Genomic DNA, 52,825 nt, shown 5'->3' on the forward strand with positions numbered 1-52,825 from the left:
CCGGAACAGCGGGCCGGATTTCGTCAGCGCATAGGGGCAGACCGCCGCATAGGCATCCATGGCCTGGCGCACGGCGGGGATCAGCGGCACGATCCGCACCTTGCCGCCCTTGCCGCTGATGCGCAGGCGTTCCGGCGCGGGCAGGTCGGCGCCGGTCAGGTTCAGCGCCTCGGAGATGCGCAGGCCGCCGCCATAGAGCAGGCTCAGCACCGCCGCATCGCGCGCGCCGATCCATGTCTCGCTGTCCGGGTCCGTCTCCGCCTCGAAGATCATGTCCTTGGCCGCCTCGATGGACACCGGCCGGGGCAGGCGCGCCTTGCGCTTTGGCCCCTGCAGGTAGGCGATCTCGGCATTCTCGATCTCATGCGCCCGGCCGAGCCAGCGGTAGAGCGCCTTGATCGACGACAGGAGCCGCGCAATCGAGGCATCCGATAGGCCGTCGCGCCGCCGCTGCGCCAGGTGCGCACGAATGTCCCGCGCCTTCAGGCGGCCCAGCGCCTTCGGCGTCGGTTCCTCGCCAAGATGCACGCGCAGGAAATTGAAGAAGTCCGAGAGGTCGCTGCCATAGGCCTCGACCGTATTGCCCGCCAGTCGGCGCTCATGCTGCAGATGCGAGAGAAAGGCGGCGAGCGTGTCCATCCGGTGCAGAGTGGCAGCGGCGCATTAAGGATGAGTTTCGCGCCAATGTGGCGCAGTGTTGCGCGATGCCGGTTTGGTGGTATTTGTGCACCCGAAAATTCAACGGCGCATATTCTTGCGACCAGTATCTGAACGCTCTGCTGACCCAAAACAGATAACGAGAACAGAATGGCCACTAAAAGCAGAACCGTTGCAATCATCGGATTGGGCTTGTTCGGAACCGTCCTGGCGCGCGAATTGACGCGGATGGGCGACAGGGTTGTTGGACTGGATAGCGACGCAAGCCGCGTGAGCAGTCTGGCCGGTGAAATCGATTCGGCCATGCAGGTTGATGCAAGCGATCTGAAGGCGCTGAAGCAATGCGGCCTTGAAGCATGCGACAGCGTCGTCGTTTCCATTGGCGAGAACATGCAGGCCAACATTCTGGCGTCGATGAATGTGCAGGAAATCGGGTGCAAGCAGATTTGGGTGAAAGCTCAGAGTGAGGCCCATCTCAAGATTCTGACAGCCATCGGAATTCGGGATATTGTTCGGCCCGAACAGGATTTCGGACTGCGGATCGCGCAGGTCATCCACAATCCCCGCGTCACGGACTATCTGGCCCTCGGCGGGGGACAGTACGTTGCGGAGATAAAGGTGCCGGAGCAGCTGATTGGCCTTTGTGTGGGAAAGCTCAAGCTCATGCACTTCGATCTGAGATGCTTGGGCGTGTTTCGCTCGGGCGGCCTGCTGGACGCTCAGCTGGACACGATCACGCTTGCCGCAAACGACAGACTGCTGATCTACGGGAAGCGGCCGGATCTGCGCCGTTTCGCTGACGGGTTCTAACCCGCCATGAAGTGGCTTGTGAATTTACCCGCGCCTGCTTTGCTTGTGCTGGTCTATCTCAGCTGGATCGCCATTGGCGCGGCCTTGCTGATGCTGCCCATTTCATCCACGCACGGCATATCTCTTTCAGACGCGCTCTTCACGTCAACCTCTGCTGTCACCGTGACCGGGCTGGTTGTTGTCGATACCGGCAGTGCGTACACGATGTTTGGGCAAGGCGTCGTGATGCTCCTGATCCAGCTGGGCGGCATGGGTCTGATGACATTTGCCGTCATGGTGCTGTCGTCCCTCGGTCTCAGGATAGGCATGACGCATCGGCGCTATCTGCGTGAAGAAATGGGGCTGGCCTCGTTTTCCGGTCTGATTGACCTGGTCTGGACCATATTCCGCATTGTCCTTGTCTGCGAACTGCTTGGCATGATGCTGATGTCGATCGTCTTCGTTCCAGAATTCGGCTGGCGCGAGGGACTCTGGCAGGCGGCGTTCCATTCGATATCGGCCTTCAACAATGCCGGATTCTCTTTGTTCCCCGACAGCCTGATGGGGTATGTCGACAATCCGATCATCATCTTCACCGTATCGGTGCAGTTCATTATTGGCGGGCTGGGCTTTGCCGTTTTGTCGGACATTCTCCTGTTCCGGAAGTGGAGGCGCTTCTCGCTTCATACCCGCCTGATGCTGGTGGGAACGCTGGTGCTGATTTGCGGCACATGCGTGATCTACGGCCTGCTTGAATGGTCCAATCCCGAGACTTTAGGCGGACTGCATTCACTGCAATCCAAGCTGCAGGCGATCTGGTTTGAATCGGTCACGCCGCGTACGGCGGGCTTCAATTCAATGAATACAGCCGGAATGCATGACAGCACCGCCTTGTTCACCATGGTCCTGATGGTGATTGGCGCAGGCAGCACATCAACGGCCGGCGGGATAAAGGTCACGACAGCGGTGGTGCTGCTGATGGCCACGATCGCCTTCTTCAAGAATTCCGGACGCATGCGGGCCTTTGGATACAGTGTCGGCCTGGAGCAGGGATTGAAGGTGATGGCCCTGTTGACGGTCAGCCTGTTCGTTATCCTGATAGGCTTGTTCATTCTTGTTGGAACGCATCATCACATCAACTTTCTGGATGCGGCCTTTGAGGTGACTTCGGCATTCGGAACGGTCGGTCTCAGCCGCGGTGCCACGGGTGAACTGAATGATATTGGCCGTCTGGTCATATGCACCATCATGTTTCTGGGGCGCCTTGGGCCGTTGACGCTCGGATTCTTTCTCGCCTCCAAAACGCCCCCACGGGTCAAGTATCCCGAAGGTGAGGTCTATCTCGGCTAGTGATTGCGCAGCCGGTTCGCGCGCCTTTGGCGACGCTCAGGTCTCGCCTTCCCAATCCACGATAAAGTCTTCCATGTCGTCTTCGAACACGGTGTCTTCGGAGACGACCCGTCCCCGTACGGAATGGCCTTCTGTGTGCACGCGTTCGCGGTCGCCGCAGACAAGATAGTGCCAGTCCGGCAGGTCCTTGCCTTCATGAATCAGGCGATAGGCGCAGGTTGACGGCATCCAGGGCAGTTCCTCGATGGCGGCGGGGGTCAGCTTCACGCAGTCGGGCACTTTCTGCTTGCGATTGGCATAGTCCGAACACTGGCAGGTGCCGGCATCCAGCAGCGTGCAGTGCAGCCTTGTATAGGCGATTTCGCCGGTGTCCTCGTCTTCCAGTTTCAGCAGGCAGCACTTGGCGCAGCCGTCACAGAGGGATTCCCACTGGCTGGCATCCATCCTGTCGAGCGGTACGGTTTTCCAGAACGGCTCGCTCATGCCATCTGCGCCGTCCATGCGGGCGTCTTCCCGATCAGCGCGGTCGCAAACCAGCAGGATGACGAGACCCTGTCGCCGGCGGCAATCGCATCTTCCAGCGCACGGGTGACCAGGCGCTTGCCCAGCCCGCGTCCGCCGATCCTCTCCGGCACGATCGTATGCGTAATATGCATGCGGCCGCCTGCCGGGCGCTCATAGGTCAGGTAGGCTTCGGTGCCATCAATCACGAGGCTGTAGCGGCGCGCCTCGGCATCGTGCGTGATGGTCTCGCCGCTCATGCCAGAACGTCCTGCCATTCGGGATGCTTTGCGATCTGTGCCTTGGCGAAGGGGCAGAGCGGGATGATCTTCACGCCGTTCCTGCGGGCGTCGTCCACGCCGCGCTGCACCAGCGCCACGCCAACGCCCAGGCCGGCCAGCTCTTTCGGCACGCCGGTATGGTCGATGATGATGCGGCTCGTTCCGGCTTTGGAGAACGTCATCTCCGCCTCATGGCCATTGACCACGGCGACATAGCGTCCGCCGGTCGGGCCGTCTTCAAGGGTAATTGTGATATCGCTCATATGATAGCTCCGCTTTGGCCGGATATAGGGACGTCCGCCCGGTCGGCGCAAGGAAAAGCCGCCCCACCGGGACGGCCCTTCAGTCCTAAGTCTTATACCGTTTGTGCGGCAATTACTTCTTGAACTTGTCCTTCACGTCGCCAGCGGCGTCGCGGATATTGCCTTCAACCTTGTCGGCCTTGCCTTTCAGCTCAAGCGACTTGTCGCCCGTCATCTTGCCGGCAGTTTCCTTGACGGTACCTTCAGCCTTCTTGGCGGCGCCCTTGATATGTTCCTTGTCCATGAGAATACTCCTTTCCACCGGTCGCGTTATTACGACCAACCCATCAACGCAGCACGTCAAAAAAGGTTGGATTAAATCTCCGAAAGCCGCCGGGGATTTTTCGTGGCCCAGGGTCTTTAAATCGGGTAGGCTGATGCCATGAAAAAGCATCTCGGACCCCACGGGCATGTCTCGCCCGGCGACATCGTCTCCATCCGGTTTGGCGGTGTGCTGAGGCATTATGGCGTGGCGACCACCAGCGGCACGGTGATTTCGAATTCGCGCAGGCATGATGGCGTGACCGAGCAGTCGCTGCACGATTTTGCCGATGGCCGGTCGATCAGGGTTCACCGCAATGGCGGCGCCAGCCATCCGATCGCGGCCGAGGCACGGGCGCGCCGGTCGCTGGGCGCGGCCTATCGTCTGGCGGGTTCCAATTGCGGTGACTTTGTCGGCCATGTCCATCGGCGCAAGCCCACGGTGACGCAGGTCGGCCGGGCCAGCCTGATGGCGCTTGGCGACCTGATCAGCCAGTCGCGCCACCGCTGAAAGGCATCCCGCCGCTGAACGCCTGCGAGTAAATGCACCATGCCGCGTCTGTTGAACCCTCCCGAGATCGACTGGCGCGAAGACGGCACCCCCGTCGCCCGCGCCCATGACGATGTCTATTTCACCGCCGGGGACGGCCTCGCGGAATCCCGCGCAGTGTTTCTCGCCGGGTGTGGCCTGCCCGAAGCCTGGCAGGGCAGGGACGTGTTCACGGTGGCCGAAACCGGCTTTGGCACCGGCCTGAACTTCCTCGCGCTGTGGCAGCTCTGGGAGACGCACCGCCCGTCACCAAACGCCCGGCTCCACTTTGTCAGTTTTGAAGCCTTCCCGCTGCAGCCCGAAGATGCCGTCCGGGCGCTTGACAGCTGGGCAGAGCTGGAAGAACTCGCCGCCCTGATGATTGCCCGCTGGCCAGGCCCGGCCAAGGGCGTGCGCCGCATGGTGTGGCCGGATGCCGGTGTTTCGCTGACCCTGCACCATGGCGACATTCGCGACACCCTGCCTGCCGCGCAGTTTCGCGCGGACGCCTGGTTCCTTGACGGGTTCAGCCCCGCCAAGAATGAAGAGATGTGGGGGCCGTGGATCTATCCCCAGATCGCCGCCCATTCGGTCCCCGGCGCGCGGCTCGGCACGTTCACGGTGGCCGGCGCGGTGCGCCGCGGACTGGCCGAGGCCGGGTTCGATGTCACACGCCAGCCCGGCCATGGCCGCAAGCGCGAGCGCCTCGAGGCCACCCTCAACACCCCTTCACCCCCCTCAACCCCCACGCCCGATCCCCATGCGACCGCCTGTGCGCCCCCCGGCCTCCGCCGCATCGCCATCATCGGCGCAGGCATTGCCGGTGCCTGCGCAGCCCGCGCCCTGATGGATGCCGGGGCCGAAATCACCGTGTTCGACAAGGCCGATCATCCTGCATCCGGTGCCAGCGGCAATCCGCTCGCCCTGCTGATGCCGCGGCTGGATGCAGCCGATACCGTGCAGGCCCGGCTGCTGGTCGATGCCTATATCGCGGCGCGCGATACCTATCGCGGCCTGCCAGGCGTCACCGAAACGGATGTCCGGCAGATCCCGAAGGACCAGGCGGACACAGACCGTTTCACCAAACTCCTCAACGATCCGCCCCTGCCCCTTGAAGACCTTGAGGCGCTGCAGGGCGGCGGCCTGCTGCACAAGCGCGCGCTGATCCTGCGGCCCGCCCTGCTGATCCCGGCGCTGCTGGCAGGCGCGACGCTGCGGATGGGAGAGGCGGCCGAGGTTGATGTCCCGCAGCGCGCGGTGAATGGCGAACGCTTTGACGCCATCATCCTCGCCACGGCGATGGCGGCCGGAAACCTGTTGCCGTGGCTGGGGCTTGAAGCGCGACTTGGCCAGGTCGAGTGGATCGCAGATGCCCCGGCAGCCGAGCCGGATGCCGTCGCGAGCGGCACCTATGCCCTTGCCGCCGGGACAGATCGCCTGTGGGGCGCCACGTTCGAACGCTTTGAAGGCGGCCCGCCAGCCACATCAGACGCTGCGCGGGCGGAAAATGCCGAAGGGCTGGAAACCCTGTCGCCCTGGTGGGTCCGCGAAGCGCGCGAGTACGCCGCGACGTCCCGCTCCGGGCTGCGTGCAACGACGGCTGACCGCCTGCCGCTGATCGGCGCCGTGCAGGATCATTCAGCGGCGCTGGAAGTTTTCGGCGGAGTCAGAAAAGGGCGCCCTGCGGATGCGGACGCCCCTCAATTACCGGGCATTTACATGGTGAATGGCTTTGGCGCGCGCGGCTTTACATGGGGGCCCTGGGCGGGTGACATTCTGGCGGCCCAGCTGATGGGCGGGCCCGCCCCGGCGGAGGCTGCTGCCCTTGTGGCAGTCAGCCCGATGCGCCTTATCCTGCGCGCCCTGAAGCGGGGCGAAGCTTAGGCGGCCCTGACGAAGGACAGTTGTAGGCCGCCATTCTCGTGCGGTGCGAGTGTCATTTCCAGTCCGCCCATCTCGAGTGCCATCCCGCCGTGCAGGCTGGCAATGGCCACAATGGCCAGGAGGATAAGGGTGGCTACGCCTCCGAGCAGCCAGTTATTGTAAAGTAGAGTCCCCTTGCTCATCGGTCCGTTCCTTTGTCGGGTTTGATGGTGGTTTCAGGTTATGGGTCTAGTTGCCGCGTTCCAGGTCGCGGAATTCCTTGCGCAGGCGCCACTCGTCTGACGTGACCTTGCGCTCGATGGATTGCAGGCGCTCGTCGAGGTCCATGAAGGTGTACTTCAGGTGGCCGAACGTGGCCCGGGGGCGGTCCGATACACCGCGCCAGAAGGCATCTTCCTCAGGAGAGATGGCGTTGCGGCCCAAAGGCGTGCGCGGCGTGATCATCCAGACGGTCATGTAGATGATGATGGAAAGCGGCCCGAGCATGAAGATCGTGGCGAGCACGAACAGGATACGGACTAGGATGGGTTCCCAGCCGAAGCGCTCGGCCAGACCGCCACACACACCGGCAATAACCTTGTCATTGCGCGAGCGGTAATAGCGTTTCGGGTTGGGAGACCGGTATTCCGCGCTGTCCTGGTCTGAATAATGGCGGGTCATGGTGATGTGTCCTTAATCGTCGAAGGTTGAACGGGGGCGGCGCGGTGGGCTTGCGCGCTCCCGTGTGTGGTCGTCGCTTTGGTCCAGAAGGGCTTCGAGCGTTTCCAGCCGGCGTTCCATTGCCTTGGCTGAGCGCCAGAGGTCTTCCAGCATGCGTTCGTCATCCGGCTGGAGTGTCTTCTGCCGGCGCCACTGGGAAATATAGTGAAGCATCATTCCCGGCAGGAAGACGAAGATGCTGAGGATGGCAACGAGGGCTATGACGCCTTCATCCATGGCTTAGCCCTCCCGCCGTTCGGCGCGGGCCTGGGCGATCAGCCCGGGTGTGCAGATCACTGTCAGGAAACCGAACAGGCAGATGAGTGAGAACAGCATCTATCAGGCCTCCGACTTGGAAGTCTTGGCGGCGGACTTGGAACGCTTGGCTTTCAGGGCTTCGAGTTCCTTCTCGACACTCTCGTTCTGCTCAAGCGCGGCGAACTCGGCTTCGAGGGTCGGCTCGCGGCCCTTGATCGTGTCCGCATAGGCTTCCATTTCGTCAACCTTGCGCTCGATCGTGTTGTAGCGGGCGAGGGCATCGTCAACCCGGCCGTCATAGACCTGGCTGCGGACGCGGATGCGCTGTTCGGCGGCTTCACGGCGCATCATCAGCGAGCGGTGCTTGGCCTTGGCTTCGTCCAGCTTGGCCTGCAGTTTGCCGAGATCGTCCTGGCGCTTTTCGAAGGCTTCCTCAGCGGCGTTCATGGCCGCCTTGCGGCGGGTGATCTCGCCTTCGGCTTTCTGCTTGGCGATCAGGGCGCCACGGGCCAGGTCTTCACGACCCTTGTCGATGGCCAGTTCGGCCTTGGCAGCCCATTCGTCGCGGGCGGACGTGAAGTGGACGATTTCGCGTTCCATTTCCTTCTTGTCGGCCATGGCGCGGGCGGCGGCGGTGCGCACTTCGACCAGCGTGTCTTCCATTTCCTGGATGATCAGGCGGGCAATTTTTTCCGGGTTTTCAGCACCGTCCAGCATCGCGTTGATGTTGGAGTTGATGATGTCACCGAGGCGGGAGAAGAGACCCATGGGGTATCCTTTCTTGTTTGACTGGGAGGGGGTTAAAAGAAGAGGCCGCCGAGGAAGATGCCGACGCCGAAAAACATCCAGCTCTCGGCAGGGCGGGTCGACAGCCAGCGGCCAAATCGGCCTGCGTCACTGCGAGCTTCTGTGCGGTAATTACGGTCGTCCATCTTGGGCCTTGTCCTTCTTGCTGGTTGCGACGCCCCCGTCGCTCTGAGTGCCAGTATCATTTCAAGGACCGTGCCAAGTGAAAATTAATTTCATAAAGCCTTGAAAAATAACAATAAAAAATATTTCGAGGCGAGGTCGCGTATAATAATTTCGTTATTTTGACGAAAAAATTAGTCGATAATAAATTCATAAATGTCTATATAGACCAAATGATTGGCCAATCGACCCAGCTTATTGGTGAAGCGCCTGCCTGGCTCAGCGCGCAGGAGCATGTTTCCCGCGTCGCCCCGCTGGAACGGCCGATCCTGGTGATTGGCGAGCGCGGCACCGGCAAGGAATTGATCGGCGAACGCCTGCACTTTCTGTCGAAGCGCTGGGAAGGCCCGTTCGTGAAGGTCAATTGCGCGGCACTGTCTGAACAATTGCTGGATTCCGAACTGTTCGGGCATGAGCGCGGGGCCTTCACGGGCGCGACCGAGCAGCGCAAGGGCCGGTTCGAGCTGGCTGATGGCGGCACGATTTTCCTCGACGAGATCGCCACGGCGAGCCGCGCCGTTCAGGAAAAGCTGCTGCGCATTGTCGAATATGGCGAGTTCCAGCGCCTCGGCGGCTCGCGGGTCATGACGACCAATGTGCGCATTGTTGCCGCCACGAACATGGACCTGCCAGCCATGGTGGAGCGGGGAGACTTCCGGGCGGACCTGCTCGACCGGCTTGCCTTCGATGTCATCACGCTGCCGCCCCTGCGGGCGCGCAAGGGAGACGCAACGCTGCTCGCCGATTTCTTTGCCCGGCGTATCGCAATCGAGATGGCCCAGGACTTTCCGGGCTTCGCCCCGTCGGCCATTGCGGCGATCGAGGCGCATGATTGGCCGGGCAATGTGCGGGAATTGCGCAATTTCGCCCAGCGCCTTGCACACCGCTCCATGCTGACCGCGCCGGACGAGCCGGTCCGGTTCGACCCCTCGGCGCTGGATCCGTTCGCATCGCCGTGGCGGCCCGGTGCTTCCAGCCGGGCGACTGCCGACGCCCCGCGATTCGATTTGCCGGATGCGTCAGCCATTCATGGCCCGGTCGATTTCAACGCAGCCATCAGCCGGCTCGAGTTGCGCCTCGTCGACGAGGCCCTCGCCGCCAGCCAGGGGCATCAGGGCCGTGCGGCTGACGCGCTCGGGCTGACCTATCACCAGTTCCGGGGCCTGCTGAAAAAGCATGGCTATGGCAAGAAACCGGGCAAGCCGGACGTGTGAACTGGCTGTAATGTGAGCGTTCACTCTTACGGATGCGACAGATCAGGGGAATCGATTCGCGTCCGGCGCAAATCTGCGCCATACTTGGAAGTCTCGAATAGCAAAGGAGACCGCTCGTGCAGATACAAATTACTGGCAAGCATATGGATCTCGGAGGTGCTCTCAGGAGCCGTATCGAAGAAGGGCTTGAGGCGGCGGTCAGTAAATACTTCAATCGTACCGGGGAGGCGAGCGTGTTCGTCTCGCAACACGGACACCTCGTCGAGGTTGACTGCAATGTGCATCTCCCGTCCGGTATCGTGCTGCAATCGACCGGAAAGGCGACTGACCCGTACGCTGCGCTCGAAGACAGTCTCGACAAGATGGAAAAGCGGGTGCGCCGCTACAAGCGCCGCCTGAAGGACCACCACGCCAACCCCGCCGCGCCCCTGCCCGCAGAAGTCGCGACCAGCGCCGTTCTGACGCGCAATGGGCGCGCCGCGGATGCAGATGAAATCGACGACGAGATTGTCGATGTTTCCGACGTGCCGCTGACGGTCGCAGAAACATCCGTCAGTATCCGCAAGATGAGCGTGTCGGAAGCGGTCATGCAGCTCGAACTGCAAGAGGTGCCTGCACTGATGTTCAGGAATGCTGGCCATGACGGACTGAATATGGTCTACCGCCGTCCGGATGGGCATATCGGCTGGGTTGACCCGGCCAATACGCCCCGGAACTGAAGCCCACACACGGAAGCAGCGTAAATGGCAACCGATCTGAGCTCCCTGCTAAAAGGCGGGATTATCATCCCTTGTTATGAGGCGACCAGCCGCAAACAGGCGCTGCACGCCTTGTCCGAAGAACTCAGTCGCGTGACGAAAATTTCCGCACGCGAAATCGAGGATTCGGTGATGGAGCGCGAGCGCCTCGGGTCGACAGGTGTCGGCGAGGGCGTTGCGATCCCGCATGCGCGCGTGCAGGGCATTGATGCGCCGATCGGGGCATTCATGCGCCTTGCGACGGGTGTGGATTTCGAGGCTGTCGATGACCGGCCATGTGACCTGATCTTCATGCTGCTTGCACCCTTGTCGGCCGGGGCAGACCATTTGCGGGCGCTGGCGCAAGTCAGCCGCGTCTTCCGTCAGGGGGCTGTGCGCGACGCGCTGCGCGCGGCCAATACGGTCGATGAGGTCAAGGCCATCATCTGCAAGGAATCAGTCGAGTCCTCGATCTGACCTGAATGCTGGCCCTAATAAAAAAGCCCGCCGGTCAGTCCGGCGGGCTTTATTTTTTCCGGTCACGGAGATCGATCAGCCTTCGCTTGGCTTTTCTTCAGCAAAGCCGCGATTTTCCAGCAGGGGATCGATCGTCGGATCGGACCCGCGGAAATTGCGGTAAAGTTCGTCAGCCTCACGCAGGCCGCCTGACTCATAGACCCATTTTTTCAGCTTGCCAGCGAGATCCGGATTATAGATGTCGCCGGACTGCTTGAAGGCCATAAAGCCGTCCGCATCGAGAATTTCAGACCAGAGATAGGCGTAGTAGCCTGCCGAGTATCCGCCCGCGAAGATATGGCTGAAATACTGCGACCGGTAGCGCGGTTCGATTTCCGGGAGGATCCCGTATTCCTCCAGCACCTGCTGTTCGAACGCGCGGGCATCGGTAATCTTAGCGGCATCTTCCGGTGTCAGCATGTGCCAGCGCAGGTCGAGCAGGGACGCGGCGATGAACTCGGTCGTCTTGAAGCCCTGGTTGAAGTTTGACGCCGCATTCATCTTGTCGACCAGGTCCTGCGGGATGATCTCGCCGGTCTTGTCGTGCCGGGCATACACAGCCAGCACTTCCGGATCGCCCGCCCAGTGTTCCAGGATCTGCGCCGGGAACTCGGTATAGTCACGCGGACCGTCGACGCCGGAGAATGTCGAATACCTGATCTGCGTCAGCAGGCCATGAAGGCCATGGCCGAACTCGTGGAACAGGGTTTCGACCTGGTCAAAGGTCAGCAGCGTCGGCTCGCCCTTTGCGGGCGGGGTGACGTTCAGGTTGTTGGTGATGATCGGCCGGGTATTCTCACCGACATTCGAGGTATCGCGGAAGGATGACATCCAGGCGCCGCCCCGCTTGGAATCACGCGAATACATGTCAGTCATGAACAGGCCAAGATGTTCGCCCGTCTCAAGGTCTTTCACGTCCCAGGACTCGACAACGGGGTTCCATGTCTCCGTTTCGACCGGCGTGAAGCTCACATTGAACAGCTTGGTCGCCACATCGAACGCCCCCTGGCGCACCGCGCCCAGTTCGAAATAAGGCTTCAGCAGATTGCCGTCGAAGGCATATTTCGCCTGGCGTACCTTCTCGGCATAGAACCACCAGTCCTGGCCTTCCAGCGTGAATGCGTCACCGATCATGGCCTGCATGTCGGTGCGTTCTTCCCTGGCGCGCGCAAGGCCCGGCTCCAGGACGCGCTTGAGGAAGTCCTCGGCCTGTTGCGGTGTCTTCGCCATGCGGGTTTCGAGCTGGTAGGCAGCATGAGACGGGTAGCCCATCAGTTCCGCGCGCTTGGCGCGCAACTGGGCGATCCTGATCAGGATCGGCCCATTGTCATATTCGCCGCTTGAAGCGCGCAGGCGATAGCCGTCAAACATCTGCTTGCGCAGGTCGCGGTTCTCGCCTTGCGTCATGAAGGTTTCGTAGACAGAGCGGTCCACGGTCAGGACCCACTTGTCCTCGCCCTCAGCCTTGATCGAATTCTTGAAGTCATCGGCCAGGCCTGCGAGCTGCGTCTCGTCGGTGACTTCCAGCTTGAAGGCCTTGGTCGAGAGGAGCAGGTTCTTGCCGAATTCGGTGGTCAGCGCCGACAGTTCTTCATTGATCGTGGCGACCTCTGCCTTCACTTCCGGGCTCAGCGCAGCGCCATTGCGCACGAATTCGCGATGGGTCAGCTCGAGCAGGCGGGCGTCCTGTTCGTCGAGCCCCAGACGGTCGCGTTCGGCATAGACGGCCTGCACCCGCTTGAAGAGGTCCGGGTTGAACGTGATCGCATCGGTCTCGCGCGTGAGCATCGGATAGATCTCGGATTCCAACTCGCTCAGCGTGTCATTGGTGTCGGTATTGGTGATGTTGTTGAAGGTTAGGATCACCTTGTTCAGCGAGCCGCCGGCCTGGTCGAGCGCGACAATCGTATTATCGAAGTCCGGCGCATCGGGGTTGTTGACGATGGCGGTGATTTCCTCGCGCAGTTCCAGCAGTGCCTTCTTGGTGGCGGGCAGGTAGTGGGCGTCCGTGATCTGGCTGAACGGCGGCACACCATATTCGGACGTCCATTCCTGGCGGAACGGGTTGCCTTCGAGTTCTGCGTCCGTCACCACGATTTCCGGCAGTTCGGCTGTTTCAGTCTGTGAGACTTCTGCCTGTTCTGGCGTGGCTTCCGGTTTCTTGCCACATGCGGACAGGGTGAGCGCGAGCGCGGCAGCTGTGCCGAGCAGGAAATGTTTTGTGGTCATGAAGCGTCCTCTTGATGGATTTGACCCCGTCTAGCGCGGAAGTGGGGCAAAAACCAGCATTTGAGGCCCATTCATTGCAGGTTAGCGTGCGAGACGGGCAATCGTCTCGTGATACTCCGCAATCGTTTCCTCGAAGATCTGTGCCACCGGTTTGACCGCGTGAATTCGCCCGGCGACTTGTCCTGTCAACGCGATTCCGGCCTCCAGGTCGCCGCCGAAATACACAGCCTGCGTATCGGCGAACTCTCCAAAAATATTGGCGCTGCCTTCTGTTTCGATACGACTGGTGCGTTCGGTCCGCAGGGCACGCAGGGCCGGCCCGGGTCCGGAACGATTGAGGAAGATCGTATCAGTTGCTTCGGCGTCGATGATCGCAGTTTTCCAGTTCTGATGAACCGGGCTTTCCTCTGACGAAAGGATACGTGTTCCCATGAGGACGCCCTCAGCGCCCAGTGCAAACGCAGCGGCCATGGTGCGACCGTCCGTAATGCCGCCGGCAGCCACGACCGGCACATTCACTTGCTCACAGACCAGCGGGATCAGCACCATGGAGGCGACATCCTTCGGGTTCTTGAACCCGCCACCTTCGCCGCCTTCAACAATCAGCCCGTCAACGCCCGCTTCGATGGCACGCAGTGCGCCTTGGAGGCTGGGGACGACGTGGAACACAGTGAGGCCGGCTTCCTTGAGCATGCCTGTGTATTTCATCGGATCGCCTGCAGACGTGGTCACGAACTTGATGCCCTGCTGGATGATGAAGTCGATGATGTTTGGGTCACGCACAAAAGCCTGCGCCACGTTAACGCCGAATGGCTTGTCCGTCAGGTCGTGCATCTTGAGGATTTCCTCACGGATCGCGTCCAGTTCGCCCGACGAGGTTTCAATAATGCCCATACCGCCTGCATTGGAAACGGCCGATGAAAGGTGTGAGCGGGCGATCCAGCCCATCGCGGCCTGGATGATCGGCTTTTCGATGCCGAGCATGTCTGTGATGCGCGTTCTGACGGGCTTGGTGGTCATGTTTCTTCCTGTCTTTTCATCTCGGGTTCGGTGTTTTCCCGAAGCAGCGAAAGGCCTAGTAACCGCGGGGGAACGGGGTGCCGTAACGGTGTGAAAAATGGTGCGCGATGCTGCGGGCGCTGGCAAGATAGCGCAGGCCATTGGCTTCCTCGACATTCACATCCTGGCCAACCGGCGTGTCAGGGTGCAGGACCAAGGTTGGCGCATTGTACCGGCCTTCGCCCAGCATCGCGACAATCTCTGTTCGGGGATGTTCAAGGCCGACATGGACAATGTCCAGCGCGTCGCGAATGGAAGGAAAATAACCGAGTACGCCCCATATCTCGGCACATTCAGGGCAGAATTCGCGCCGGTCATTTCCCTCAAATCCGGGAGGCAGCAGGAACAGGACATCTTTGGGCATTGGCAGGTCTCACGCTCTGGTTATGTGAAGTCCTAATACGCATGTTCCGCGAAGTCATGGCGTGACAGCACCCGCTTGCAGCCTATGCTGGCCCATCAAGGGTTGAGGAGGTCTCGCCGATGGCGGACATGCAGCAGCTGGTTCTGGCGCGCTATTGTGTGGGCGCCCCTGTGCCGGAAGATTTCAGGCTGGAAAACGCCGGCCTGCCCGAGCCGAAGGAGGGTCAGTTCCGCGTCGCCCATGTCTGGTGCTCGGTTGATCCCGGCACGCGGTCGCGCCTGTCTGGCGGCGATTCCTACGCCATGGCGCTGCCGCTCGGCAAACCGATTGACGGGTTCAGTGTCGGTATTGTCGATGCCAGCCAGAACGAGGCCTTTCCGGTCGGCACGAAAGTCTTCTGCGCCGGCGGCTGGAAGACGCATTCGATCCAGTCGGGCAGGGGCTTTGTCGGCAAGGTGCCGGAAGCGCCCGTACCGCTCAGCGCCTGGATCGGCGTGCTGGGCGTGCCGGGACTGACCGCCTGGTTCGGCCTGAAGACCGTGGCGAAATTCAGGGAAGGCGACACTGTGCTCGTTACGTCGGCGGCCGGCCCTGTCGGTGCGACGGCCGGGCAACTCGCAAAGGCCTGGGGCGCGTCCAAAGTCGTCGGCATTGCAGGCTCTGACGCGAAATGCGATTTCCTGACGGGCGAGGCGGGCTTCGACGCCGCAATCAATTACAAGACCGCGCCGGACCTGACGGCGGCCATCGCGGAGCAATTTCCCAAAGGCGTGGACGTCCTGTTCGACAATGTCGGCAATGAAATGGTCAACCGCGTGCTGCCGCTGATGGCGCTGAACGGACGTATCTGCATTTCCGGCCAGGTGGCCGACTATAACCGGACGCCGGAAGAAACGCCGGGCATCGTGAATACCAAGCCTTTCATCACGCACCGCGTGAACATGCAGGGACTGGTGGTGTTCGATTTCGCCCGCGACTTCCCCGAAGCCCTGCAGACAATGGCCGGCCTTCTGGCCACGGGAAAGCTGAAGAGCAATGAGGAACGCTTCGAGGGCATCGCGGCGATGCCGGAAGCTTTTTGCGGCCTGTTCCGGGGCGAGAATTTCGGGCGCCGCGTTGTCAGAGTTGGAGTGGAATCATGAGCACGCAATACGACATCACCAGCGATAAATGGGAGCGTTTCACCTTCTCCCGCGATGGCCGCGTCCTGACCGCCGCGATCACGTCGGACCATCCCGTCAACGGCGTTGACGAGCAGATGCACACCGAACTCGCGCTCGTCTTCAACTGCCTGCAGCGAGACAGCGAAAGCGACATCATCATCCTCACCGCCAAAGGCCGGACCTTCTGCGCGGGCGGGGATTTCGACTGGTTCGAGGAGCAGATCAACCATCCCGAACGCTTCCGTGCGATCGGATGGGACGCCAAGCAGATCGTCACGACCCTGCTGAACATGGAAAAGCCCATCATCTGCCGCATGAACGGGGCCGCCGCAGGCCTCGGCGCGACGATTGCGCTCTTCTGCGACATCATCATTGCCGACGAGACGGCGAAGATCGGCGACCCGCACGTCAAGGTCGGGCTGGTCGCCGGTGATGGCGGCGCGCTGATCTGGCCGCAACTGATCGGCTTCGCCAAGGCCAAGGAACTCCTGATGACGGGTGACTTGCTCAGTGCGAAAGAGGCCGAGCGTCTCGGCCTGATAAACTATGCGGTTCCCGCTGCGGAACTTGACGCGAAAGTGGCTGAACTCGTCGCCAAGCTGCAGGCGAACCCGAAATGGGCTGTGCGCTGGACCAAGACCACCGCCAATATTCCGTTGCGCGCGCTTGCCGCGCAGTTGATGGATGCCAGCATCGGCTGGGAAAGCGTGTCCAACTATATGGGTGACCGGCGTGAGGCCGTGGCGGCCTTCAAGGAAAAACGCGCCCCGAAATTGACGGGAGACTGACATGCGGCTGCGCGCCCCCAGTCACTATGAATTTGCCACGCTGACGGATCTCTGCATGCGGTCAAAGGCTGTCTGGGGTTACCCGCCCGACATGCTTGAAGCGTTTCGCGCCGAACTGACGATTTCCGAGGACGATGCTGCCACGGACATGATCGTGGTTGCCGATGACATACGCGGTGTGGCCGGTGTGGTGCAGGTCGCCATCGACGGGGAAACGGCCTGGCTTGAGAAACTCTTCGTCGAACCGGCGCGTCTCGGGGAAGGGACCGGCCAGATGCTGTATGTCTGGGCGTGCCGGATCGCCCAGGATGCCGGCGCAAAAGACCTCGTGATTGATTGCGATCCTGACGCCATGAAATTTTACATGCGCATGGGCGCCGAACGCGATGGCGAGGCCGAATCCGCTTCGATTTCGGGCCGCATGCTGCCGCGGCTCGTCCACCGGCTTCACCCCCTTTCTAGAGACTGAGTTTGACGCGGCCGCTCCGGTCAGGGGATGTATCGAACTCGTTGAGGCCTGGTACACGGCCAAAGGCGATCTTGGCTCCGGCATAGCCGCCCGGCGGCTCGTTATGGGGACCGAGCGAAACGACGCAGGTGCCATGGCGCGCGTTCAGCGCATCCATCGCGTCCGTCACCCGCTCCCAGCGATGGCGTTCGGAGCGGCTGTCGTCATGGTCGAACAGGTCGGCGCTGGCTTCACCGCTCCGGTGCAGGCCGTACAGAATGACGGAGACCTTCTTCATTCGGTTCGCATGCAGGGCGGTAAGCCCCTTGTCGTAAAGCAGGCTCGCCTCGCGCAGGAATGTGTGATCGTCGCGCGCGGGGAAAAAGCCCTGCTCCCCGCTCCAGCGCTGCCCGTCGGTGCATGACATGGAAACGGCGAGGATGCTGGCCGTATAGCCTTCCCGGCGCAACCGCCGCGCGGCCTTGGCGGTCAGCAGGCGCAGGCATTCACGCGCCTTGTGGGGCTGCCGCCAGTCACTCGACAGGACGCGGCCATGTCCGAACATCCGCCGGACGGTTTCGGGCCGGGATACGGCATAGCCGTGCAGCTGCGCCCACATCCGTTCGCCCTCGACACCGTTCCAGATCATCCGGGCCTGTTTCGGGGAGAGGTTCCAGAGCTGTTCGACCGTGAACACGCCCGCCCGGCCGAGGCGTGCATGGATGCCGCTGGCAATGCCGGGCAGGTCCCTGAGTTCAAGATTGAACAGGGGCCCAGGCAGGTCTGCCGGGCGCAGCATGACAAACCCGTTCGGCTTGTCCATTTCCGCGGCGACCTTGGCGAGGAACTGGTTCGGGGCAAGCCCGATGGAGGGCGTCAGCCACGGTCCGATATTCTCGCGCAGGCCATCGCGGATCTGCCCGGCAAGCGCCACGCAACGCTGCCGCTCAGAGCCACTCAGCGCGCACTCCATCTCGTCTACCGACCAGACCCTGTGGACCGGTGTGTGGCGGTCGATTTCCTCCAGGATACGGTGGTGCAGTTTTACATAGACATCGTGGCGGGCCACCGGCAGGGCAATATCCGGACAGAGGGCCCGCGCCTCGCGCACGGAGGTGCCCCGCTGGATGCCCGCCTGCTTGGCGAGATAGCACCGGGCGATCAGGCTCGTATGCTCCGATTCCAGCGGAATGACGCCGACCGGGCGGTCGCGCAGTTCCGGGCGGAGCTGTTTCTCCGCATTGGCAAAAAATGCGTCGAAGTCGATATAAAGGGACTCGATCTCGGTTGGCTGGCGCATGGTGACTCTGCCTAAAAAAGAACATAACCAGAACATTCGGCTGGAGTCGAGAGGCTTTGGTGCCGTCGCGAAAACGGAAAATTGACGCAGGCGCGCCCCTGCACTATCTGCTTTCCTGTGGTGATTTGGCCGGTCGGCTTGCAGCCACGTTAAACAAGTCGCTAAAAGGCCGCGCGGACATGCCTGCAGGTTACTGCCTCCGCCTTCCTTTCATGCGATGTGAGTAGGATTGGAGTAACGGCCATGCCGATCAGGATTCCAGATACGCTGCCCGCCCGCGACGTTCTCGTGCGCGAGGGTGTCTCGGTGATGAGCGAAACCGATGCGATCCGGCAGGATATCCGCCCGCTGCAGATCGGCCTTCTGAACCTGATGCCCAACAAGATCCGCACCGAGGCCCAGATCGCCCGCCTGATCGGCGCCTCGCCCCTGCAGGTGGAGCTGACCCTCGTCATGGTCGGCGGTCATACGCCCAAGAACACGCCTGAAGAGCACCTGATCAGCTTCTACCAGAACTGGCAGGATATCCGCGACCGCAAGTTTGACGGCTTCATCATCACCGGCGCGCCGGTGGAAACCCTTCCGTTCGAGGAGGTCGGCTACTGGCAGGAACTGACGGAGATTCTCGACTGGACGCGCACGAACGTCCATTCCAGCTTCTTCATCTGCTGGGGCGCCATGGCGGCCGTCTGGCACCTGCATGGCGTGCCCAAGCACACGCTCACCGAAAAGGCTTTCGGCGTCTATCGCCACCAGAACCTTGCGCCGACATCGCCTTTCCTGTCCGGCTTTTCCGACGATTTCCAGATCCCGGTCAGCCGCTGGACGGAGGTCCGCGCCGAAGATATTGCAAAGGCCCCCGAACTGAAGCTGCTGATGGATTCCGATGTCACCGGGCCCTGCCTCCTGTCGGAGCCGGCCCAGCGCAATCTCTACTGCTTCAACCATATCGAATATGATTCGACCTCGCTGAAGGAGGAGTATGAGCGCGACGTTGCTGCCGGCAAGGCGATCAAGTTGCCCTATGGCTATTTCCCGAAGGATGATTCAAGCGCCCAGCCGCTAAATCGCTGGCGCAGCCACGCCCACCTCCTGTTCGGCAACTGGATCAATCAGGTTTACCAGACGACACCCTTCGATGCGGCGCGCATCGGAGAGGTCTAGACACATCCGGCTTTCCCGCGCGGGGCAATCACACTAGGTATCTCGCATGACCAGTTTCGCCCCCGAACCGACCCATGTCACCGAACTGCGCCGGCAGCTGTCGCGCTGGGTGGCCGAGAAGATGCCGCGCGAGAAGCGCCGCGAATGGGACAAGGCCCATACATGGGACAGGTCATTGTTCCGGGAACTTGCGGACATGGGCCTGATCGGCCTGACGATACCGGAAGAATACGGCGGCCAGGGCGAGGATATCTATGCCGCCGCCGCCGTGATCGAGGAGCTTTGCCAGGGCGGCCCCAGCATGGCAGGCCCCTTCATCCATGCCGCCTTCTATGGCGGTCTCAACATTTCCGAGAACGGATCGCCGGAACAGAAAGAAGCCCTGCTGCCCAGACTGGCGCGCGGCGAAATGTTCCTCTGCTATGGCCTGTCCGAACCCAATGTCGGCGGCGACCTGCCCAGCGTCGAAACGCGTGTCACCCGTGAGGGCGACGAGATCGTCATCAATGGTGCCAAACGCTGGTGCACGGGTGCGGACTGGTCGGACTATATCTACTGCCTCTGCCGCTCCGGCGGGCCGGAAGACCGGCACGGCAATCTCACCTTCGTCCTTGTGCCCACCAATGCACCCGGCGTCTCGATGCAGCCCATCGCCCACGCAAACCTGCGCTATACGGACTCGATGGACGTTTTTCTCGACGAGGTGCGCCTGCCCGCCAGCGCCATCGTCGGCGGCCCGGACAAGTGGAACAAGGGCTGGGAGGCCCTCGCCGGCCGCGCGCTGGATGTCGAGAAGATCGAGATCACGGCTGTCGCCTATGGCATCGCCCGCGCCGCGCTGGAAGAGGCCTGGCAATACGCGCAGGAGCGCACGCAGTTCGGCAAGCCGATCTCGAAGCACCAGGCCATCGCCCACAAGCTCGTCACCGCCCGCACCAAGCTCGCCGCCTGCCGCCACATGCTCTATCACGCGGCCTGGCTCGCCAGCGAGCACCAGCCGTGCAGCGTCGAGACCGCCATGGCCAAACTCTATGTTGCCGACACCGGCGTCGAGATCGGCCTCGCCTGCCAGCAGGTCATCGGCGCCTATGGCCTGTCCGATGCCTATGACATTGAACGCAATGTGCGCGACCTGCTCGGCATGCCCATCGTCGGCGGTTCCAGCGATATCCAGAAGAACAACCTGGCGCGGATGTTGAAACTCTAGATGCGTGACTGGCAGAACATGCTTTTTCCAGCGCCTCATCCTGAGCGAAGCCAAAGGATGAGCGCTCGGAAGGCAGATTCACAGGATCAGCACGCGTGATTGAAACTCAGACGTCGCCCGAGCTTTCCTACGCGTCCTATTTCGACGATCCGCTGAAGCGGCGCCTCATCCGCGCGGTCGAGCGCATGTCCGGCCAGCCCAGGATCAAACAGCTCTACGAGCATTACCGCGATCATCTCGCCCATGACGTGCCCTTCTTCGAGGCCGCCATGCGCCTGCTCGATCTCGATGTTCAGTTCTCCGCCTCGCGCCTCGCCGAGATCCCGCGCACCGGCCCGCTGGTCATCGTGGCGAACCACCCGTTCGGCGTGCTGGACGGCCTTGTCATCTGCTGGCTGGCGAGCTTGCGCCGCATGGATTTCAGGGTGCTGACCAATACCGCCCTCGACGGCGTACCCGAAGCGCGGCCCTATATCCTGCCCGTTGACTTTTCCGGCACGAAGGAAGCCCTCGCCGCCAATGTCGTGATGCGCAAGGAAGCGCTGGAGCATGTGAAGGCTGGCGGCTGCGTGATCGTCTTCCCCGGCGGCGGTGTTGCCACCACGCCGCGCCCGTTCGACCGCACGGCTGTGGATGATGAATGGAAGCCCTTCACCGCCAAGCTCATCACGCATTCCGGCGCGCATGTGACGCCGGTCTATTTCGAGGGCCAGAACTCCCGCCTGTTCCAGCTCGCCAGCCACCTCTCGCTGGAACTGCGTCTCGCGCTGGTATTCCGCGAAGTGAAGCGCCGCATGGGAACGGCAATGCCTGTCGTCATCGGCGAAACGCTGACGCCTGACGCCTTGAAGGATGCCGGCAGGCGCAAGGGCCTGATGGAATTCCTGCGTGAGAAGACCTACGGGCTTGCCCCGATGGGGCAGACTTTGCGATATCATGAAGCCACGCGCCGTTTCATGGCGAAGAAGCCATTGGTTTTCCGCTAGGCCTGGAGGGCGAAGCATGAGTGACCCACTGGGTGGTGCGGCAGACACGGCCATCGAACACGCTGCTGCCGATGCAGCCGCCGGGGTCGGGGCCCCGAAGGCGGGAACGCAGGACGCACACTGCCTGAATTGCGGCAAGGCGCTCGTCGGCGATTTTTGCCACGCCTGCGGGCAGGGTGCCCAGAGCCTCCGCCGTCCCTTCTGGTCGCTCGTCGGGGAGAGTATCGAAACCCTCTTCGCGATTGATGGCCGTGTCGCGCGCACCCTGCCGAACCTGCTGCTTCATCCCGGCCGCATGACACGTCTCTATCTCGATGGCCAACGGGCGCGCTTCATTCCGCCCTTCCGTCTCTATGTGCTCGCCTCACTGGTCTTCTTTGTGCTCCTGCCTCTCGTGATCGGCCAGCGCGTCGGCTTCATTTCGCAAGTCGAGCCAACCTTCGAGGAGGCTCGTGCTCAGATCGAGGAATCCTATCAGCAGGGCGACATGACCGAGGCGGAATACCAGGAGGCGATCAGCGGTATGGACAAGGCGGAGGCCCTCTGGCGCGGCGGCATTCCGGGTCTTGTTGCCACGCCCCCCGTCACGGAAGGTGAGGAGTCTGCGCCAGCACCTCCGGATGCGGAATGGGCCGGCTTCATGCCAACGGAAGCGCTGGATGCGATCCGCGAGGCTGGCGAGAAGGGCGACGAGGATGCCGCCCGCTTTGCAGAAGTGATGGACAGGCCGGGCCTGCTCGCCGAACAGACGCGCCGCTGGATCCCGCGCATGATGTTCGTGCTGTTACCGGTCTTTGCCTGCCTTCTGGCGCTGGTTTACCTGTGGCGGCGCCAGTTCCTGTTTTTCGACCACTTGATTGTCTCGCTGCACTTCCATGCTGCGCTCTTTTTCGCAATGTCGATCGGTGTGATCGCCGCGCAGCTTGTCGGCTGGGGCTGGGTGACGCTTGCCCTGATTGTCTATTCGAACGTCTATCTCTACCGCCTCAACCGCGTCGTCTACGGGCGCGGTCCGTTCAGTTCCGTCATGAGGACAGTAACGCTCGACCGCCTCTACTTCTGCGTCCTGCTCACAGCCCTGCTGATGGCCGTTATTTTCGGCGCCTTGTCCTTGTGAGGCGCGGCGCATGATCAGGGACTTGGCCATGCGCCGCGCGACCCTTGAGGATGTCGCCGTGCTGGCAGAGATCCACCTGCAGGCGAGGGCGTCCGCCATGCCCTGGCTTACTGTCGTGCATACGCCTGACGAGGTTCTGCAGTATTTTAAGGAGCAGGTGCTTGCCGAGTCAGACGTGTGGCTCGCGGCAGGACTCGGCGGGTTTGCGGGATTCTCTGCGCGCCGCGACACGGAACTGGACCATCTGTATGTCGCCCCGCCATTCTGGCGGCTGGGCGTCGGCACCGCGCTCCTGCAAATGGCCATGCTTACGGTCCCGCGTCTTGAATTGTGGACGTTCCAGCGCAATGCAGGCGCGCGGCAGTTTTATGAGCGGCATGGCTTTACTGCCACCCCGTTTACCGACGGCGCGGCGAACGAAGAAAACGAACCCGACGTGCGCTATATCTGGGAGGGACCGGATGATCACGCCTGACCAGCTCCGCACAACTGCCCTCGCCTTTCCGCGCGCTCTCGAGAAACCGCATTTCGACTGGGCGAGTTTTCGGGTCGATGTGCCCAAGGGCAGGATATTCTGCACCCTGCCGCCGCACCATGAATTCTCGAACGTGTTCCTGACTCCGGAGGAGCAGACCATGCTTGTGGAGGCCGAGCCGGACATTTTCTTCAAGGTGCCCAACAAATGGGGCGACAAGGGCGCAACCTCGATCCGCCTTGCGGCATGTGATGAGGCGACCCTGCGGTCGGCCCTCACCCTGTCGTGGCGTCATGCTGCCCCGCCCAGGTTCCACGACGAACTGACGCTTTGACGGGCCCGGGATCCGGTCTAGTCTCTGCTTATGCCCGATACATACATGCCTGCCGACCTGCTCGACGCCGCCCGCGCACTGCAGCCTGAACTCGCCGCCCGCGCGGCGGAAATGGAAGAGGTCCGCCGCCTGCCGGCAGACCTCGCCGCGAAAATGGCCAGCGCGGGCATCTTCCGCATGATTACGCCGAAGCGCTTCGGCGGGCTGGAACTGGCGCCGCACACATTTGTCGAAACGGTCGAAGCGCTTTCCACGGCAAATGCCAGCGCCGGCTGGTGCGCCATGATCGGCGCCACGACCGCCATGAATGCGGCCTATATGGACCCGGCCACGGCGCGCGAGATCTATTCCGATCCCGACATCATCACCGGCGGCGTCTTCGCGCCCATGGGCAAGGCCGTTGACGAAGGCGACCATTATCGCGTGTCAGGGCGGTGGCAGTGGGGCTCGGGCTCGGCCAATTGCACCTGGCTGTGCGGCGGTTGCACCGTGTGGGAAAATGACGAGATGAAGCGCCTGCCCTCTGGCGCGCCGGATGCACGCATGATGGTCTTCCCGGCCTCGGATGCGACCCTGCTCGACACCTGGCATGTCATGGGCCTGAAAGGCACAGGCTCGGGCGACATTGAAGTGAAGGATATTCTCGTGCCCAAGGCGCGGTCAGTCTCGCTGGTGGCTGACCAGCCGCACGAGACAGGCGCTCTGTTCAAGTTCCCCGCCTTTGGCCTCCTGTCGCTCGGCGTCTGCGCCGTGGCCCTCGGCAATGCGCGCGGTTCGCTTGATGCCTTCGCGGCGCTGGCCACCAGCAAGAAATCGCAGGGATCGTCCAAGACCCTCGCCGAACGCCAGACCATGCAGGCCGAATTTGCCCGCTGCGAAGCCGCCTGGCGCGCCGCGCGGGCCTATCTCTTTGACGAAATTGACCAGACATGGGCAATCGCCACGGGGGAAGAGGGGGCCATCCCGATGGAGCGCCGCGCTGCGCTGCGCATGGCCTGCACCCATATGACGCGCACCGGGGCCGACATCTGCCGCACCCTTTACGACCTTGGCGGCGGCGCAGCCCTGTTCGAAGCCTCTGATCTGCAGCGCCGGTTCCGTGACGCCCACGCCATCACCCAGCATATCGTGACGGCCCCTTCGACATGGGAACTGACGGGCCGCATCCTGTTCGGCCTGCCAACCGATGGCGGCATGGTGTAGCAGGACGGTCCAGCCCCTCCGGCTGCCTGTAAAATTGTGACTGGCGGGCCCCGGCTCGCCTGTGCCAGTGTGCACGCAAACGCGCGCGCTTCGCGCTGCCAAATCTGAAGGACGCCCCATGAAAATTCACGGATTGATGATGGCCGCTTCGCTTGTGGCGCTTGCCGCAACCGGATGCACGAATGAGCCCGCCGGACAGGCGCCGGACGCTTTCATTGAGCTCCCCGCCCAGCCGGAGGAAACCCCGCCAATCCCTCAGCAGGCCAACGCCGACCCGATGGCGATCGACACCAGCACGGAATGGGGCGCGTTCCTGTCGGCCTTTCTCGACGGCTATTTTCCGCTGAACCCGGACTTTGCCGTATATCAGGGCCGCCACGAATTCGATGGCCAGTTGCCTGACTGGTCGCCTGAAGGGCTCAAGGCGGCGCGGGACCAGCGCACGCAGGCAATATCCACGGCGCTGGCCCTTGATCCGGCGGGCCTCACCCCCGGACAGGCGTTCGAACGCGATTACCTTGTCGCCGTACTGCAGGGCGAACTTTTCTGGATCGAGAAGGCCGACTGGCCCCACAGGAATCCCGACTACTATGTCGGCGCGCTTGACCCCAACGTCTATATCGCACGGCCTTATGCCGACGCTGAAACACGCATGAAGGCGTTCATTGCCTACGCGAAGAACGTGCCTGCGGCGGCGGCCCAGATCGAGGCAAACCTGAAGCTGCCACTGCCGGAAACCTATCTCAAATACGGACAGGCCGGTTTCAGCGGATTCGCCGAATATTATGCAGGTGACGCCAAGGCCGCCTTTGCCGACGTGACGGACCAGGCCCTTCAGGCCGAGTTTGACACTGCGGCCGCTGCCGCTGCCGCGGCCATGCAGCACCTGTCCGATCATATCGGTTCTGTCCCCGCCACGATGGATGGTTACGCCCTCGGCGCAGAGACATTCTCCGGCATGGTCCGCCTGACCGAAGGCGTGGATGTCCCGCTGGCTGAACTCAAGGCCATTGGTGAAGCTGACCTCGCCCGCAACCAGGAGGCCCTGAAAGGCGCGTGCGGCAAGTACGCGCCCGAACTGTCACTGGGCGACTGCATGAAAAAGATGGGTGCCAACAAGCCTGAAATCGGCCCGGTCGAGGAGGCGCGCGAACAGCTGCCCGCACTGCGCGCGTTCCTCGTGGAAAACGACATCGTGTCGATTCCGGGAACCGAACAGGCGCTGGTCGAGGAATCGCCCCCCTACAATCGTCAGAACTCGGCTTATATCGACATTCCTGGGCCTTACGAGACCGGCTTGCCCTCGGTCTATTACATTTCGCCGCCAGACCCGTCCTGGGACGCCGAAACGCGCGCAGCCTACATTCCCGGCAAGATGGACCTGCTCGGCACCAGCGTCCACGAAGTCTGGCCCGGCCACTTCCTGAACTTCCTGCACTCGAACCGGTCGGACTCCGTGCTTGGCAAACTGTTCGTCGGCTATGCCTTTGCTGAAGGCTGGGCCCATTATACTGAAGAGATGATGTATGAAGCGGGCCTGCATGACGGCGACCCGGAAACCCATATCGGCCAGCTGTCGAACGCCCTGCTGCGCAATTGCCGCTACCTGTCGGCGATCAGCCTCCACGCCGAAGGCATGACGGTCCAGGAAAGCTACGACCTGTTCCGCAATGAATGCTACCAGGATGCGGGCAATGCGACCCAGCAGGCGGCGCGCGGCACATATGATCCGGCCTATCTCAACTACACGATGGGCAAGCTGATGATCCGCAAGCTGCGCAATGACTGGACCGCGAAACACTATCCGGACAATCCGCGCGCAGGCTGGAAGGCTTTCCACGATGAATTCCTGTCCTATGGCGGTCCGCCCATCCCGCTGGTCCGCAAGGAAATGATGGATGAAGACGCACCCCGGGCTGTCTTCTAGGCGGCTGTATCGATTTGGCGGAGCCTCTCAATATCGGCATTGCCGGGGCGGGCATTGGCGGGCTGGCGGCAGCCGCCTTTCTGGCCCGGGAAGGCCACCGGGTGACGGTGTTCGACCAGTTCGAGACGGCCGGGCCTGTCGGGTCCGGCCTGATCCTGCAGGAGACGGGCCTCACTATCCTCAACCAGCTCGGATTGCGCATGCAGGCCGAAGCGCTTGGTGCGCCGATTCGGCGGCTCTATGGCCTGTCGAAACCATCTGATCGCATCGTGCTGGACGTAAAATACGGATCCCTGCGTCCCGCCCTGATGGGCGTGTCGGTCCAGCGCCACGCCTTGTTCAGGCTGGTGCATGAGGCGGCGCTGGCTGCAGGCGCGCGCATCGTGGCGGCCACGCGCATAACCGCCGCCAATCCGCGCGATGCGACGCTTCTGGATGATGGCGGCGGAATGCACGGGCCCTTCGACCTTGTTGTCGATGCGCTGGGTGTGCGCTCCGTCCTTGCCGCGTCGCCGAGCCGCGAACTTCCCTATGGCGCGCTCTGGGCGACGCTGCCCTGGCCGGACTCCGGCGGCTTCCATGCCGATGCACTCGAACAGCGCTACGAGGCCGCCAGCCGCATGGCGGGGGTCATGCCATCCGGCAGCCTGTCAGAAGGCGGGCCGAAAACGGTCACCTATTTCTGGTCCATTCGCGGCGATCAGCATGACGCCTGGCGCGCGGCGCCGCTCACGCACTGGCGCGATGCCGCGCTCGCGCTCTGGCCCGAGACCGGCCGCCTCCTCGCCCCCCTCAAGACCCACCATGACCTCACTTTCGCCCGCTACCGCCACCGCACCCACTGGCCTGCCGTATCCGGCCGCCTCGTCCACCTCGGTGACAGCTGGCATGCCGCCAGCCCGCAACTGGGGCAGGGGGCCAATATGGCGCTTCTGGATGCCTATGCGCTCGCCCGCGCCATCGCCCGCAAAGCCGATCTCCGCGACGCGCTCGCCGATTATGCCGGCATGCGGGCCAGCCATGTACGCTTGTTCCAGCTGATGAGCTTCCTGTTCACGCCGGTCTACCAGTCCGACTCGCGGGTCCTGCCTCTCATCCGCGACTGGCTCGCCGCGCCCGTCAGCCGCATCTGGCCCGGCCCGCAGGTTCTGGCGGCCATGGTGTCAGGCGGTCTCGGTGCGCCGCTCTGGCGGCTCGGGCTCCGGCCCGGGCGCTAGCGCTGGCACGTCCCGCAGTAAAAGCTCGACCGACCGGACTGGACGATCCGTTTCACATTCGCGCCGCACGTCTTGCAGGGCTTGTGCTCGCGGTCATAGACGTCGAACCGGTGCTGGAAATAGCCAAGTTCGCCGCTGGCATTCGCAAAGTCCGATATCGAGGACCCGCCGGCATCGATCGCCTCGGCAATCACCTGGTTGATCGCTGGCGCCAGACGCGCTGCGCGCTGGCCCGGAATGCTGGAGGCCTTGCGTTTCGGGGAAATGCCGGAGCGGTAGAGGGCCTCGCAGACATAGATGTTCCCAAGCCCGGCAATGATCGACTGGTCAAGCAGGGCTGCCTTGATCGGCGCCGCCTTGCCCTTCAGCGCGACATCAAGATAGGCGGCCGAGAATCCGTTCGACAGGGGCTCCGGGCCCATGGCGGCGAGGCGCGGATAGGCATCGAACGTGGCGGCTGGCCACAGTTCCATGAAGCCAAACCGGCGCGGGTCGTTATAGGTCACGGTCTGCCCGTCCTCCATGTGGAAGACAACATGGTCGTGGCGCGCGTCATTGCCCGTCGCATGGTGGAAATCGGCCGTACGGCCGCCGCCCACCGTGAACCTGCCTGTCATGCCAAGATGCATGACCAGAACTTCGCCTGTCGACAGGTCCAGGGTCAGGAACTTTGCCCTGCGCCCCATCCGCTCGATGCGCGCGCCGCTGACACGCTCGGCAAACCGCTCGGGAAAGGGGAAGCGCAGGTCGGCCCGGTTCTGCAGCAATGACTGGATGACCGCCCCTTCCATCACAGGGGCAAGTCCGCGGCGAACTGTCTCGACTTCAGGTAATTCAGGCATTCTTATCGCATATAGCCTATGGCAGTCAGGGTAACTATGGTGGCGCGCATGTCAGACGCAGATACAGAGCGCAAGGTCTCTTTCGGGTTCGAGGAGGTGACGGAGGCCGAGAAGGTCGCCCGGGTGAAGACCGTGTTCCGCTCGGTCGCCTCCCGCTATGACCTGATGAACGATCTCATGTCCGCGGGCGTGCACCGCCTGTGGAAGCATGATGCGATGAACAAGCTGAACCCGCAGCCGGGCGAACGCCATCTCGATGTCGCCGGCGGAACGGGCGAGCTGGCGCGGGCCTTTCTCGAACTTGCCGACAAGGCCGGCAAGCGGCGCGGCGTGGCCGCCAAGGCCACAGCCATTGTCTGTGACATCAATGACGCTATGCTTGAGGCCGGCAAGGCCCGCACTGACAATGCAAGATGGGAAGGGCGGCTGGACTGGGTCTGCGCCGATGGCCAGAATCTGCCCTATCCGGACCGGACGTTCGATGCCGTGACGGTATCATTCGGGATTCGCAACTTTGCAGACCGCGTTGCCGGCCTGAAGGAATTCCGCCGCGTGCTGAAGCCCGGCGGCCGCCTTGGCGTGCTCGAGTTCAGCCACATGACCGCGCCAGCCCTGCAGGCGGCGTATGATACCTACAGCTACAATGTCATCCCGCGCCTCGGCAGTCTCGTCGCGGGTGACCGTGAAAGCTACCAGTATCTTGTGGAATCCATCCGACAGTTTCCGGATCAGGAAACCTTCCGGACAGAAATGGAAAACGCGGGATTTTCCCGCGTTTCCGTGACCAATTTTTCCGGTGGCATCGCCGCCCTGCACTTTGGCTGGGCGGTCTGATGCCGGGTCAATCAGTTGCCATCAACCTTGATGCCGTCTTCGCCTACGGATATTTCGAGATCAGCCTCTGCACTGTGATCCTGCGTGAAATAGTACACGCCGAAGCCAATCACGCCTACCAGCAGCGCACCCACCAGGAAATACAGAAAGCCGTTCGAATTCGTGTTTAAGTTAGCCATGTCAGGCCCCTTTGTGTTGTTCAGTTCAGCATTCCAACGCGCATGCCTGTGCGAAGGTTCCCGTTCGGACGGCCGGATCTGATGGGGGCGATGTCCGACTATCTGCGCCTGATGCGGGCAGGCACCGCGCTGGCCCGGCATGACGTGATCCTGCCGGCTGCCTACCAGTCGCGCCTGCCTTTGCCTGCGCGCGTTGCAGGCGGCGTGATGCGCATCTTCGGCGGCGGTGCGCGTGGACGTCCGGGCGAGCGGCTTGCCCGCGCCCTCGAAAAGCTGGGGCCGGCCTATATCAAACTCGGGCAGTTCCTCGCGACGCGCCCGGACGTGTTCGGCTCTCAGGTCACAATCGATCTCAGCCGCCTGAAGGACAAGCTGCCGCCATTCTCGGCCAAACTGGCGCGTGCCGCGCTCGTCGAAGAGTTTGGCCTCGACGAGGCAAACCGCCTTTTCCCGGACCTCGGGCCGCCGCTGGCCGCCGCCTCGCTGGCGCAGGTCCACAAGATGGAAACGTCTGGCGGCACGCGCGCGGTCAAGATCCTGCGTCCCGGAATCGAAGGCCAGCTCACCCGCGAACTGTCGGCGATGAAGCGTGCCGCGCGGACGATTGAAGGCGTTTCGATGGAAAGCCGCCGCCTGAGACCGGTCGCGTTCACCGAAACCATCGCCGCCGCAATGATGCGCGAAACGGACCTGCGGCTCGAAGCGGGCGGCGCTGACGAGATGCGCGAACTCAGCGAGACCAGCGGCTATTTCCAGGTTCCGCGCGTTGACTGGGACAGGACCGGCCGCCGCGTGCTGACCACCGATTGGGTGGATGGCATCCCGCTCACGCATCCCGATGCGCTTGCCAATCCGGCAATCGACCGCGTTGCCCTTGCCAATGACATTACGCGCGGCTTCCTCACCCATGCGATCGAGCATGGCGTCTTTCATGCCGACATGCATGAGGGCAACATCATCATCACGCCTGAAGGCAAGGTCGCCCTGGTCGACTTCGGCATCATTGGCCGCATCGGCCTGACGGAGCGCCGCTTCCTAGCCGAAATCCTCTGGGGCTTCCTGAAGCGCGACTATATGCGCATCGCGGAAGTGCATTTCGAAGCCGGTTACGTGCCTTCGACCCAGTCGGTGGGCGATTTTGCACAGGCCCTGCGCTCGATTGGCGAGCCCGTCCATGGCAAGCCGGCCGAAGACGTGTCGATGGGCCGGGTGATCCTCCAGCTGTTCGACTATACGCAGACCTTCGGTATGGAGATGCGCCCGGAACTGGTGCTGCTCCAGAAGACGATGGTGCAGGTGGAAGGCGTCGCGCGCGCGATTCATCCGGGGCACAATATCTGGAATGCGTCAGAGCCGGTCGTCGAGGCCTGGGTGCGGCGCAGTTTCGGGCCCGAAGGCGCGGCGCGGCTCATCAGGGGCAATCTGCATGAAATCGCCAACCGGCTGAAACGCCTGCCGGACGTCATGGACCGCTTTGAAGCGTCGCTCGACGCCCCTGCCACCCCCACAACATCCCCCCGTCGCGAGCGCTTCGCCCCATGGTGGGGATGGTTCGGCCTCACCGTCATCCTCGCCCTGATCGCCTATGCCGGGATCACGGACCTCATCTGACATGGCTTCGCTGGCGTAATGCGCACATTGCACTCTCGCGCAGGGTGTAAGGCCTTAATGCGCGTTAACGATTGCCCTATGGTTGACCTTTCCGAGTCGGAAGGGACCCGCTATGAAGCCATTCCTGTTTGCGGCGGCCAGCCTTGTCCTGATCGCGCCTGAAGCGCTGGCGCGCGACCTGATCCGGGTCGGAACACCGGTTGATCATTCCAGCCTTTTCCTGCCGTCAGGCGTCTGGCCGGCACCGGACCTGCTGGGCGGACCGGCGGGGCCTGCGGCCCAATCCGCCAGCCAGATGCGCATCATCCCGGTTGGCTCAGGGCAAGCGGCGCCCCGATCCGGCATTCGCGTTTTCCGCGGCGGTTCGGTCACGCAAGCCGACATGACCCGTGCCGCATCGCCCGATCCGGCCCTCTCAGGCAAAACGATCACCCGTGTAAAGAAACGCCCGCGCAATCCCTACAAGACCGTGATCGTGTATGCGCCAGAGTCCGTTCGCGAGATGCGTACCCGGCGAAATCCTGACTGAATCGCCCTGAATCTTTACCGGAAGCCACGCTTTCACGGGGTTTTGTGGGGTTTGTGCAAGGATTTTGCGGTAAGAAGGGGCCAGCAACCTATCTGAGGCCCATGGAACAGAAGCGCATCCTCCTTGTCATCGGCGGCGGTATTGCCGCCTATAAGAGCCTGGAGCTGATCCGGGAACTTGGCCGGCGCGGCATTGCGAGCCGCTGTATCGTGACCCGGGCCGGGCAGGAATTCGTGACGCCGCTGTCGGTGTCGGCGCTGTCCGGCGACAAGGCCTATACAGAACTGTTCGATCTCGATGACGAAGCCGAGATGGGCCACATCCAGCTGTCGCGCTCTGCCGATCTCGTGGTCGTCTGTCCGGCAACGGCTGATCTCATGGCCAAGGTCACTGCCGGTCTCGCCAGTGATCTCGCCTCGACCATGCTGCTGGCGACCGACAAACCGGTCCTCATGGTGCCTGCTATGAATGTGCGCATGTGGCAGCATGCGGCGACCATCCGCAATGTCGCCCAGCTGCGCGCGGATGGCGTGACCGTTATGGAGCCGGATGAGGGCGCTATGGCCTGCGGCGAGTTTGGTCCCGGCCGCCTGCCCGAGGTTTCCGCGATTGTTGCCGCCATCGAGACCCAACTGAAGGGACCGGGGCAAGGGGCGCTGGCCGGCACCCATGCGCTCGTCACCGCAGGTCCCACGCGTGAGCCGCTGGATCCGGTCCGTTACCTGTCCAACCATTCCTCCGGCCGCCAGGGCTATGCGATTGCCGCCTCACTTGCCGCAGAGGGCGCAAGCGTTACGCTGGTTTCCGGTCCTGTCGCGCTTGCCCCACCACGTGGTGTCACACTGGTGCAGGTCGAAACAGCCCGCCAGATGCTCAAGGCCTGCGAGGATGCGCTGCCCGCCGACGTGTTCATCTCTGTCGCGGCCGTCGCCGACTGGCGGCCCGCGCGTGCGGCGACCAAGAAGCTGAAGATCAAGGGCGCCGGCAGCGAGGCGCCATCCATGGAACTCGCCGAGAACCCGGACATCCTGAAGACGCTGTCGAACAAGCGCAAGAACCGGCCGCGCCTGGTCATCGGCTTTGCCGCTGAAACGCATGACGTGGAAGACTATGCCCGTGCCAAGCTTGACCGGAAGGGATGCGACTGGATCGTGGCCAATGACGTGTCCGGCGATGTCATGGGCGGGGCCGAGAATGAAGTCGTGCTGATTTCGCATGGCGACGCCGAGCGGTGGCCGCGCATGGGCAAGGACGAAGTTGCCCGCCGCCTGGCCCGGAAAATCGCGTCGGAACTTGGCCATGATGATGACGGCGTCCGCCTCGCAGCGGAATAGCAGCGGACGCATGCGTCCAGGCCGGGATCAGTGATTCCCAAACAACATCCGCTACCGGGCCTTCGCCCGGCAGCGGATATCGTTACACATCTCCCAAAGCCGGATCCCCACCCAGCCCGCATTGTGGGACAAGGATACGGGAGTGCACGGGAAGATTCATGCCCCGCAGGGGGGATGGACGAAATATTCTCCAGTCGCGGCAAGTGCTTGTGGCCCAACCCTTCCGCTGGCAAAAGTGTGATTTCAACCATGGATTAAGTGCGCGCCGGTCATGTCCCTGAACAAACGCTACTTTGACATGCTTGGTGCCGCCTATGAGGTGCCATCCGAAGCAGGCCGGTTCGATGCCTTTCTCGAAGCGGCCATGGCCTATTTCTTTGCAGGGAGTGAAAGTGGCGATCTGGCCGAAGATGTCCCGCGCCATGATGGGGATGACGAGATGCTCGAGACCCATGCCGAACGCATCAGTGCGCTCGTGGAAGCGGCGTCGCAGCGCGAGTCGGCCCAGTCTGAACGGTTTCACGCTGTACTGGATATTTCCGCACGTACAGGCCAGGTCTCAGGCAATGCCGCCGCGTCGCAGCTGACCGGCCAAGACTTTCCGTGTCCGCTGGACGAGGTTCCGCTGGATCCTGCAACCCTGTCGGAAATCCGCCAAGTCATGCGCGCAGCGACGTTCCAGGCGCAGGACCGGATTATCCTCGCCAGTATAGAGACCGCCCAGGCGCGGGCCTGCCTTGCCCTCATCCAGCGGCCTAAGGACAGCGAAGACATGCTGCAGGTGTCATTGTCCTATGTCGACTGGTCGGCCGGACTGATGGCGCGCCTCGGCGAGGCGTTCGGCCTGACGGCCAGCGAGACGGAAGTCCTGGAAGGTTATCTCGGAAACCTCAGCCAGAAGGATATTGCCGGCCAGCGCGGACGGTCGCTTGAAACTGTGAAGGGCCAGTCGAAAAGCATCCTGCGCAAGACCGGCTGCGCCCGCATGTCGGACGTGGTGCAATTATCGGCGAGCATCGCTTACCTGATGCGCCAATTACCGGAGCGTGAAACGCCGCCCAGTGCCGAAATATGGGAGACGCCCCGGCACGGGCTGTCCAAACTATCGCGCCCCGGCCGGCGCGAACTCGCCTGGTACAAGGTGGGAAATGGCAATCGGCCCGTTCTGTTCCTGCATGGCTACATTCAGGGCCCCTTCTTCACACAGGCCATGCTGCACGGATTGGCAGCTGCCGACATTCATTTCATCGCGCCATCGCGGCCCGGCTTTGGCTATACAAGCCCAAGCCGGTCGCGCGCGGATTTCGACCGCACAGTGGTTGAAGATGCGCTCGCGCTCGTGGACCATCTCGGCATCCGTCGGATCAGCCTGTGCATTCACCAGGGCGGCTCGTCCCATGGTTTCCGCATCGCCAGGGCGCTAGGCGACCGCGTCGGCGAACTGCTGGTCATTGGCGGCGGCGTGCCGATCGATGAAAGTATCCATATCGCGCACATGGACCGGCAGACGCGGTTTGCGGCCATGGCGACACGCCACGCGCCATCGGTCATGAAGATGGCGATGAGTCTCGGCCTGCCAGTCTACAAGCGGCGGGGAACGCGCGCCTTTCTGGCGGCGCAATATGCCCGCTCCGAGGGCGACCTTGCGACGCTTGATGATCCGGAATTGATGAGGGTTCAGGCGGAAGGCCTGTATCATGCGGTCGAGCAGGGTGCGGAGGCGTGGTTGCGCGACGGCGCCGCAGCCATGGCTGACTGGTCTGTAGACCTTGATGCTGTCACCTGCAGGCAAACCTGGTTGCAGGGGGCAGATTGCAGCATCATTTCGGCCCACGATGTGGCCGACCACATGGCCCACCGACCCGGCGTGGAATTCCATGTCATCGAGAAGAGCGGAACGGCCATCCTGCATACGGAAACAGCGTTGATTTGCCGCCACCTTGCCCGTCTCGCTTGACAGATCCCTGCGCTTGCCGCACCCGCGCCGGATGATCATTCGTCCCTACACACCCGCTGACCTCGCCGCGCTCCACGTTATCAACCAGGCCGGTGTGCCCGGTGTGGGTGACGAGACGCCCGAAACGCTCGGCAAGTGGCTCAGCCTGCATGATGCGCGTGTCGCCGAGGTTTCTGGCGCGCCTGTCGGGTTCATCAATCTGCTGCCGCCCGGCATGATGGAATATACGAGTGCCAACCTGCGCTGGCTGGAGGCATGGGGCGATGATTTCATCTATGTCGACCGGATTGCCATCTCTGAATCAGTCCGGGGGCAGGGGATCGGCGCAGCCCTTTATGGCGCGGCATTCCACGCCTATGCCGGGACGACGCCGTGGATCACGTGCGAAGTGAACCTGCGCCCGCCCAATCCCGGTTCGCTGCGCTTCCATGACAGGCTCGGCTTCCGTGAGATCGGACGGCGCAGCTACGCTGACGACACCAAGGAAGTCGTTTACCTGGCGCGCGCCCTGCCTTGACTCGGGCCTGCGACTCAAACACGGCTGCTGGCCATGAAAAACGTTCCTGTAAGTGTCTGCCCGCTACCGCATTTCGAAGGCCTCAGCCTGCCCGCTTATGAAACCTCCGGCTCGGCCGGCATGGACGTGCGCGCTGCCGTGCCAGACACTGAACCGATGGTGCTCATGCCCGGTGCGCGGGCCATGGTGCCCACCGGGCTCAGCGTTGCAATTCCCGAAGGCTACGAAATCCAGGTGCGTCCGCGCTCCGGCCTGGCAGCCAAGCATGGCATCACCTGTCTTAATACACCGGGCACGATCGACAGCGACTATCGCGGTGAAATCAAGGTCATCCTGATCAATCTCGGCGACACGCCTTTCACGATTGCCCGGGGTGAGCGGATTGCCCAGCTGGTTCTGGCGCCGGTGACACAACTCGGATGGAAGAAAGTCGACAGTCTCGACGAGACAGGCCGCGGGGCTGGCGGATTCGGGTCAACCGGGCAATAATGGGTCTTGCAATGGGCTGTAACTTGCCCATATATCGAATATCGATAATGCTTGGAGGCGCTAAAAAATGGATCCATTTCAGATGGTCGTGATCATCGTACTGATTTCAGTCGGTGCGGGCGTACTCAAGAATTATTTTAAGATGAAAGAGAACCAGCAGGCCGATGCGGCATCTGACAAGGATGTGCAGCGCATGAAGGCCGACATTGAACGGCTCAAGGAGCGGGTTCACGTGCTCGAAAAGATCGTCACGGACAATGACCGCCACCTGGCCGACGAGATCCGCAAGCTCGCCTGATCCGGACTGTTAGCGGGCAAGCGCCGCAAACGGAAGTCTTCGCCTAGATAAGCGCGTCGCCGTCGCGGGCGAACTTCGCCAGCAGATAGGCGTCCGTGTCCTCGATCGTTTCGAGTTTCCCGAAGGCAAAGGCGTCGCGGTCGAGCACAAGATCGCGCGGGCGCAATTCGCGGCTGATCTCCAGTCCCTCCAGCGTGCGGGCGCGCGAGAAGGCTACATAGGCCTGTCCGTGGGCAAACATGCCGCTGTCAAAGTCGATGAACACCTTGTCCAGCGTCAGGCCCTGCGCCTTGTGGATTGTCACGGCATAGGCCAGCCGCAGCGGCATCTGCTTGAATGTGCCGACAACCTCGCGCTTCACCTTCTTGGTTTCCGGGTCGAGTTCGTAGCGATACTTCTCCCAGGCCGATGGCTCGATCTCATAGGCATGGCCATTCATCGACACGATCACGCCCTTGCCGGAGAACCCCTCCACGATGGCAAGCGATCCGTTCACCCAGCGCCCTTCCGGGTCGTTGCGGATCAGCATCACGCGGGCGCCTTCCTTCAGCTCAAGGTCGGCTTCGGTCGGGAAGGATTTCTCGTCGAACTGTCCCTGGACCTCGGCGGGAAAAATCTTCGGCTTTGTCGTCAGTCCGGCGAGACGGGCCTGGTTGATCCGGTTGGCATTGGCATTGTTGGGCGTCAGCACGACATGCGTTTCAGAAGCATCGACGGCGCTGCGAGATGAGACGAGGCTGCGCAGGACAGCTTCATCCATCGGCGTGACGCGGCCGGTTCTGAGGGCGCCAAGCAATGCCAGAAAACGCGGGTCTTCCTGCCGGAACACGTGTTTCAGTGCCAACAGGGCGAACTCGGCCTCCTTGAAGGCGGGCGCATTGTGAAAATAGCTGCCGCCATAACGCTGCTCCAGGATGGGGGCTTCGCTGCCCGACACAACGGGCGGCAGCTGGTGCAGGTCGCCCGACAGGATCATCCGTACACCGCCAAAGGGGCGTTTCGAGGCGCGGTTCAGTTTCAGGCTGCGGTCAATCGCATCCAGCATGTCGGCGCGCACCATCGAGATCTCGTCAATGACCACCGTTTCAACGGCCTTGATCAGGCGGGTGGAGCGCAGGCGCTTGATGTCGGCCGGCTCCACCAGGCGTGGCGGCAATTTGAAGAAGGAATGGATCGTCTGCCCGCCCGCATTCATGGCGGCCACCCCTGTCGGGGCGAGGACGACCGCCTTGTCGCCCGCTGCAGCCAGGAACTTGCGCAGCATCGTGGTCTTGCCGGTCCCGGCGCGCCCGGTAAGGAACAGGTTGCCCTGGGCCCCGGCGCCGGAAGCGACCCATTTGGCGGGCGCGGCATAGAGCGTTTCAGGGTCGGCGGCAGGCGTCTCGGTCATGCTCCCGCTTAGCGAGGTTTTCCGGCCATGGCGAGTGCTGGCTGCGCCCATGCACCAGGCTCGCTTGACACAATGCAATATTCAAACTACTTTGAATTACAAAGTTTATTTTGGAGTCTCAACATGAGCCAGCAATCCCTTACAGACGACCTTGCCTATCTGCGTCACATGGCCGAAGCAGGCAGGAATGCGCCGCTGCTTGGCGGCCGGTTTCTCAGCTGGTGGGGCGGTGTCACCACATTGGCCTATCTCGGCCATTATACCATTGCCGAGGGCCTGCTCGGCCTGCCGTCCAGCGCCTTTGCCTGGATGTGGAGCGCCTACGTGGTCATAGGCTTTGGCGGTTTCAAACTGCTGCAGCGGACCTTCCCGCCCAGCAAGCCGGGCGCGGCCTCGACCGGAAACCGGGTCTCGGGCCTTGTCTGGATGGGTGCGGGCATGGTGCTCTTTGCCTATTTTGCAGGCGCCGTGCTTCGCTCATTCGTTGATGGCAGCACGAGCGCCGCCTTTATCTGGTCGGTCCCCGTCGTTCTCGCCGTCTACGGCCTGTCGCAGCTGACGTCAGGCCTCATCTCGGGCAACCGCGTCCTCACGCTGGCCGGCTGGGGTGCCATTGCCAGCGTTGCAGGCGCCGTGTTCCTGGCCAGCACGAATCTGGTCTGGCTACTTGGCGCGGCCGTTGCAGGCCTTACCGTCTTCCTGCCGGGCGTGATTCTATTGCGCAACGAGCCCTCCGAGACGGTGTGATCCTGCAATGCCCAGCGACAATCCGTTTGACCACAATGATATCGATGATGTCATCCATGGCCGCCTCCGGCTCGGCATCATGGCCTACCTCACCTCGGTCAGCCCTGCCGTCTTCGGCGAGCTCAAGGAAAAGGTCGGCGCGACGGATGGCAACCTCTCGACCCATTTGCGCAAGCTTGAGGAGGCAGGCTATGTCCGCATCGAGAAGCGCTTTGTCGGCAAGCGGCCACAGACGCGGGTTTTTCTCACGGATGAAGGCCGGGCCGGCTGGCTCGCCTGGCTCGGCCGGATGCAGTCCCTCATGCGGGCCGCTGAATAGGTTGTCCCGTCAAGGGCTGATAAGGCGAACCTGCTGTCCCGGGCGCATGGGCTTGGCATCGACCACCACCTGCCAGCCCATCTTTTCATAGGCCCGGCGCGCCGCCACGTTCTGCATGTCGACATCAAGGATCAGGGGTTTGGCCGCTTCGCTGCGGGCGATTTCAAGCAGGCCGCGTCCGACGCCGCACAGGCGCCAGTCTTCCTGCACGAACAGATGGTCAACATAGCCGTTGCGCACCTGCACGGTCAGGAATCCGACCACGCCGGCAGAAGGCTCCGCGGCCACCAATGCGCGGGAAGCCACGAAGGCGTTCTGCAGGGCAGGTAGATAGGCCTGTGTTTCGCTACGCCATGGAAAGGCCCGCAGGCAATCGCTGAAAATACGCAGGCAGGGGATGCGGTCGTTCCGTGTGAACGGCCTGATTGTCCATCCGGCTCCGGCATGCTTGTACATGTGAAGCAGGGTAAGCGGAGGCGGCGGGATCGTCCAGCCGGAAGGTGCGGCAGGCCTCAGTCTTTGGTGCACTGCTTCAGTTTGAGGCCGCCCGCGCCATTGATCGATTGCATGAGCCCCATTGAGACGAAATTGTTGAAATGGGTCTCGATCACGGTCTCCTTGGCTTGGGCAATGGCTTTTGCCTTGAGGACCGGATCCATGTTGCGCGATTCGATATCGTCCATGATGGCATTGCTCAACTGGTTGACCTGCCCAGCGCCATTGCGAGCGGACTCCTCGTCCCATTCGCCGCCATCCTCGGCCAGTACAATGTAGGGATCATCATCGGTCTCATACATCATGCTACGGAACAGCAGGATCCAGCCCACGCGGTCCGGCCTGCCGAGGCGGAATTTCTCCGCGAACATCACCTCATGGGTCATTGACCCGAACGCGCCATCGGTCACTTTCGATTTGACGAGTGCGTCGCCGGTCTTGAGTGAAAGCCCCAGCATCTCGCATGTCGCGTCACCGATCACGCTGAACCGGGTGATATCGCCAACAGCCGCCAGAAACTCCTGTTTCTCCTTGATTTGCTGGGCGGCCACGGCCTTGCCGAAGGCCTCAGTGGTCTCGATCAGCGTCTTGACTGTCGCTGCATTGCCTTCCAGTTCCGGCGGAACCGGCCGGCACGGCTTGCCGTTTGACGGGCGCTCCCGGCAGGCCAGCGCCACGGTCTTGTCGGCCAGTGTTTCCAGCGGGTTGCCAACTTCCCAATAGCCATAACCCTTGAACTCCCGGATGTGCGCGATCTCCTTGTCGAGCGCCGCGCGCTCCTCCGGCGTATAGCGGAACACCTCGCCCCAGCGCAGGCTGCCCAGCACGTCGACATGCGCTATCATGCGCCAGTACTGGTCCATCACGAACATCTTGATCTGGTGCTGTTGCGGCAGGTCCTTGCCGTCAGGCTGCTTGCAGGCAAAACCGCTGACACTGGCAGCAGACGCCGCAAGTCCGGCGTCCACCTGTTCACGCATTTCGGGCGCCACTATCGATTTCAGGTCGGCGGCCTTGATGGCCAGCATTGATTCCGCCGCGAGTACATGTAGCGGTTCGTTCCAGTTGCATTTCTTTGCTGCCGCCGTGATCTGCGCGGCGTTGGACAGGTCCGCCATGATGGCATTCGGATTTGGTGGTGCGGCTGGCGTGCTGCCCGGAGGAGGTGCCTGGGTGAAAGCTGGCGCTGTCATGAGAGACAGGCACATGGCGGCCCCAAAAAACTTCACATAACGCATCATCGAAACGCCCCCTGAATTTGCTCAGTCAGGAGTCTATTCGTGTTCCGGGCAGGGATGCGACCCCCCCAGGGGGGATGTGCCTACATCTGCATCGTCCAGCCTTCGACACCCATCGCCGCCTGGCGGACGGCTTCCGACAGGGTCGGGTGGGCGTGAGACGTGCGCGCAATGTCTTCCGAGGCGGCACCGAATTCCATGGCCACGCAGATTTCGGCGATCATCTCGCCGACGCCGACGCCGATCATGTGCGCGCCGAGAATCTTGTCCGTGCCTTTCTCGGCGAGGATCTTCACGAAACCGACCGTCTCGTGATTGGTGCGGGCGCGCGAATTGGCCATGAACGGGAACTTGCCTTTGACATACTCCACGCCAGCCGCCTTCAATTCTTCCTCATTCTTGCCGACCCAGGCGATTTCCGGGTTCGTGTAAACGACGCTCGGCACCAGGTTGTAATCGACATGACCGGCCTTGCCGGCGATCAGCTCGGCCACGGCCGTGCCGTCATCCTCGGCCTTGTGCGCCAGCATCGGCCCGGGTATACAGTCGCCGACCGCCCAGACGCCATCCGCCACCTTGAAATGGCCGTCGACAGGCTGGATCACGCCGCGCTTGTCGGGCGTGACGCCAATGTTCTCGAGGCCCAGGCCATCCGTATAGGGTTTGCGGCCGACAGCCACGATCACGACATCGGCATCCAGCGTCTCGGTCTCGCCGCCCTTGGCGGGCTCCATGCTGAGCTTCAGCTTGCTCTTCAGTTTCTCGACGCCGGTCACCTTCATGCCGAGGCGGAAATCGAGCCCCTGTTTCTTGAACACTTTCTGGGCTTCCTTGGCGACTTCCGCATCTGCGGGGGGCAGGATGCGGTCGAGATATTCGATCACGGTCACTTCCGAACCGAGCCGGGCCCAGACCGAGCCCATTTCGAGGCCGATCACGCCAGCGCCGATCAGGATCAGGCGCTTGGGAACAGAGGTTAGCGACAGGGCGCCGGTATTGGTCACGACGCGCTCTTCGTCGATCTCGATACCCGGCAGGCTGGTCGGTTCGGAACCCGCGGCGATGACAATGTTCTTCGTTTCAAGGACGGTCTTCTTGCCTTCGGCATCGGTCACTTCGACCTTGCCCTTGCCAATGATCCTGCCCTTGCCGCGAATATGATCAGCCTTGTTCTTCTTCAGCAGGAATTCGACGCCCTTGGTCAGGCCTTCCACGGCTTCGGCCTTCTGGGCCATCATCGTCGGCAGGTCGAGTTCCAGCTTGCCGACCTTGATGCCCATGCCGGCAAAGTCATTCTGGGCCGACGCATACATCTGCGACGCGTGCAGCAGGGCCTTGGACGGGATGCAGCCAATATTCAGGCAGGTGCCGCCCAGCGTGTCGCGCATCTCGATACAGGCGACTTTCAGGCCGAGTTGTCCGGCACGTATGGCGCAATTGTAGCCGCCGGGGCCGCCACCGATAATGACGACATCATAGGTCTCTGACATGGGATTTCTGCCTTGCTGAAAGGGCCTCTAGGGCGAGTGCCTGCAACCTAGGCATTTTGAGTGTGAAATCAATGCGGCGGCTGACGCCCGGTCAGGCTTTTCGCCGCTTCAGCACAAAAAGCGCAATCGTGAGGGCAACCAGCAGGGCCGAATAGACCGCTTCGTCCATCCACATCACCGGTTCCGTTCCGGCTGCAGCCATCAGGACCGGCAGGAGGAGGAACAGCAGCGTGCCAATCGTGGCGACGATCGCGCCGCCTGCGCGCTGGGCGAGGGCCAGCAATCCGCCGATGAGCACGATGGCGCTGCCGAGAAGCCGAATCATGCTTGTCGGCGGCTGCATCAGCGCGTCACCCAGCGGGCTGCCGCGTTGAGTGATCATGATGACGGCGGACAGGCCCTGCCAGAAAAGCCAGGCTGCGAGCAATGCAATCGCAGCGGCGGCGATCATTCGGATATTCATTTTTGACGTGCCTCCCATCGTCTCGCAAACAGGCTATGCCGAAGCCTGGCCATCAGCAACGGATAATCAGAACAGGCGGATGCTGCGGGTTTCATTGCGCTTGGCGTTCATCCGGCGCCCGTGAGCGGCAAAGCTGGCGCGCTGGCGGGCAATCGCTGCCGGTACGAAGACGGGTTTGGGCGGTGAGGGGCGCGGGCGGATGATGGCGACCTCGGGCGTGGGGGCAGGGGGAGGTGGCGGTGTGGCAGCGGCGGGTTCAGGCTGGGCCGTGTCCACTACGGCCTCCACACGCACCGGAGGGCGCCGGCGCAGCTCATAGACAGCGCTCATCAGCAAAAGTCCGCCAAGCGCGGCCCCGGCGACGGCGCCTTCAGCCGCGCTCGGGTCCTGCCACCAGCCCTCTTCAAAGCTGACAAGGTAGACGGTCGGAAATCCGGCACAGAGACCCATCACATACCAGAGCACGCCGCCCGGGCGACGGCCTGAAATCATCGCGGCAGAACAATAGAAGCAGAGCGCCGCCAGCAGGTAGGGCGCGCCATAGGCGATGCCGAGTGCGCGCCAGTCGACGGCGTCAAGACCGGCTGCCACATCGTCCTGCACGATCCAGCCGACCGCCATCATGATCGACGGCCAGCGCACGGCGGTCAGCGCGCCAAACGCAAAGGCGATGGCGTAAATAGTGATCAGCGAGGCAATGAGCTTGCGGAGCATCCAGAATGCCTATCACGCGCACGGTATATGCTGGCTGAACGCGGCGTTGCAAATTTGATCGATCCGGCCGGGATCAGCCCTGCGAACTGATGATCAGTGCGGGCAGGGACATTACCGCCGACTGCAGCAGGCCGGTCATGATGAATGCATCCATGTCCGATTCCAGCTGCAAGGCCAGAAATGTCAATGAATACAGGAAATAGGGCCAGGCAAAGATCAGGCCGGTCTGCACGCCCGCGCCGAACGTGAACAGCGCGAAGAAGACCAGCGCCGACGCGCCGGCCGCATGCCAGTAGGTGGGCGTCACGCGCTTTACCCCCGCCAGGACAACCCAAAGCACGAGGGTCGATACGATGGGCCAGATCACAAGCAGATCGGTGAGTGAGGGCGTTGCCGCGTTGTCTCCGGTGCCCTGCGACGCTTCGCGCGGAAGGATCAGGCTGACCAGCGTCGCCATCAGGATCGTGCCCAGCAGCGCCGCGCCGAACGCCCTGGCGAGGTAGGCGATTCGCGGCCCGTCTGTTCGCGTCATGAATTGCAGGTATTTCAACGCGCTGCGCCCCTTTGCCCCGATGCGCAGCAGCCTGCGCATTCCATCGGACACGCAGGCTACATTTGATATGACGCGATACAATCGGAAACTGCGCCGCGTCGGCTGCATCAGGCCATTTCGGGCACGGGCCACAGGTTCTCTGCAAAATAGCGGGCCTTCATGCGGTCCATATAGCCCACGAGATTTGTGTGCCCGCGCACAAGGCCGCTGAGCGGCGTGTCGAAATATTCGGTGGCGCAGCTGATCAGCACGGCTGACACGGCGGCATCAGCGACGGTTGGTGTATCGCCGAACAAATAGTCCTGCCCTGCCAGCTGGATGGCGATGGCCTGCAGGTCCCATTCGGCGAGCTGCATGTGCTCGGCCTCTGAATGCCGGCCCATGCCACGGGCCTGCTCACTGGCGGCGATACCTTCGCGGACCTCCTGCATCACGCCTTCGCGCGCCGCTTCCGGCACGTCGCTGAAGAACAGGGCGGGCCCCTTGAAGAAATTGTCGTCCTTCAGCCAGCGTTCCATCATCATGATCGTGGTGAGGTGATCCTCGGCCATGCGTTCCAGCGCCCAGCTTGTCACACTGTCTTCATCGCTGAGGCCGGCCGCCAGGTTCCGCCTCAGTTTCTTCTCGAAATGCGCCCGGATGAAATTGCTGTCCTCGATCAGCACGCCGCCATCCATGACATAGGGCGCCTTGTGCTTGGGCACCGCGTCGAGGTCCGCGATGGCGCGGTTGTACGCAAGTCCCAGCATCTGCAGCTGGATGTCGGTCTTCATCACATAGGGGCTGGGCGAGGGGCAGTCGAACATTGGGCCCCATCCGTAAAGCGTGATCATTGTCTGTCTCCGTATCAGGGTTGCGATAGGGACTTGATACGGGACGGCTGCTGACAGCATGGTGTCAGTAGAATGGCAGCAGGATCAGAAATATGAGACGCACCGAACGCCTGTTCCAGATCATCCAGGTCCTGCGCCGCCACCGTGCGCCGGTCACCGGGCAGGCATTGGCCGAAGAACTGGAAGTCTCCCTGCGCACACTCTACCGCGACATGGCCGAGCTGATCGCCCAGCGGGTGCCGATCCGCGGCGAGGCCGGGACTGGGTATGTGCTGGAGGATGGCTATGACATGCCGCCGCTTATGCTGACGGCAGACGAACTGGAGGCGGCCGTGCTCGGCGCGCAATGGGTGGCCGCGCGGGGTGACGATGCCCTTGCCCGGGGCGCGCGCGACCTGATCGCCAAGCTGACCGTCGCCGTGCCGCGCGAATTGCAGCCGGTAATCGTCGATTCCGGCCTCGTGCCTGTCAGTTACCGCCAGCGCCCCAAAGACAGGTTCGATGTCGCGCTGGTTCGCGGCGCGATCCGTGGACAGATGAAAATGGCCATCGACTATTCTGATGAGGCGGGCAATGTTACGCGCCGCGTCATCTGGCCGTTCCTGCTCGCCTATTGGGACGAGGTGCGTCTCATCGGCGGCTGGTGCGAACTGCGCCAGGATTTCCGCCACTTCCGGACAGACAGGGTACGCAAGGCCGAAACGCTCGGCCGCTTCCCCGACCGTGTCGCCACGCTGCGCCGCCGCTGGGAGGCGCAGCGGAAGGAACAGCGCGACAAGGCCTGATTTCAGTCGAACAGGCCCGGCAGCATGGGCGCGGCGCCATCGGCATCTGCCCGTTCCAGCTGCAGCATGTGCCGCTTGGTGGCCCGGCCGCCATAGGCCGAGAAGCCGCCAATCTTGCCGGAGGCAGCGAGCACGCGGTGGCACGGCACGATGAGCGGCCAGGGGTTCTTTCCCATGGCGGAGCCAATTGCCCGCGCGGCGCCAGGCTCGCCCAGCTTTTTCGCCAGCGCGCCATAGGAAGTGGTCTGGCCCCAGCCCACTTTGCGAAGTTCCGCATAGACGCGCTTCGTAAAATCATTCGCCCGGCTGAGGTCGAGCGTGATGTCGGCAAAATCGGTTTCCGCCCCGTCGAAATAGGCCCGCATGCGGGCTTCGCAATCGGATATGTCCGGTGGTAGGGCATCGCTCCATGATGCGGCGGCAATCCGACCGAGTCGGGATTCGGTTGCCGCCTCGCTCGCTTCGGGCAGCTGCACCTGGACAAGGCCTGCAGAATTCCACGCCAGGCCGCACGGCCCGATGGCCGTATCGAACAGGTGAAAACGGGCTTCTGCCCGCTCAGGATCCGCGCCCTGTGTCATGCTCGAAGGATCACTCCGAATGGCGCGCTCATCAAGCGGATTCCGGGCGGGTTCCGGAAAGAATGCGATTGGCCGCCATGTGTTTGGCCTGCTAGGGAGAAGACCGCACAAAAAATCAGGAGGAAACAGGCATGGGCAGGGTTCAGGGAAAAATGGCATTCGTCACCGGCGGCGCGCAGGGCCTCGGCGAGGCCATCGGCAAGATGCTCGCCAAGGAAGGCGCCAAGGTCACGCTGACGGATGTGAATGGTACAGGCGCAGAAAAAGTGGCCACCGAAATCAACGCGGCCCATGGCGCAGGCACGGCTTTTGCCTTCCAGCATGACGTCACGGATGAAGCGCGTTGGCAGGAAGTGCTCGCCGCTGCGCACGAGGCGATGGGCGGGCTCAACGTGCTGGTCAACAATGCCGGCATCGGCTCGCTCGGCTCGGTCGAGGACGAGAATTACGACATGTTCAAGAAGGTGCAGACGGTGGATGTCGATTCCATCTTCCTCGGCTGCAAGTATGCCATCCCCCTTATGCGCGCCCATGGCCTCGGTTCGATCATCAATATCTCGTCCATCGCGGGCATCATCGCCAGCGCCAATTACGTGTCCTACAACACCGCCAAGGCGGCCGTGCGGCACATTTCGAAATCCATTGCGCTGCATTGTGCGAAAGGCGGCCAGATCCGCTGTAACTCGGTCCACCCTGTCTTCATCAACACGCCGATCCTCGACCGCACGAAGGAAATGTTCGGCGAGGAAGAGGCGCTCGCCAAGCTTGGCCGCCAGATTCCCCTCGGCAAGGTGGGTGAGCCCGACGATATCGCCTATGCGGTGCTCTATCTCGCCTCGGACGAGAGCAAGCTGGTGACCGGCATCGAACTGAAAGTCGATGGCGGCATTTCCGCGATGTGATCTCGGGGGCCGCCGGGCGGCGGCCCCTTCAGGTCAGGCATGGTTGAGGTCGTTCCGGCGGGCCATCCGGCGCTGGTGGGCGGCGCGCATGAGCGGCGCGATCTTCCATGCGAACGGAATGGCGAGCCCGGCACTGACGACGACAACAAGCGGCAGCATGATGGCGGCCTGGTCCCTCAGCGGCGTTGCCAGGACGGCCACGGCCCCGGCACCGAACAGGACAGCCTGGACCATGCCATAGATCAGAAGAGTGATTGCCAAACGAGTGGACATGAAAGAGTTCCTTTTTGTCTGCAGCCTCCCTGAAACAAGTCCCGTGCCGCAGAGAAGTTCCGATCCGGTGTCCGCGACTCCGCCAATCGGCCGGCTTGCAGCAGAAGTATGTTCATGTTATGTTCATGCCGTCTGGCAACTGGGAGGACGACATGATCGGCTATGTGACATTTGGAACTTCTGACCTCGCCCGCGCGGCGAAATTCTATGACGCCATCGCGAAAGAGATGGGCACCGGACGGATGATGGACTTTGATACATTCATCGCCTGGGGCACGCCCGGCGGCGCGGCGGGCGTCGCAGCCACGCTGCCCTTCGACGGCAAGCCGGCCAGTGCCGGCAATGGCACGATGGTGGCGCTGCAGGCAAAGGACAAGGACCAGGTCCACCGCCTCCATGATATTGCCCTGGCCAATGGCGGAACGGATGAAGGCGCGCCGGGGCCGCGCGGCGACAGCGGCTTCTATGCCGCCTATTTCCGCGATCCGGACGGCAACAAACTGAACGCCTTCATCATGGGCTGAGCGGTTTGCGGGCCGTCACCATGAAGGCGTAGACGGCCAGGATACCTACAATCAAAGCCGATGCGACAAGCGGCAGGCTCGGCATGACGGAGTACAGCGTCGCGCCGATCAGCGGGCCGAAGATGAAGCCTGCAGGCGGGGCCGCGGCCAGAAGGGCAGCGGCCGATCCCTGCTCCTCGCGTGACACCGACAGGCTGCCAAGCGCATTGGCTGCCGGCACGGCGAGCGCGGCGCCGACACCGACGACAAGGAAGCTCAGGCACATGGCCCAGAAGGGGTGGAACGCGTCTGCGCAGATATAGCCAATCGTCACCAGGGTCAGCCCGATCGGCAGGATCCGGCGCGGGTCCGGCCTGCGCGGCGAGATATAGCCGAACTGGACGACAATCATCGAAAAGGCGAGGCAGGAGAAGATGATGCCCGTGTAGAGGACGGCCGCCTCGCCTGCGGTCCGTGCGGCCGTGTCGACAAAGCCGTAGCGGTCTTCGATGAACCAGCCCACCGTTTGCTGGATCATGCCGATGGCGATGAAATAGATCAGCAGGAACATCAGGTGCGGGCGCACGCGCGCGTCCGTGAAGGAGAGGGGTGACGGCCGGTGGCTCTCGCGCACCCGATCGCGGCTGCGGGGCAGGACCATGCCAAGGATGACCCCGACGATCAGGTTGAGAATGATCGTGCCCCAGAGCGGCACCAGCGCGCCGAACGGCGCCAGAACAGCCGCGCCGGCCGGGCCGAGGATGGATCCGACGCTCATCGCCGCGCCCAGCATGCCCAGCCCTCCTGCGCGGGTCAGCGGGGTCGTGGCATCCGTCATCGCGGCCATGGCGGCAGGTTGCAGGCCGGGTGATAGCAGGCCGAACCAGAGCCGGGTGAAGACCAGTAGCAGGAAGGTTGTCAGGCCGGTCACCACGCCCGCCAGGGCGGCGCTCAGCGCGAACAGGAAGGCCATATTGGTCAGGCCCATGGCGAAAAGCGAGAACACCATCACGCGCTTGCGGCCCACCCGGTCGGCAATCCGGCCCCAGATCGGGATCATGATCGTGTAGATCACGGTCGACAGCGTCAGGATGCCGGCGACTTCGATTTCGGTGAGCCCGGCCTTGCGGGCGAGTGGCGCCACCACGACGAAATTGATGGTCATGCCCGCGCCCATCGCCGTCATGGCGAGGGCGATCATGGCCTGCTGCATCCCGGTCAGCGGACGCAGGGGCTTTTCCAACTCCGTCATGCGCTCATCCCCTGATTCCGATCCTTTAGACCTTATCCCGCCGGCGCCCCTTGCAAACCATGTCGCAGGGTAAACCGGCAGCGCCCACCTTGCACTGGGGCGCCAACACACCCTAAGTGACATTTTGAACTCACGCTGTTTCCGGAGTATTTTCAATGCGCGCGATCCTGGACGTCATTCTGTTCCTCCTGAACATCGCCACATGGATCATTATCGTCCAGGCGGTGATGTCCTGGCTGGTGGCCTTCAACGTCCTGTCCATCACCAATCCCACCGTGCGCAGCATCTGGGGCGGGCTTGAGCGGATCACGGAGCCGGTCTACGCGCCGGTCCGCCGGATCATCCCGCCGCTCGGCGGGCTCGACCTCACGCCCATGGCCGTGCTCCTGATCATCTTCTTCCTGCAACGCCTGATCGTGCGCTACGGCTACACGGTTGCGCCCTTCTAGCGCATGCACCGGCTCACCGTTCGCGTGCAGCCGAATGCGTCCGCCGACCGGATCGAAAGCCCTGAAACGGATGCGGCCGGGCGGCACTACCTGAAAGTGCGCGTGCGCGCCGTGCCCGAGGACGGCAAGGCCAATGCCGCCGTGGAAAAACTGATCGCGAAACACCTTGGCCTGCCGAAGTCTGCCGTCAGGGTGGTGACGGGCGGCAAGAACCGGTTAAAAGGCCTCGAGATTGACGGGCCGCCAGATCTGGCGGACGCGCTGGCAGGGATGATGCGGGAATGAGTGCAAAACGGATCGATGGCACCGCGGTTGCGGCCAGTGTACGCGAGACAGTGGCGGCCGCCGTGTCACAGCTGCCCGGCCAGCCGGCCCTTGCGGTCGTCCTCGTCGGCGAGGATCCCGCCAGCCAGGTCTATGTCCGCTCCAAGGTGCGCCTCACCGAAGAGGCCGGCATGGTCTCGGTTCACCACCAGTTGCCCGCCTCCGCGACCCAGGCCGAGGTCGAAGACCTGATTGCCCGGCTCAATGCCGACCCGTCGATTGACGGTATCCTGCTGCAGCTGCCGCTGCCCAAAGGTCTCGACGAGCACAGCGCCATTGAATGCATCGACCCTGACAAGGATGTCGATGGCCTGACGGAAGTGTCCGCCGGACGCCTCACCCTCGGCAAGCCGGGCCTGCGCCCCTGTACGCCAACCGGCTGTGTCATCCTGGCCAAGAGCGCGATGGGCGGGGACCTCTCGGGCAAGCATGTCGTCGTGATCGGCCGCTCCATCCTTGTCGGCAAACCCGCCGCGCTTCTCTTCCTCGCCGAAAACTGCACCGTCACCATCGCCCACAGCCGCACGGCTGACCTGCCTGCCGTCTGCCGCACGGCCGACATTCTCGTGCCGGCGGTCGGCCGGCCGAACATGGTCAAGGCCGGCTGGATCAAGCCCGGCGCCACAATCGTGGATGTCGGCATCAACCGCATTCCCGCGCCGGAAAAGGGCGAGGGCAAGACGCGCCTCGTCGGCGACGCAGACTTTGCCGATTGCGAAACCGTTGCCGCCCACATCACGCCCGTTCCCGGCGGTGTCGGCCCGATGACCATTGCCTGCCTGCTGCGCAATACGGTTCTGGCCGCCTGCGCCCGCCGCGGATGGGCCGTGCCGGAGGGCCTGTGAGCCAGGAGTTCGCGCCACCGTCCACAAAACTGTTTCAGCGTCTCTGGCAGGCGCAGGGGGGCAAGTGCGCCCTGTGCGGCAAGCCCATGCCGTCAACCCGGTTCTCCGTCGGCCATGCCACGGTGTGGAAGAAACAGCGCCCGACCTTCGACCATATCCATGCGCTGGGTCGCGGCGGCCCTGACCACGAATCCAATCTCCAGCTCGCCCATGCCGTCTGCAACAAGCGCAAGGGGCGGGGTTAGGCTTCGGCCGCTTTCGCTGCGCCGTCGCGTTCCATCAGGTAGCGCGGGCCCGGGCCGAGGCGCGCCGCGCGGTCGTCCGGATTGTAGAGCGCACAATTTGACAGGGACAGGCACCCGCAACCGATGCAGACATCCAGCCGGTCGCGGGTCAGTTCAAGCGTCTCGATCTGCTGGTCAAGCCGCGCGCGGAAGTGGGCGCTGATTTTCGACCAGTCGGCTTTGGTCGGTGTGCGCTCTTGCGGCAGGCCGGAAAGCAGGTCGACAATCTCAGAAATCGAGAAGCCCAGCTGCTGCGCAATCATCACGAAGGACAGGCGCCGCACATCCGACCGCAGGAAGCGGCGCTGGCCGCCCGCGTTCCGCATCGCGCGGATCAGGCCCTTGTCCTCGTAAAAGCGGATGGCGGAGACAGACACGCCCGTGCGCGCCGCAAGCTGTCCGATGGCAATGAGATCCGTTGTTTTCATGCGCTGGCGCATAGCAGAAAAATAGCTTGATCTCAAGTTAGGTTGAGAAATTACAAGGAAGGTCCCTCACCACAGGCAGGCTCGAATGCCCTGCCGCAGACAGGACCCGGCACATGACCACAGGAACCCTCGAACACATCAACATCACCGTCAGCGACATTGATCGCACATCAAGAATGTTGGAGCGCATCTTCGGCTGGCACGTCCGCTGGAAAGGCCCGTCCAGGGCCAATGGCACAACCGCGCATGTCGGCACAGACTCCGCCTATATCGCGCTCTATTCCCCCGGCGAGACGGATCAGCCCGAACAGGTCTCGTACAATACCCAAGGCGGCCTCAACCATGTCGGCGTGATCGTCGACGACCTTGCCGCTGCCGAACGCCGCGTGCTCGATGCCGGCTTCGTCACGCACTCCCACCAGACCTATGATCCCGGCAGCCGCTTCTATTTCCACGATTACGACAATGTCGAATACGAAGTGCTGTCCTACGCCTGATCCGGCCTCGTCAGCTCAGCCAACGGTCTCAGCGATTCTCGTCGTCCGGGCCGTCGGCAATGTCTTCGATCACTTCATTAGCTGAATCGGCCGTATCGCTTGCGGCGCGGGCGGCATCTTCAGGCAGGTCGGTCAGCACCGCATCCATGCGGGCACCAGCCGCCTCGAACGAGCCTTCCTGGATGTAGAAGAAGCCAAGCGTCACGAGGAAGACGATGCAGACGAAAGCCAAAATGGACGTGATGATTTTGCTCATGACCAGCGGCCTCCGATTGGTGTCTTAATCCTACGCCGCAGCGTCCGGCCGGTTCCGCTCGTGCGTGCGGTCTCACGCATGGCGGGCCGTGCCGGGCATGGGTCCGCTATAGCGCGCCCGGGGCCGGATCAGTGAACCGGTCTCGATCTGCTCCATGGCATGGCCGAGCCAGCCGATGCAGCGCCCGATAGCGAATATCGTGAACGCAACATCTGCCGGCAGGGCAAAGCGCTGCATCATGGCCGCAATGGCAAAGTCGACATTCGGTGCCTGCCCGGCCTCTTGCGCCGCTGCGGCCTCGACCGCCGATATCGTGCCGGTCGGCTGGAAGCGTGACATCAGTTCCTTCGCGCGCGGGTCACCGCCCGGATAGAGCGGGTGGCCAAAGCCGGGCAGGGCGCGGCCCTCGTCGAGGCGTGCCCTGACCGCCCCTTCAGCCCCCCGCGCCGCCGCCTCGACGAGGAAGGCCAGCACACCGGCCACCGCGCCGCCATGCAGCGGTCCCGACAGGGTCGATAGTCCCGCCAGCGCGCAGGCGGAAAGCGATGCGCCGGTCGAAGCAGCGACCCGTGCCGAAAAGGTCGACGCATTGAGTTCATGGTCCATCAGCAGCACCAGCGCGCGCCGCACCAAGTCTGCGCCATGGCGGTCCAGCCCCCATGCCTTGCCCAGCCGTTCGTGGATCG

The 52,825-nt window shown here is 62.7% G+C and carries 67 protein-coding genes and 1 riboswitch; of the genes, 37 read left to right on the forward strand and 30 right to left on the reverse strand.

All coding sequences use genetic code 11. From position 1 onward, the window contains the following. On the reverse strand, window positions 1-639 hold a 639-nt coding region (locus tag VR74_RS19025; RefSeq protein ID WP_045699510.1), incomplete at its 3' end, for a site-specific integrase. Between the two features lie 168 nt (window positions 640-807). Here VR74_RS19025 and VR74_RS19030 point away from each other — a divergent pair. After that, window positions 808-1,467: a TrkA family potassium uptake protein gene (locus VR74_RS19030; RefSeq protein ID WP_045699512.1), complete on the forward strand. Its 660-nt coding sequence runs from the start codon at window positions 808-810 to the stop codon at window positions 1,465-1,467. 6 nt (window positions 1,468-1,473) lie between these two features. Further along, complete coding sequence (locus tag VR74_RS19035; RefSeq protein WP_299951348.1) at window positions 1,474-2,796, forward strand: TrkH family potassium uptake protein; 1,323 nt, start codon at window positions 1,474-1,476, stop codon at window positions 2,794-2,796. A gap of 36 nt (window positions 2,797-2,832) precedes the next feature. Here VR74_RS19035 and VR74_RS19040 read toward each other — a convergent pair whose 3' ends face one another. From VR74_RS19040 to VR74_RS21355, 4 genes are all read right to left on the reverse strand, one after another. Next, the gene (locus VR74_RS19040) at window positions 2,833-3,297 is read right to left on the reverse strand and encodes a YcgN family cysteine cluster protein (RefSeq protein ID WP_299951351.1); all 465 of its coding nucleotides are present in this window, start codon (window positions 3,295-3,297) and stop codon (window positions 2,833-2,835) included. Beyond that, a complete protein-coding gene (locus VR74_RS19045; RefSeq protein WP_045699516.1) occupies window positions 3,276-3,557 on the reverse strand; it encodes a GNAT family N-acetyltransferase in 282 nt (93 codons plus the stop codon). Before VR74_RS19045 ends, VR74_RS19040 begins: the two co-directional genes overlap by 22 nt. Then, window positions 3,554-3,841 carry a GNAT family N-acetyltransferase gene (locus VR74_RS19050; RefSeq protein ID WP_045699518.1) on the reverse strand — a complete coding sequence of 96 codons (288 nt, stop codon included), beginning with the start codon at window positions 3,839-3,841 and terminating at the stop codon, window positions 3,554-3,556. Before VR74_RS19050 ends, VR74_RS19045 begins: the two co-directional genes overlap by 4 nt. 112 nt (window positions 3,842-3,953) lie before the next feature. Beyond that, the gene (locus VR74_RS21355; RefSeq protein WP_299951354.1) at window positions 3,954-4,124 is read right to left on the reverse strand and encodes a CsbD family protein; all 171 of its coding nucleotides are present in this window, start codon (window positions 4,122-4,124) and stop codon (window positions 3,954-3,956) included. 138 nt (window positions 4,125-4,262) lie between these two features. On the opposite strand from VR74_RS21355, the gene VR74_RS19055 reads away from it, so the two are divergent. Continuing rightward, window positions 4,263-4,652 carry a hypothetical protein gene (locus VR74_RS19055; protein ID WP_045699520.1) on the forward strand — a complete coding sequence of 130 codons (390 nt, stop codon included), beginning with the start codon at window positions 4,263-4,265 and terminating at the stop codon, window positions 4,650-4,652. Window positions 4,653-4,691: 39 nt separating this feature from the next. Then, window positions 4,692-6,554 carry an FAD-dependent 5-carboxymethylaminomethyl-2-thiouridine(34) oxidoreductase MnmC gene (gene mnmC, locus VR74_RS19060; protein WP_045699522.1) on the forward strand — a complete coding sequence of 621 codons (1,863 nt, stop codon included), beginning with the start codon at window positions 4,692-4,694 and terminating at the stop codon, window positions 6,552-6,554. Here the strand turns inward: mnmC and VR74_RS19065 are convergent. The 5 genes from VR74_RS19065 to VR74_RS21360 all read right to left on the reverse strand — a co-directional run bounded on the left by VR74_RS19065 (window position 6,551) and on the right by VR74_RS21360 (window position 8,443). Beyond that, window positions 6,551-6,736, reverse strand: a complete 186-nt coding sequence (locus tag VR74_RS19065) for a hypothetical protein (RefSeq protein ID WP_045699524.1) — start codon at window positions 6,734-6,736, stop codon at window positions 6,551-6,553. The genes mnmC and VR74_RS19065 overlap by 4 nt on opposite strands. Window positions 6,737-6,782: 46 nt before the next feature. Further along, window positions 6,783-7,214 (reverse strand): envelope stress response membrane protein PspC, encoded by a 432-nt coding sequence (gene pspC / locus VR74_RS19070; protein ID WP_045699525.1) that lies wholly within the window; start codon window positions 7,212-7,214, stop codon window positions 6,783-6,785. Window positions 7,215-7,226: 12 nt separating this feature from the next. Further along, on the reverse strand, window positions 7,227-7,490 hold the full coding sequence (pspB, locus tag VR74_RS19075) for an envelope stress response membrane protein PspB (protein ID WP_045699527.1): 264 nt from the start codon (window positions 7,488-7,490) through the stop codon (window positions 7,227-7,229). Between the two features lie 102 nt (window positions 7,491-7,592). Next, a complete protein-coding gene (pspA, locus tag VR74_RS19080; RefSeq protein ID WP_045699529.1) occupies window positions 7,593-8,279 on the reverse strand; it encodes a phage shock protein PspA in 687 nt (228 codons plus the stop codon). Between the two features lie 32 nt (window positions 8,280-8,311). Continuing rightward, window positions 8,312-8,443: a hypothetical protein gene (locus VR74_RS21360; protein WP_299951356.1), complete on the reverse strand. Its 132-nt coding sequence runs from the start codon at window positions 8,441-8,443 to the stop codon at window positions 8,312-8,314. A 210-nt stretch (window positions 8,444-8,653) separates the two neighbouring features. On the opposite strand from VR74_RS21360, the gene pspF reads away from it, so the two are divergent. From pspF to VR74_RS19095, 3 genes are all read left to right on the forward strand, one after another. Next, complete coding sequence (gene pspF / locus VR74_RS19085) at window positions 8,654-9,694, forward strand: phage shock protein operon transcriptional activator (RefSeq protein WP_045699531.1); 1,041 nt, start codon at window positions 8,654-8,656, stop codon at window positions 9,692-9,694. A gap of 116 nt (window positions 9,695-9,810) precedes the next feature. Beyond that, window positions 9,811-10,413, forward strand: coding sequence for a ribosome-associated translation inhibitor RaiA (gene raiA, locus VR74_RS19090; protein WP_045699534.1), 603 nt, complete (start codon window positions 9,811-9,813; stop codon window positions 10,411-10,413). 24 nt (window positions 10,414-10,437) lie between these two features. After that, window positions 10,438-10,908 carry a PTS sugar transporter subunit IIA gene (locus tag VR74_RS19095; RefSeq protein ID WP_045699536.1) on the forward strand — a complete coding sequence of 157 codons (471 nt, stop codon included), beginning with the start codon at window positions 10,438-10,440 and terminating at the stop codon, window positions 10,906-10,908. Between the two features lie 75 nt (window positions 10,909-10,983). Here VR74_RS19095 and VR74_RS19100 read toward each other — a convergent pair whose 3' ends face one another. The 3 genes from VR74_RS19100 to VR74_RS19110 all read right to left on the reverse strand — a co-directional run bounded on the left by VR74_RS19100 (window position 10,984) and on the right by VR74_RS19110 (window position 14,599). Beyond that, entirely contained in the window at window positions 10,984-13,176 is a 2,193-nt protein-coding gene (locus VR74_RS19100; protein WP_045699538.1) for a M3 family metallopeptidase, read from the reverse strand. A gap of 81 nt (window positions 13,177-13,257) precedes the next feature. Further along, window positions 13,258-14,196, reverse strand: a complete 939-nt coding sequence (locus VR74_RS19105; RefSeq protein ID WP_045699540.1) for a nitronate monooxygenase — start codon at window positions 14,194-14,196, stop codon at window positions 13,258-13,260. A 55-nt stretch (window positions 14,197-14,251) separates the two neighbouring features. Then, a complete protein-coding gene (locus VR74_RS19110; protein WP_045699542.1) occupies window positions 14,252-14,599 on the reverse strand; it encodes a DUF3088 family protein in 348 nt (115 codons plus the stop codon). Window positions 14,600-14,718: 119 nt separating this feature from the next. Between VR74_RS19110 and VR74_RS19115 the strand changes: the two genes are divergently transcribed. Genes VR74_RS19115 through VR74_RS19125 form a run of 3 tightly spaced genes read left to right on the forward strand, consistent with a single transcriptional unit; the run spans window position 14,719 to window position 17,019 of the window. Next, window positions 14,719-15,741: an NADP-dependent oxidoreductase gene (locus tag VR74_RS19115; protein WP_045699544.1), complete on the forward strand. Its 1,023-nt coding sequence runs from the start codon at window positions 14,719-14,721 to the stop codon at window positions 15,739-15,741. Beyond that, window positions 15,738-16,550, forward strand: coding sequence for an enoyl-CoA hydratase-related protein (locus VR74_RS19120; RefSeq protein ID WP_045699546.1), 813 nt, complete (start codon window positions 15,738-15,740; stop codon window positions 16,548-16,550). The genes VR74_RS19115 and VR74_RS19120 overlap by 4 nt, the downstream gene beginning before the upstream one ends. Window position 16,551: 1 nt before the next feature. After that, window positions 16,552-17,019, forward strand: a complete 468-nt coding sequence (locus VR74_RS19125; RefSeq protein WP_045699548.1) for a GNAT family N-acetyltransferase — start codon at window positions 16,552-16,554, stop codon at window positions 17,017-17,019. On the opposite strand, the gene VR74_RS19130 is transcribed toward VR74_RS19125, so the two are convergent. Continuing rightward, window positions 17,009-18,298: a hypothetical protein gene (locus VR74_RS19130; protein ID WP_045699550.1), complete on the reverse strand. Its 1,290-nt coding sequence runs from the start codon at window positions 18,296-18,298 to the stop codon at window positions 17,009-17,011. The genes VR74_RS19125 and VR74_RS19130 overlap by 11 nt on opposite strands. A 107-nt stretch (window positions 18,299-18,405) precedes the next feature. Next, window positions 18,406-18,483, forward strand: a riboswitch (SAM riboswitch). 58 nt (window positions 18,484-18,541) lie between these two features. Between VR74_RS19130 and metA the strand changes: the two genes are divergently transcribed. The 9 genes from metA to VR74_RS19175 all read left to right on the forward strand — a co-directional run bounded on the left by metA (window position 18,542) and on the right by VR74_RS19175 (window position 27,928). Further along, the gene (gene metA / locus VR74_RS19135) at window positions 18,542-19,462 is read left to right on the forward strand and encodes a homoserine O-succinyltransferase (RefSeq protein WP_045699552.1); all 921 of its coding nucleotides are present in this window, start codon (window positions 18,542-18,544) and stop codon (window positions 19,460-19,462) included. A gap of 46 nt (window positions 19,463-19,508) precedes the next feature. Beyond that, window positions 19,509-20,669: an acyl-CoA dehydrogenase family protein gene (locus VR74_RS19140; protein ID WP_045699554.1), complete on the forward strand. Its 1,161-nt coding sequence runs from the start codon at window positions 19,509-19,511 to the stop codon at window positions 20,667-20,669. A gap of 95 nt (window positions 20,670-20,764) precedes the next feature. Beyond that, a complete protein-coding gene (locus VR74_RS19145; RefSeq protein ID WP_299951359.1) occupies window positions 20,765-21,655 on the forward strand; it encodes a lysophospholipid acyltransferase family protein in 891 nt (296 codons plus the stop codon). Window positions 21,656-21,671: 16 nt separating this feature from the next. Beyond that, the gene (locus VR74_RS19150; RefSeq protein ID WP_045699556.1) at window positions 21,672-22,772 is read left to right on the forward strand and encodes a DUF3667 domain-containing protein; all 1,101 of its coding nucleotides are present in this window, start codon (window positions 21,672-21,674) and stop codon (window positions 22,770-22,772) included. Window positions 22,773-22,782: 10 nt separating this feature from the next. Beyond that, entirely contained in the window at window positions 22,783-23,247 is a 465-nt protein-coding gene (locus VR74_RS19155) for a GNAT family N-acetyltransferase (RefSeq protein ID WP_045699558.1), read from the forward strand. Continuing rightward, window positions 23,234-23,581, forward strand: a complete 348-nt coding sequence (locus VR74_RS19160; RefSeq protein ID WP_299951362.1) for an MmcQ/YjbR family DNA-binding protein — start codon at window positions 23,234-23,236, stop codon at window positions 23,579-23,581. Before VR74_RS19155 ends, VR74_RS19160 begins: the two co-directional genes overlap by 14 nt. 30 nt (window positions 23,582-23,611) lie before the next feature. Beyond that, window positions 23,612-24,784 (forward strand): acyl-CoA dehydrogenase family protein, encoded by a 1,173-nt coding sequence (locus VR74_RS19165; protein ID WP_045699560.1) that lies wholly within the window; start codon window positions 23,612-23,614, stop codon window positions 24,782-24,784. A 277-nt stretch (window positions 24,785-25,061) separates the two neighbouring features. Further along, window positions 25,062-26,711 carry a DUF885 domain-containing protein gene (locus VR74_RS19170; RefSeq protein ID WP_366462908.1) on the forward strand — a complete coding sequence of 550 codons (1,650 nt, stop codon included), beginning with the start codon at window positions 25,062-25,064 and terminating at the stop codon, window positions 26,709-26,711. Between the two features lie 14 nt (window positions 26,712-26,725). Beyond that, window positions 26,726-27,928: an NAD(P)/FAD-dependent oxidoreductase gene (locus VR74_RS19175; protein ID WP_045699562.1), complete on the forward strand. Its 1,203-nt coding sequence runs from the start codon at window positions 26,726-26,728 to the stop codon at window positions 27,926-27,928. On the opposite strand, the gene mutM is transcribed toward VR74_RS19175, so the two are convergent. Further along, window positions 27,925-28,770: a bifunctional DNA-formamidopyrimidine glycosylase/DNA-(apurinic or apyrimidinic site) lyase gene (gene mutM, locus VR74_RS19180; RefSeq protein WP_045699564.1), complete on the reverse strand. Its 846-nt coding sequence runs from the start codon at window positions 28,768-28,770 to the stop codon at window positions 27,925-27,927. The two genes, VR74_RS19175 and mutM, sit on opposite strands and share 4 nt — an antisense overlap. 48 nt (window positions 28,771-28,818) lie before the next feature. Between mutM and ubiE the strand changes: the two genes are divergently transcribed. Continuing rightward, window positions 28,819-29,604: a bifunctional demethylmenaquinone methyltransferase/2-methoxy-6-polyprenyl-1,4-benzoquinol methylase UbiE gene (gene ubiE, locus VR74_RS19185; RefSeq protein ID WP_045699619.1), complete on the forward strand. Its 786-nt coding sequence runs from the start codon at window positions 28,819-28,821 to the stop codon at window positions 29,602-29,604. 11 nt (window positions 29,605-29,615) lie between these two features. On the opposite strand, the gene VR74_RS21365 is transcribed toward ubiE, so the two are convergent. Beyond that, window positions 29,616-29,783: a hypothetical protein gene (locus tag VR74_RS21365; RefSeq protein ID WP_299951367.1), complete on the reverse strand. Its 168-nt coding sequence runs from the start codon at window positions 29,781-29,783 to the stop codon at window positions 29,616-29,618. Window positions 29,784-29,873: 90 nt separating this feature from the next. Between VR74_RS21365 and VR74_RS19190 the strand changes: the two genes are divergently transcribed. The 7 genes from VR74_RS19190 (at window position 29,874) to VR74_RS19220 (ending at window position 36,518) form a co-directional block, all read left to right on the forward strand. Then, on the forward strand, window positions 29,874-31,394 hold the full coding sequence (locus VR74_RS19190) for an AarF/UbiB family protein (protein WP_299951370.1): 1,521 nt from the start codon (window positions 29,874-29,876) through the stop codon (window positions 31,392-31,394). Between the two features lie 112 nt (window positions 31,395-31,506). Next, window positions 31,507-31,923 carry a hypothetical protein gene (locus tag VR74_RS19195; protein WP_045699566.1) on the forward strand — a complete coding sequence of 139 codons (417 nt, stop codon included), beginning with the start codon at window positions 31,507-31,509 and terminating at the stop codon, window positions 31,921-31,923. Between the two features lie 101 nt (window positions 31,924-32,024). Beyond that, on the forward strand, window positions 32,025-33,257 hold the full coding sequence (coaBC, locus tag VR74_RS19200) for a bifunctional phosphopantothenoylcysteine decarboxylase/phosphopantothenate--cysteine ligase CoaBC (RefSeq protein ID WP_045699568.1): 1,233 nt from the start codon (window positions 32,025-32,027) through the stop codon (window positions 33,255-33,257). 271 nt (window positions 33,258-33,528) lie between these two features. Then, window positions 33,529-35,214: an alpha/beta hydrolase gene (locus VR74_RS19205; protein ID WP_045699570.1), complete on the forward strand. Its 1,686-nt coding sequence runs from the start codon at window positions 33,529-33,531 to the stop codon at window positions 35,212-35,214. A gap of 31 nt (window positions 35,215-35,245) precedes the next feature. Next, complete coding sequence (locus VR74_RS19210; RefSeq protein WP_045699621.1) at window positions 35,246-35,731, forward strand: GNAT family N-acetyltransferase; 486 nt, start codon at window positions 35,246-35,248, stop codon at window positions 35,729-35,731. 33 nt (window positions 35,732-35,764) lie between these two features. Continuing rightward, entirely contained in the window at window positions 35,765-36,220 is a 456-nt protein-coding gene (dut, locus tag VR74_RS19215) for a dUTP diphosphatase (RefSeq protein WP_045699572.1), read from the forward strand. A 67-nt stretch (window positions 36,221-36,287) separates the two neighbouring features. Continuing rightward, on the forward strand, window positions 36,288-36,518 hold the full coding sequence (locus VR74_RS19220; RefSeq protein WP_045699573.1) for a hypothetical protein: 231 nt from the start codon (window positions 36,288-36,290) through the stop codon (window positions 36,516-36,518). A gap of 43 nt (window positions 36,519-36,561) precedes the next feature. Here VR74_RS19220 and VR74_RS19225 read toward each other — a convergent pair whose 3' ends face one another. Next, entirely contained in the window at window positions 36,562-37,908 is a 1,347-nt protein-coding gene (locus tag VR74_RS19225; protein WP_045699575.1) for an AAA family ATPase, read from the reverse strand. 123 nt (window positions 37,909-38,031) lie between these two features. Here VR74_RS19225 and VR74_RS19230 point away from each other — a divergent pair, with 123 nt between their 5' ends. Together VR74_RS19230 and VR74_RS19235 are read left to right on the forward strand one after the other, a co-directional pair. Next, window positions 38,032-38,655 (forward strand): hypothetical protein, encoded by a 624-nt coding sequence (locus tag VR74_RS19230; RefSeq protein WP_045699577.1) that lies wholly within the window; start codon window positions 38,032-38,034, stop codon window positions 38,653-38,655. 7 nt (window positions 38,656-38,662) lie between these two features. Continuing rightward, window positions 38,663-38,974: a transcriptional regulator gene (locus tag VR74_RS19235; protein ID WP_045699579.1), complete on the forward strand. Its 312-nt coding sequence runs from the start codon at window positions 38,663-38,665 to the stop codon at window positions 38,972-38,974. A gap of 9 nt (window positions 38,975-38,983) precedes the next feature. Here VR74_RS19235 and VR74_RS21370 read toward each other — a convergent pair whose 3' ends face one another. The 7 genes from VR74_RS21370 to VR74_RS19270 form a co-directional block, all read right to left on the reverse strand. Then, window positions 38,984-39,430: a GNAT family N-acetyltransferase gene (locus VR74_RS21370; protein ID WP_299951383.1), complete on the reverse strand. Its 447-nt coding sequence runs from the start codon at window positions 39,428-39,430 to the stop codon at window positions 38,984-38,986. A 56-nt stretch (window positions 39,431-39,486) separates the two neighbouring features. Then, the gene (locus VR74_RS19245; protein ID WP_045699581.1) at window positions 39,487-40,710 is read right to left on the reverse strand and encodes a hypothetical protein; all 1,224 of its coding nucleotides are present in this window, start codon (window positions 40,708-40,710) and stop codon (window positions 39,487-39,489) included. 80 nt (window positions 40,711-40,790) lie between these two features. Beyond that, window positions 40,791-42,197 carry a dihydrolipoyl dehydrogenase gene (gene lpdA, locus VR74_RS19250; RefSeq protein ID WP_045699583.1) on the reverse strand — a complete coding sequence of 469 codons (1,407 nt, stop codon included), beginning with the start codon at window positions 42,195-42,197 and terminating at the stop codon, window positions 40,791-40,793. Between the two features lie 91 nt (window positions 42,198-42,288). Continuing rightward, the gene (locus VR74_RS19255; protein ID WP_045699585.1) at window positions 42,289-42,660 is read right to left on the reverse strand and encodes a hypothetical protein; all 372 of its coding nucleotides are present in this window, start codon (window positions 42,658-42,660) and stop codon (window positions 42,289-42,291) included. A 66-nt stretch (window positions 42,661-42,726) separates the two neighbouring features. Beyond that, entirely contained in the window at window positions 42,727-43,374 is a 648-nt protein-coding gene (locus VR74_RS19260) for a hypothetical protein (RefSeq protein WP_045699587.1), read from the reverse strand. A 73-nt stretch (window positions 43,375-43,447) separates the two neighbouring features. Next, window positions 43,448-43,978, reverse strand: coding sequence for a hypothetical protein (locus VR74_RS19265; protein ID WP_299951373.1), 531 nt, complete (start codon window positions 43,976-43,978; stop codon window positions 43,448-43,450). Between the two features lie 56 nt (window positions 43,979-44,034). Next, a complete protein-coding gene (locus VR74_RS19270; protein ID WP_045699592.1) occupies window positions 44,035-44,760 on the reverse strand; it encodes a glutathione S-transferase family protein in 726 nt (241 codons plus the stop codon). 92 nt (window positions 44,761-44,852) lie between these two features. Here VR74_RS19270 and VR74_RS19275 point away from each other — a divergent pair, with 92 nt between their 5' ends. Then, on the forward strand, window positions 44,853-45,545 hold the full coding sequence (locus VR74_RS19275; protein WP_045699594.1) for a YafY family protein: 693 nt from the start codon (window positions 44,853-44,855) through the stop codon (window positions 45,543-45,545). A gap of 2 nt (window positions 45,546-45,547) precedes the next feature. Here the strand turns inward: VR74_RS19275 and VR74_RS19280 are convergent, their stop codons facing one another. Next, complete coding sequence (locus VR74_RS19280; RefSeq protein ID WP_045699596.1) at window positions 45,548-46,126, reverse strand: methylated-DNA--[protein]-cysteine S-methyltransferase; 579 nt, start codon at window positions 46,124-46,126, stop codon at window positions 45,548-45,550. Between the two features lie 131 nt (window positions 46,127-46,257). Between VR74_RS19280 and VR74_RS19285 the strand changes: the two genes are divergently transcribed. Next, window positions 46,258-47,028 (forward strand): SDR family oxidoreductase, encoded by a 771-nt coding sequence (locus tag VR74_RS19285; RefSeq protein WP_045699598.1) that lies wholly within the window; start codon window positions 46,258-46,260, stop codon window positions 47,026-47,028. Between the two features lie 33 nt (window positions 47,029-47,061). Here the strand turns inward: VR74_RS19285 and VR74_RS19290 are convergent, their stop codons facing one another. Continuing rightward, complete coding sequence (locus VR74_RS19290) at window positions 47,062-47,301, reverse strand: hypothetical protein (protein ID WP_045699600.1); 240 nt, start codon at window positions 47,299-47,301, stop codon at window positions 47,062-47,064. Window positions 47,302-47,453: 152 nt separating this feature from the next. Here VR74_RS19290 and VR74_RS19295 point away from each other — a divergent pair, with 152 nt between their 5' ends. Continuing rightward, window positions 47,454-47,825 (forward strand): VOC family protein, encoded by a 372-nt coding sequence (locus VR74_RS19295; RefSeq protein WP_045699624.1) that lies wholly within the window; start codon window positions 47,454-47,456, stop codon window positions 47,823-47,825. On the opposite strand, the gene VR74_RS19300 is transcribed toward VR74_RS19295, so the two are convergent. Beyond that, entirely contained in the window at window positions 47,815-49,056 is a 1,242-nt protein-coding gene (locus VR74_RS19300; protein WP_299951379.1) for an MFS transporter, read from the reverse strand. The two genes, VR74_RS19295 and VR74_RS19300, sit on opposite strands and share 11 nt — an antisense overlap. A gap of 155 nt (window positions 49,057-49,211) precedes the next feature. Between VR74_RS19300 and VR74_RS19305 the strand changes: the two genes are divergently transcribed. From VR74_RS19305 to VR74_RS19320, 4 genes are read left to right on the forward strand one after another with little or no spacing between them, the layout of a single operon-like run. Next, window positions 49,212-49,505 carry a YggT family protein gene (locus VR74_RS19305; RefSeq protein WP_045699602.1) on the forward strand — a complete coding sequence of 98 codons (294 nt, stop codon included), beginning with the start codon at window positions 49,212-49,214 and terminating at the stop codon, window positions 49,503-49,505. A 3-nt stretch (window positions 49,506-49,508) separates the two neighbouring features. Further along, on the forward strand, window positions 49,509-49,790 hold the full coding sequence (locus tag VR74_RS19310) for a DUF167 family protein (protein WP_045699603.1): 282 nt from the start codon (window positions 49,509-49,511) through the stop codon (window positions 49,788-49,790). Beyond that, on the forward strand, window positions 49,787-50,674 hold the full coding sequence (gene folD / locus VR74_RS19315; protein WP_045699604.1) for a bifunctional methylenetetrahydrofolate dehydrogenase/methenyltetrahydrofolate cyclohydrolase FolD: 888 nt from the start codon (window positions 49,787-49,789) through the stop codon (window positions 50,672-50,674). Before VR74_RS19310 ends, folD begins: the two co-directional genes overlap by 4 nt. Next, complete coding sequence (locus VR74_RS19320) at window positions 50,671-50,919, forward strand: HNH endonuclease signature motif containing protein (RefSeq protein ID WP_045699605.1); 249 nt, start codon at window positions 50,671-50,673, stop codon at window positions 50,917-50,919. The genes folD and VR74_RS19320 overlap by 4 nt, the downstream gene beginning before the upstream one ends. Here the strand turns inward: VR74_RS19320 and soxR are convergent. Then, window positions 50,916-51,386, reverse strand: a complete 471-nt coding sequence (gene soxR / locus VR74_RS19325) for a redox-sensitive transcriptional activator SoxR (protein ID WP_045699628.1) — start codon at window positions 51,384-51,386, stop codon at window positions 50,916-50,918. The two genes, VR74_RS19320 and soxR, sit on opposite strands and share 4 nt — an antisense overlap. A 113-nt stretch (window positions 51,387-51,499) precedes the next feature. On the opposite strand from soxR, the gene VR74_RS19330 reads away from it, so the two are divergent. Next, the gene (locus VR74_RS19330; RefSeq protein ID WP_045699606.1) at window positions 51,500-51,883 is read left to right on the forward strand and encodes a VOC family protein; all 384 of its coding nucleotides are present in this window, start codon (window positions 51,500-51,502) and stop codon (window positions 51,881-51,883) included. A gap of 28 nt (window positions 51,884-51,911) precedes the next feature. On the opposite strand, the gene VR74_RS19335 is transcribed toward VR74_RS19330, so the two are convergent. Together VR74_RS19335 and VR74_RS19340 are read right to left on the reverse strand one after the other, a co-directional pair. Further along, window positions 51,912-52,139 (reverse strand): hypothetical protein, encoded by a 228-nt coding sequence (locus tag VR74_RS19335; RefSeq protein WP_045699608.1) that lies wholly within the window; start codon window positions 52,137-52,139, stop codon window positions 51,912-51,914. Window positions 52,140-52,211: 72 nt separating this feature from the next. Next, window positions 52,212-52,825, reverse strand: a 614-nt coding sequence (locus VR74_RS19340) for a citrate synthase (RefSeq protein ID WP_045699610.1), incomplete at its 5' end; no start/stop codon positions are given.

It is taken from the genome of Hyphomonas sp. BRH_c22, from assembly GCF_000961795.1.
In the GTDB taxonomy this organism is placed as follows: domain Bacteria; phylum Pseudomonadota; class Alphaproteobacteria; order Caulobacterales; family Hyphomonadaceae; genus Hyphomonas.

Bases quoted from the DNA above. Each gene is read 5' to 3' on its own strand.
- VR74_RS19030 (WP_045699512.1), top strand. From the start codon at position 808: ATGGCCACTAAAAGCAGAACCGTTGCAATCATCGGATTGGGCTTGTTC.
- VR74_RS19035 (WP_299951348.1), top strand. From the start codon at position 1,474: ATGAAGTGGCTTGTGAATTTACCCGCGCCTGCTTTGCTTGTGCTGGTC.
- VR74_RS19040 (WP_299951351.1), bottom strand. From the start codon at position 3,297: ATGGACGGCGCAGATGGCATGAGCGAGCCGTTCTGGAAAACCGTACCG.
- VR74_RS19045 (WP_045699516.1), bottom strand. From the start codon at position 3,557: ATGAGCGGCGAGACCATCACGCACGATGCCGAGGCGCGCCGCTACAGC.
- VR74_RS19050 (WP_045699518.1), bottom strand. From the start codon at position 3,841: ATGAGCGATATCACAATTACCCTTGAAGACGGCCCGACCGGCGGACGC.
- VR74_RS21355 (WP_299951354.1), bottom strand. From the start codon at position 4,124: ATGGACAAGGAACATATCAAGGGCGCCGCCAAGAAGGCTGAAGGTACC.
- VR74_RS19055 (WP_045699520.1), top strand. From the start codon at position 4,263: ATGAAAAAGCATCTCGGACCCCACGGGCATGTCTCGCCCGGCGACATC.
- mnmC (WP_045699522.1), top strand. From the start codon at position 4,692: ATGCCGCGTCTGTTGAACCCTCCCGAGATCGACTGGCGCGAAGACGGC.
- VR74_RS19065 (WP_045699524.1), bottom strand. From the start codon at position 6,736: ATGAGCAAGGGGACTCTACTTTACAATAACTGGCTGCTCGGAGGCGTA.
- pspC (WP_045699525.1), bottom strand. From the start codon at position 7,214: ATGACCCGCCATTATTCAGACCAGGACAGCGCGGAATACCGGTCTCCC.
- pspB (WP_045699527.1), bottom strand. From the start codon at position 7,490: ATGGATGAAGGCGTCATAGCCCTCGTTGCCATCCTCAGCATCTTCGTC.
- pspA (WP_045699529.1), bottom strand. From the start codon at position 8,279: ATGGGTCTCTTCTCCCGCCTCGGTGACATCATCAACTCCAACATCAAC.
- VR74_RS21360 (WP_299951356.1), bottom strand. From the start codon at position 8,443: ATGGACGACCGTAATTACCGCACAGAAGCTCGCAGTGACGCAGGCCGA.
- pspF (WP_045699531.1), top strand. From the start codon at position 8,654: ATGATTGGCCAATCGACCCAGCTTATTGGTGAAGCGCCTGCCTGGCTC.
- VR74_RS19095 (WP_045699536.1), top strand. From the start codon at position 10,438: ATGGCAACCGATCTGAGCTCCCTGCTAAAAGGCGGGATTATCATCCCT.
- VR74_RS19100 (WP_045699538.1), bottom strand. From the start codon at position 13,176: ATGACCACAAAACATTTCCTGCTCGGCACAGCTGCCGCGCTCGCGCTC.
- VR74_RS19105 (WP_045699540.1), bottom strand. From the start codon at position 14,196: ATGACCACCAAGCCCGTCAGAACGCGCATCACAGACATGCTCGGCATC.
- VR74_RS19110 (WP_045699542.1), bottom strand. From the start codon at position 14,599: ATGCCCAAAGATGTCCTGTTCCTGCTGCCTCCCGGATTTGAGGGAAAT.
- VR74_RS19115 (WP_045699544.1), top strand. From the start codon at position 14,719: ATGGCGGACATGCAGCAGCTGGTTCTGGCGCGCTATTGTGTGGGCGCC.
- VR74_RS19120 (WP_045699546.1), top strand. From the start codon at position 15,738: ATGAGCACGCAATACGACATCACCAGCGATAAATGGGAGCGTTTCACC.
- VR74_RS19125 (WP_045699548.1), top strand. From the start codon at position 16,552: ATGCGGCTGCGCGCCCCCAGTCACTATGAATTTGCCACGCTGACGGAT.
- VR74_RS19130 (WP_045699550.1), bottom strand. From the start codon at position 18,298: ATGCGCCAGCCAACCGAGATCGAGTCCCTTTATATCGACTTCGACGCA.
- metA (WP_045699552.1), top strand. From the start codon at position 18,542: ATGCCGATCAGGATTCCAGATACGCTGCCCGCCCGCGACGTTCTCGTG.
- VR74_RS19140 (WP_045699554.1), top strand. From the start codon at position 19,509: ATGACCAGTTTCGCCCCCGAACCGACCCATGTCACCGAACTGCGCCGG.
- VR74_RS19150 (WP_045699556.1), top strand. From the start codon at position 21,672: ATGAGTGACCCACTGGGTGGTGCGGCAGACACGGCCATCGAACACGCT.
- VR74_RS19155 (WP_045699558.1), top strand. From the start codon at position 22,783: ATGATCAGGGACTTGGCCATGCGCCGCGCGACCCTTGAGGATGTCGCC.
- VR74_RS19160 (WP_299951362.1), top strand. From the start codon at position 23,234: ATGATCACGCCTGACCAGCTCCGCACAACTGCCCTCGCCTTTCCGCGC.
- VR74_RS19165 (WP_045699560.1), top strand. From the start codon at position 23,612: ATGCCCGATACATACATGCCTGCCGACCTGCTCGACGCCGCCCGCGCA.
- VR74_RS19170 (WP_366462908.1), top strand. From the start codon at position 25,062: ATGGCGATCGACACCAGCACGGAATGGGGCGCGTTCCTGTCGGCCTTT.
- mutM (WP_045699564.1), bottom strand. From the start codon at position 28,770: ATGCCTGAATTACCTGAAGTCGAGACAGTTCGCCGCGGACTTGCCCCT.
- ubiE (WP_045699619.1), top strand. From the start codon at position 28,819: ATGTCAGACGCAGATACAGAGCGCAAGGTCTCTTTCGGGTTCGAGGAG.
- VR74_RS21365 (WP_299951367.1), bottom strand. From the start codon at position 29,783: ATGGCTAACTTAAACACGAATTCGAACGGCTTTCTGTATTTCCTGGTG.
- VR74_RS19190 (WP_299951370.1), top strand. From the start codon at position 29,874: ATGTCCGACTATCTGCGCCTGATGCGGGCAGGCACCGCGCTGGCCCGG.
- VR74_RS19195 (WP_045699566.1), top strand. From the start codon at position 31,507: ATGAAGCCATTCCTGTTTGCGGCGGCCAGCCTTGTCCTGATCGCGCCT.
- coaBC (WP_045699568.1), top strand. From the start codon at position 32,025: ATGGAACAGAAGCGCATCCTCCTTGTCATCGGCGGCGGTATTGCCGCC.
- VR74_RS19205 (WP_045699570.1), top strand. From the start codon at position 33,529: ATGTCCCTGAACAAACGCTACTTTGACATGCTTGGTGCCGCCTATGAG.
- VR74_RS19210 (WP_045699621.1), top strand. From the start codon at position 35,246: ATGATCATTCGTCCCTACACACCCGCTGACCTCGCCGCGCTCCACGTT.
- dut (WP_045699572.1), top strand. From the start codon at position 35,765: ATGAAAAACGTTCCTGTAAGTGTCTGCCCGCTACCGCATTTCGAAGGC.
- VR74_RS19220 (WP_045699573.1), top strand. From the start codon at position 36,288: ATGGATCCATTTCAGATGGTCGTGATCATCGTACTGATTTCAGTCGGT.
- VR74_RS19225 (WP_045699575.1), bottom strand. From the start codon at position 37,908: ATGACCGAGACGCCTGCCGCCGACCCTGAAACGCTCTATGCCGCGCCC.
- VR74_RS19230 (WP_045699577.1), top strand. From the start codon at position 38,032: ATGAGCCAGCAATCCCTTACAGACGACCTTGCCTATCTGCGTCACATG.
- VR74_RS19235 (WP_045699579.1), top strand. From the start codon at position 38,663: ATGCCCAGCGACAATCCGTTTGACCACAATGATATCGATGATGTCATC.
- VR74_RS21370 (WP_299951383.1), bottom strand. From the start codon at position 39,430: ATGTACAAGCATGCCGGAGCCGGATGGACAATCAGGCCGTTCACACGG.
- VR74_RS19245 (WP_045699581.1), bottom strand. From the start codon at position 40,710: ATGATGCGTTATGTGAAGTTTTTTGGGGCCGCCATGTGCCTGTCTCTC.
- lpdA (WP_045699583.1), bottom strand. From the start codon at position 42,197: ATGTCAGAGACCTATGATGTCGTCATTATCGGTGGCGGCCCCGGCGGC.
- VR74_RS19255 (WP_045699585.1), bottom strand. From the start codon at position 42,660: ATGAATATCCGAATGATCGCCGCCGCTGCGATTGCATTGCTCGCAGCC.
- VR74_RS19260 (WP_045699587.1), bottom strand. From the start codon at position 43,374: ATGCTCCGCAAGCTCATTGCCTCGCTGATCACTATTTACGCCATCGCC.
- VR74_RS19270 (WP_045699592.1), bottom strand. From the start codon at position 44,760: ATGATCACGCTTTACGGATGGGGCCCAATGTTCGACTGCCCCTCGCCC.
- VR74_RS19275 (WP_045699594.1), top strand. From the start codon at position 44,853: ATGAGACGCACCGAACGCCTGTTCCAGATCATCCAGGTCCTGCGCCGC.
- VR74_RS19280 (WP_045699596.1), bottom strand. From the start codon at position 46,126: ATGACACAGGGCGCGGATCCTGAGCGGGCAGAAGCCCGTTTTCACCTG.
- VR74_RS19285 (WP_045699598.1), top strand. From the start codon at position 46,258: ATGGGCAGGGTTCAGGGAAAAATGGCATTCGTCACCGGCGGCGCGCAG.
- VR74_RS19290 (WP_045699600.1), bottom strand. From the start codon at position 47,301: ATGTCCACTCGTTTGGCAATCACTCTTCTGATCTATGGCATGGTCCAG.
- VR74_RS19295 (WP_045699624.1), top strand. From the start codon at position 47,454: ATGATCGGCTATGTGACATTTGGAACTTCTGACCTCGCCCGCGCGGCG.
- VR74_RS19300 (WP_299951379.1), bottom strand. From the start codon at position 49,056: ATGACGGAGTTGGAAAAGCCCCTGCGTCCGCTGACCGGGATGCAGCAG.
- VR74_RS19305 (WP_045699602.1), top strand. From the start codon at position 49,212: ATGCGCGCGATCCTGGACGTCATTCTGTTCCTCCTGAACATCGCCACA.
- VR74_RS19310 (WP_045699603.1), top strand. From the start codon at position 49,509: ATGCACCGGCTCACCGTTCGCGTGCAGCCGAATGCGTCCGCCGACCGG.
- folD (WP_045699604.1), top strand. From the start codon at position 49,787: ATGAGTGCAAAACGGATCGATGGCACCGCGGTTGCGGCCAGTGTACGC.
- soxR (WP_045699628.1), bottom strand. From the start codon at position 51,386: ATGAAAACAACGGATCTCATTGCCATCGGACAGCTTGCGGCGCGCACG.
- VR74_RS19330 (WP_045699606.1), top strand. From the start codon at position 51,500: ATGACCACAGGAACCCTCGAACACATCAACATCACCGTCAGCGACATT.
- VR74_RS19335 (WP_045699608.1), bottom strand. From the start codon at position 52,139: ATGAGCAAAATCATCACGTCCATTTTGGCTTTCGTCTGCATCGTCTTC.